We start from the raw sequence: 56708 nt of genomic DNA, 5'->3' as shown, positions 1-56708 counted from the left end.
CCGCCTACACCCTGCCGTTCGCGGTGCTGCTGATCACCGGCGGCCGGCTCGGCGACATCGCGGGCCGGCGCCGCCTGTTCGTCCTCGGCGTCACGGCGTTCACGCTCGCCTCACTGGCCTGCGCGCTGGCGCCCACGGCGGGCGTGCTGATCGCCTTCCGCGCGGTGCAGGGCGCGGCGGCGGCGATGATCATTCCCCAGACCATCGGGCTGATCAAGGCGATGTTCGTGGGGGAGGAGCTCTCTCGAGCCCTGGGCAGCATCGGCCCGGTGATGGGCCTCGCCGCCGTCTGCGGGCCCGTCCTCGGCGGCGTACTGACCCACGCGGACCTGTTCGGGTCCTCCTGGCGCGCCGCCTTCCTCGTCAACGTCCCCGTGTCCCTGGTGGTGCTGGCCCTGGCCTCCCGGCTGCCGGAGAACCGTGCCCCGCGCCGCCCCGCCCTCGACCCGGCCGGCACGGCGCTGGCGGCGGCCGGCACCGGTCTGATCGTCCAGCCGCTGATCGGCGCGGACGTCACGCGCCTCGCGGGACGGAGCTGGGCGATGCTGTCCGCGGGCCTGCTCCTCGTCGCCGTCCTCGCCCTGCACCAGCGCCGGGTGGCGGCGGCCGGCCGCAGTCCCCTGCTGGAGCCGACCCTGTTCGCCCGCCGGGGCTTCCCGGCCGCCCTCGTCACGTCGGCGTCCTTCTTCGCGGTGACGAACGGGCTGATGACGGTGGTCGTCCTGCAACTCCAGCTGGGCGCCCACGCAGGCGTGCTGGCCTCCGGTCTGAGCCTGGCCCCCTGGTCGGCCGGCCTGGCGGTCGCGTCGTGGCTGGCGGGCGCGCGGCTGGTACGACGGTACGGGCGGCGCGTGATGCCGTACGGGCTCGGCGTCCTGCTGACCGGCCTGCTCGCCGCCTGCGCCGGATACCAGGCGGCGGAGCCGGGCGCGTATCCCGAAGCCCTGCTCCCCGCCCTGGCGCTCATCGGCGTGGGCGCGGGCCTGTTCACCCCGGCGTTCTTCACCCTCGCCCTGAAGCCGCTCGCGCCCCAGGAGATCGGTTCGGCCGCGGGCCTGCTCAACGCGGTGCAGCAACTCGGGGCGACCCTCGGCGTCGCCGTCCTGGGCAGTGTCTACCTCAACGCCGCCCCGGCGCCGCACGCGGCCGAGGCGGCGTGCTGGGTGGCGGTGGGACTGGTGGGCGTGAGCTGGGTGGCGAGCCGGCGGGTGACAGCACAGGCATAGCCGCGGGGCTGCCGGCCTTCAGCGTCCGCAGCACGGGACTCGTCTCCAGCGCACGGATCTGCCGCAAGGCCCCCAGCCGCCGCGTCAGATACCGGTGCAGGTCCGCCGGGTCCCGGCACAGCGCCTGCGCCACCAGATTCGTCGGCCCGGTGGTGGCCGCCACGAAGGCCAGCTCGTCGTGGGCCGCCAGTTCCTCTGCCACCGCCTCCAGGTCCGCGGGCCGCACCGACATCCACAGCAGCGCCCGTGTCCGTACCCCGAAGAGCCCGGCATCCAGCTCCACGTCGAAGAACAGGCCGCCCCCGGCGCGCAGTTCGGCCAGCCGCCGCGCCACCGTGGCCGGCGACCACCCGGTACGGCGGGCCAGTTCACCGATAGCGGCCCGCCCGTCCTCCTCCAGGGCGGCCAGCAATTCCGTGTCCCCGGGGCCGGGTCGGCGGGCATCGCCGACATCGGCGTTCTCGGCGCCTTCGCCGTGCTCCCGGCCCTCCGCGCCGTCGAGCAACGCCCGCTGCTGATCGGCGTCCAGCGTCTGCGCGCCGGGCCGCCAGTTCACGGGCCCGCCGAGATAGGTGTGCAGCACACAGTGCGCGGCCACCGCGGTGATCCCACCGGTGCGTGGAATGTCCCGCAACAGCAGCGAGCTGCCGGCGGTGTCGTCCGTGGGGGCGTGGATGATCGCCGTGATCTCGGTCCCCCCGGAGGTCAGCTTCACCCACGAGGTGTCAGGCCGCCGGACCAGTGCCTGAGCGATCGGCTGCGCGGACCGGGCCGCCGCGGTGAGCCGGACCAGCCACTGGGTCCGCCCCGCCCGGTGCGGGTCGGCCAGCCCGACGACCCGCAGCCCGGCCTCGGTCCGCAGCCGCCGGTACCGTCGGGCGACCGTCTGCGCGGAGACGCCGAGCACTGTGGCGATACGGCTGAACGGCGCGCGCCCGTCGACGTGCAGGGCGTGGACGAGGGCACGGTCGAGGTCGTCGAGCATGCCCCCATCCTCGCGGACGGCCCCCCGGGTGGGGCGCCTTGCAGGGCTCAGAGATCGAACTCGTGCGGCGGCAGCTCCAGGGTGAAGCACGCCTCGCGGACCACCGCCTGCTCGGTCTTGTCGAAGTCCCCGTCCGCACCGCCGATGACGATGCCGATCTGGATGACGGCACGCGCCTCCGCGGGCTTCTTCTTCGCCTTGGCGATCTCCTGGAGCACGCTGACCTTGCCGAAGGCGAAGTCGGTGGTCAGCTTGTTCAGATTCTCCTCGAAACGGCGCCGCAGGTCGTCCGCGGGGAAGTTCTGCAACACCTCGTTGGTGGCGATGAGCTGGGCCACGCGCTGCCGCTCGGCCGGGTCGATCGTCCCGTCGGCGGCCGCCACGAGCGCGCACATGGCCATGCTCGCGTCGCGGAAGGCACCGCTCTTCAGATCGTTCTTCTTCGCCACCAGCTGGGTCTGCATCGTCGACGCGGACTCCTTGACGCGGTCCCACAGGGCCATGCGAACTCCTCGGACTGATCGGCACGTACGAATCGACTGCTTCTACAACACCGCAGAAACTCGTGCGTCGGCCGAAAAGTTCCGGTGAGGTTCCGGCGAGAGGATCCGGGTCCCTGTGCCGTTGCCGCCCCCGGGGTCAGGCGACCTCGGCCGGCGTCTGCCGCTCCTTCTGCTTCCGCTCGCGGCGCTTCACGCGGGGTTCCTGGTCCGGGAGCCAGCCGAAGGTCACGCAGCTGCCGGTGACGCCGAGGACGAGGCCGACGATGAAGCCGCCGAGGTTGGAGGTCATCCAGCTGCCCAGGGAGAGCAGGACGCCGGTGATGGAGTAGAAGATGCGCTGGGCGGGGCTGAAGAGGATCAGCAGGCCGAGGATCAGCATCAGAGTGGGCAGGAGATACCCCGCCAGGCCCTGCATGCCGACGTGCAGGATCACCGGAAGCGGTGCCTTCATGGTCACCAGGATCTCGGCGCCACCCAGCACGAGCAGCAGGCCGCCCACGAACGGACGGCCTCCTCTCCACGCCCTGAAGCGGTCCCGGTCCATCACGGGCAGCCGTCGCTGGAGAACTTCATGTGCAGGTTGGGCAGCTTGAAGACGGCCGCGGTGGCCGCGTAGTTGCGCTGGTACAGGTGCGTGATGGTGACCTTGTCGGCCTGCTGGCTGTAGACGCCCGCGGGGCCCTTCTGGTCGACCTTGTCGAGGGTGCTGGCGTCGCGGCCGATCTCGATGTTCTTGAAGGAGGCGTTGCCCGTGATGTCGTCGGAGTCGATCGACAGGTTCGACACCTTCACCGGCTTGGACCCGGTGCCCGCCGTGAGGACGAGCTGGATGCCGCCGAGGTCGACGCTCTGGCACATGTTGGTGAGCGTGCCGTTCTTCACCACCGAGGTGACGACCAGCTCCTGACCGCCGGTGTCGCCGGCGTTGGGGCTGTTCTCGATCATGTTGTCCAGGCCGCCGTACTGGGCGAACCCCGTGCCGTCGAGCCGGTCGGCCTTGACCACGAACGGCATGCCGGAGATGGCGAACTGGACGCCCAGTGCGCCCTGCGCGGTGAGGATCGCGAGTCCCGCGGTGACCGCGGCGGCGGGGACCGCCATCACCGCGGCCCGGCGCAGCCGGACCCGCCCGCGTCTGGTCGCGGAACCGCTTTCGGGGTTCTCGGGGGTGTTGTCGTCGGACGAGAGGTCCGGGGACGAGGCCATGTCTGCTCCCATGGGCATAGTCATGCGGGTCGGGCTTGTGGCGCGTTGTCCTGGCGCGGACATCGACTGCCGCGCACGCCTCCTCGCACTCCCGGCGATTGCAAGGGCTTTCACGTTACGCAGCAGTAGCCGCCCAGGAAGTTACCGGGGGTTACATGAGGGGTCAAGGGAGTTGTGAAAAAAGAGTGTCGATTATGCGTCGTCTCCTTTCAAGAGCGGTAACTCCCTTGATCGACCTTGACGTTGACTGATCCTCAGGTCTACAACTGCCCCTGGCTCAACCGGATCCGTGGCGCCGGATCCACCGTGCGGCACCATCGGTCCTCTCCAGGGGTGCTCCCGGCACGGGACTCCACACAGACCGCCCCGCGCAAGCGCGGTCCCGGCACAGGCCTTTCCCCGCCCCAGGGGCATACGGCTCGTGCCCGGCCGCCCTCATTCGGCCCGGCCGGAAGCCTCCCCCCGAGGCTCTCGGCCGGTGTCCAGCCGCCGCTGCCGGTCCGTCACGTACGGAGAAGGCGTGCACGGACCGGCAGCGGCCGGCGCCCCAAGGCGCCCCCCAACCCCCCACCTCACCCTCACCAGCCCCCCACTCGGAAAAGAGGCACCCTCATGCGCACCCGTACCCTCGTCACCCTCGCCGGAGCCGTCGCCGCCCTCGCGCTCCCGCTGGCCGCCGTCCCCGCCTCCGCGGACGGCACCGCCGTGCTCACCACCGGCAGCGCCGGCGGCACGGCGGTCGCGGTCGGTGACGTCCTCACCGCACCGCTGGCGAGCGGCACCTCCGCCACGCTCTACTCCAGCGCGACCGGCACCAGCGGCGTCAAGTGCACGTCGTCGCAGTTCACGGCCACCGTCAAGGACAACCCGGCCGCGCCCGGCACGGCCACCGAGTCGGCCGGCGCGCAGACCTTCGACGCCAGCAGCTGCACCAGCAACGTCCTCGGCGTCACCGGCGTCAGCAGCATCACGGTCGACAACCTGCCCTACACCACCACCGTGGCCTCCGGCGGCTCGCTCACCGTGACCCCGGCGAGCGGCTCGACCATCCAGACCACCGTCAAGCTGAAGACGCTGCTGGGCTCCATCACCTGCGTCTACCAGGCGCCCAGCCTGACCGGTACCTCCGACAACAGCGACAACAGCATCAACTTCACCAACCAGCAGTTCACGAAGACCTCCGGTTCCTCGCTCTGCTTCTCCAGCGGCTACTTCACCGCGAAGTACGCCGCCGTCACCGACGCGGGTGCCCCGGTCTTCGTCAACTGAGCTCAGACAGCCGAGGCGTTCAGCGCCGACGCAGACGCACAACCAAGGCGGCGCCCCCGGTGAGCACCAACACCGCGGCGGCGCCGCCCGCCAGTAGCGGCGCGGAGGGCCCGGAGCCGGCGTCGGTGGTGGAGGCCACCGGGGTGCTGTCGGCGGCGGTGCCCTCGGTCCGGGAGGCGCTCGTCTCCTTGCCGGATGCCGCCGCGGCCGTCTCTCCGGCCGTCCTCGTGGCCGTCGGCCGGCCGGAAGCGCCGGCCGGCGACCGGGTCGCCTTCCCGGTCGGCGCGCCGGCCGAAGCCGGAGCCGAGGGCGGCGAGGTGGCGGCCTTGCCCGCCTTCGCCTTCGGGAACACCACGTCGGAGCACGAGTAATAGGTGTCCGGCGTACTGGTGTTCTGCCAGATCGTGAAGAGCACGTGCCGCCCCGTCCGGTCCGACGGCAGCTTGGCCCCGATGTGGTACGCGCCGTTGGTCAGCGCCGGGTCCGTGACCTGGGCGAAGGGCTTCGAGGGCAGGTCGGACCAGGTCAGCGGCTTGGACGGGTCGTAGCCGGGCTTGGTCAGATAGAGCTTGAACGTGCCGGCGTGCGGGATCGTCGAGGCGTACGTCGTCGTCAGCCCGGCGCCCGGGGTCAGCCGGGTCGACGGCCAGTCCGTACGGGCCAGGTCGAGGCCCTTGTAGGCGGCCAGGCCGCCGCTGCACAGCTTCCCGTCCGCGATCACCTGCCGGTCCCGGCCGCCCACGCCCGCCACCCGCAGGTTGTCCCACATCGTGAAGGGCGCCCCGTTGGCGTTGACAGCCGCCCGGCACGCCGCCGAGCGGGCCGCGCCGCCGTCGGGGGAGCAGGCGTAGACCCGGCTGACCGGATCCGTCGGCGCGCCGTGCGCCAGGGCCGGCCCCGCCGCGCACAGCGACAGCAGGGCAGAGGCCGCCACGGCGGCTCCCGTGACCCTCAGGTGTGCGGTCATCCGACTCATCGCAGGACGTCTCCTCGGCCGGCGCGGCAACGGGTATGTCCCGTGCAGTACGGGAAACGGGCCGCCGGCGTTCAGTTCGCCCCGTCGGGTAACGATCCGCCGCCCTACAGGGCCGGTCGGTGTGTGCACGCACCGACCGGCCCGTCCGTTTGAGGTCCCATTGAGAACCGCCCGACCTCCTCGTATCGTGGAGATCACGGGCGCGGGGGCCCGGTCGTTCGCCCAGTCCTCCGGATGACGGCAAAAGCCTAGGGAGGGGCCGCAATTGACATCGTCCGGTTATTGACCTTCACAGGCGCCGGATGGCCGCTTTCAGGGCTTGCACGGGCCGGTCACCGAGTCTGCACATATCTGCTCTGCTGCCGCAGGGTGAGTTATCGTGTGCGGGGGGTAAAAAACAAACGGCACGCCCCGTACGTTTCTGACTTCAAGGAGTGTCCCGTAGATGGCGAGGCAGTTACGCGCCGAGCAAACCCGGGCGACGATCATCACCGCCGCGGCCGACCTGTTCGACCGTCACGGCTACGAATCGACCAGTCTGAGCGACATCGTCGAGCACGCCCGGGTCACCAAGGGCGCCCTCTACTTCCACTTCGCCGCCAAGGAGGATCTGGCGCGCGCCATCATGGAGTTGCAGGCCCAGGCGTCGCGGCAGGTGGCGAGGGAGGTGGAGAGCCGCGGCTGCTCCTCGCTGGAGTTCCTGATCCGCGCCACGTTCGGGGTCGCCCGGCTCGCGGTCGAGGACCCGATTCCCCGCGCGGGACTCCGCCTGGCCACCGCGGACGTGGCCGTCCGGCCGCCGCTGAAGCACCCGTTCTCGGAGTGGCTGGACCTCTCCACCCGCAAACTCCTCGGCGCGGTCAGGGAATCCGATCTGCACCCGGACATCGACGTGGACGCCGCCGCCCACTCCCTGGTGTACTTCTTCGTCGGCACCCGGGTCGCCGGCCGCTCCCTCGACCCCGACGGACGGCTGCCCCGCAGGGTCGCCGAGATGTGGCACCTGATGATCCGGGGAATGGTGCCGGTACCCAGGCGCGCCCGCTATCTGACCCTCGCCACACAGCTGGAACGGGAAACCAGGACCGCCTGATCCGCGGGGTACGGTGGCGCCCATGCCCGACACCCCCGCCGCCCCCGTGATTCTCGGTGACGAACCCGGCTCCTTCCCGCGGAGCGTGCTGGCCGAGCGGCATCCCGCGATCATCCGACAGGTACGCGAGGCCTTCCCGTACGGCCCCGAGCAGCACCGCGCGCTGGACGCGCTGCTGAAGAGCTGCGCCGAGGGCGTCATCGAACCGCTGCCCGCCGACGCGCCCGACCGCGACCGGTGGCGTGCCTGGGGCGCGGACACCTGGACCGGCCGTTCCTGGTTCGACGTGCCCTGGCTGTGGTCGGAGAGCCACTTCTACCGCCGGCTCCTCGACGCCGTCGGCTACTTCGGCTCCGGACCCTGGGCGGGCATCGACCCCTTCCGGCCCTTCAAGCGCGCCGAACTCGACTCCGGGGAGACGGCCGAGGAACTGGCCGCGCTCGATGCCCTCGAAGACCTGCCGGCCGGTGAACGGGCCCGCGCCCTGCTGCACGGCTCGCTCTGGGGCAACCGCGCCGACCTCGGCTTCCGCCTCTCCGCCGCGGGCGCCGGGACCCAGGAAGCCGTCCCCGCCCTGGTGGCCGACGACAGCGAAGCCCTGTGGTCCCTGCTGCCCTCCTCCGGTACGGGCACGCTCTGCCTGGTCGCGGACAACGCCGGCCGGGAACTCGTCCCCGACCTGCTCCTGATCGCCCACCTCCTCGCCGAAGGCGATGTCACACGGGCCGTCCTGCACGTCAAGCCCTACCCGTACTACGTTTCCGACGCCACGACCGCCGACGTGGTGGACGCCCTGCGCCGGCTCACCTCGGCGCCGGGCGCGGCGGCCGTACACGGGCGGCGGCTGTGGGCGGCCATGGCCGACGGGCGGCTCTCGGTGCGCGCCCACCCCTTCTCCTGCGCCCCGCTGCCGTACGCGGACATGCCGGACGACCTGCGTGCCGAGTTCGCCGCCGCGACCCTGACCGTCGTCAAGGGCGACCTCAACTACCGGCGCCTGGTCGGCGACCGGCGGTGGCCGCCGACCACGCCCTTCCAGGACGTCACCGCGTACTTCCCGGGCCCGGTCGCCGCCCTGCGCACGCTGAAGTCCGACGTGATCACCGGCCTGGACGCGGACACCGAGGCCGCCCTGGTCGCCGCGGAGGAACAGCGCTGGCGCACCGGGGGCACGCACGCGCTGATCCAGGTCGGCCAAGTTCCCGGTTCCCCCGTCCTTCACGCGATGGTGTGATCATGTGCCGCCTCCCGGATGCCCGTTGGGGCCCCCGGGTAGGCCCCGGCCATGACGCAGCCGTTCGAACTCCCGCACTTCTACATGCCGTACCCCGCGCGGCTGAACCCGCACGTCGACGAGGCGCGCGCCCACTCGACCGCGTGGGCGCGCGAGATGGGCATGCTGGAGGGGTCCGGGATCTGGGAGCAGGCCGACCTCGAGGCGCACAACTACGGGCTCCTGTGCGCCTACACCCACCCCGACTGCGACGGCCCGGCGCTCTCACTGATCACCGACTGGTACGTGTGGGTGTTCTTCTTCGACGACCACTTCCTGGACATGTACAAGCGCACCCCGGACCGCGCCGCCGGCAAGGCGCACCTCGACCGCCTGCCGCTGTTCATGCCGCCGGACCCCGGGGCCGCCGTACCCGAGCCGGAGAACCCGGTCGAGGCGGGCCTCGCCGACCTCTGGGCGCGCACGGTGCCCTCGATGTCGGCAGCCTGGCGCAGGCGGTTCGCCGTGGCCACCGAGCATCTGCTGAACGAGTCCCTGTGGGAGCTGTCCAACATCGACGAGGGGCGGATCGCCAACCCCGTCGAGTACATCGAGATGCGCCGCAAGGTCGGCGGCGCCCCCTGGTCGGCTGGGCTCGTCGAGTACGCGACCGCCGAAGTGCCCGCGTCCGCCGCCGGGTCGAGGCCGCTGCGGGTGCTCATGGAGACCTTCGCCGACGCCGTCCACCTGCGCAACGACCTGTTCTCCTACCAGCGGGAGGTCGAGGACGAAGGGGAGAACAGCAACGGCGTGCTGGTCCTGGAGACCTTCTTCGGCTGCACCACCCAGGAGGCCGCCGACACCGTCAACGACATCCTCACCTCCCGGCTCCACCAGTTCGAGCACACCGCGCTCACCGAAGTGCCCGCCCTCGCCCTGGACAAGGGCCTCACCCCGGGCGAGGTCGCGGCGGTGGCGGCCTACACCAAGGGACTCCAGGACTGGCAGTCCGGCGGCCACGAATGGCACCTGCGCTCCAGCCGGTACATGAACGCGGGCGCCACCTCCGCCGCGCCCTGGCACGGCCTGACCGGACCGGGCACCTCGGCCGCCGACGTCGGCGCCCTGCTCGCCGCGGCGGCGTCAGAACGCCTGCGCGCGTACGCGCATGTGCCGTTCCAGAAGGTCGGCCCGTCCCTGCTGCCCGACTTCCACATGCCCTTCCCGCTGGAGCTGAGCCCGCACCTGGAAGGGGCCCGCACCGGACTGACCGCCTGGGCGCACCGGATGGGCATCCTCGAGGAGGGCGTCTGGGACGAGGACAAGCTCGCCGCCTGTGACCTGCCGCTCTGCGCGGCCGGCCTGGACCCCGACGCCACCCCCGAGGCGCTCGACCTCAGCTCCCAGTGGCTCGCCTGGGGGACGTACGGCGACGACTACTACCCGCTGGTGTACGGCAACCGCCGGGACCTGGCCACCGCCCGGCTCACCACGGCCCGGCTGTCGGCCTGCATGCCCGTCGCGGGCGAGCCGGTCCCCGTCCCGGCCGGCGCCCTGGAGCGCGGGCTGATGGACCTGTGGGCGCGCACGACCGCGGAGATGTCCCCCGATGAGCGGCGCGCCCTGAAGAGGGCCGTCGACACGATGACCGAGAGCTGGCTGTGGGAACTGTCCAACCAGCTCCAGAACCGCGTCCCCGACCCGGTCGACTACCTGGAGATGCGGCGGGCCACCTTCGGTTCCGACCTCACCCTGAGCCTGTGCCGCAGGGGACACGGCCCGGCGATCCCGCCGGAGGTGTACCGCAGCGGCCCGGTCCGCTCGCTGGAGAACGCCGCCATCGACTACGCCTGCCTCGTCAACGACGTCTTCTCGTACCAGAAGGAGATCGAGTACGAGGGCGAGATCCACAACGCCGTCCTCGTCGTGCAGAACTTCTTCGGCGCCGACTACCCGGCCGCGCTCGGGGTCGTGCACGACCTGATGACCCAGCGGATGCAGCAGTTCGAACACGTCGTGGCGCATGAACTGCCCATCGTGTACGAGGACTTCCGGCTCACGGCCGAGGCGCGTGAGGTCATGGACGGCTATGTCGCCGACCTGCGCAACTGGCTGGCCGGGATCCTGAACTGGCATCGGGCCGTCGACCGGTACAAGGCCGGCTACCTGGCCCGCCGCGCCCACGGCTTCCTCCCGGACCGGCCCCCGGCGCCCGCCCTGCCCGTCAGCTGAGCCGCCCGTCAGCTGAACTGCCGCACACGGTCCGCCGCGTGCTCGGTGGCGGCCCGTGCCAGCGCCCGGATCACCGGGTGCGGGTGCGAGCCGTCGCCGGACAGCTCCGGCTGGAAGAGCGTCGCCAGGAAGAACGGGTGTTCCTGTGCCGGGAGTTCGGCCATCCGGACGTGGCCGTCCTCGTCCCGGCCGGCGAAGCGCAGACCGTGCGCGCGCAGCGTGTCGAGGTGACGGGAGGGGCCGTACGCGCAGAAGTACCGCTCGACCGTGCGCCCGGAACCGATCACGGACTGATGCTGCTGCCGCGCGCGGCGGCCGACGGAGTGCCGGGCGCGGTGGCCGTCCGCTGACCGAGCCACGGTTCGTGCACCGCACGGAACTCCTGTACGCCGGGGCGCCGCGGGGAGCGGCGGCCGTGCTGGTGGAGCGGCTGACCGGAAGGGGCTGACGGGAAGGGTTGACGCACCGCGACGGCTATGACTTCCCGTCGTCGCCCCCTGTTCAGTCTCACTCGATCGTGGCTCGTCGCGCCCGGGTGCGCCGGGTAGTGCGCCTGGGAGCACACCAGCCGGAGGCGATCCATGGAACAGACTGCGCTGCGTCCCAAGCCGATCCCGGGCCAGAACTGGGGCCAGGAACCGGGCCAGGAACGGCGGGACGGCGGCCCCAGCGAGCCCACGCGGCGCCCGCACGCCACGCGCCGGCGCGGCCGGCCACCGCGGACCGTGCTGTTGGGCCTGTTCACCGGCGCCGTCCTGGTGCTGTCCGGCGTCGGGCTCGGCACGGCCGGCACCACCGCGATCGGCATGGGCAGGCTCGCCGAACCGCGGCGCCAGGCACCACCGCCCGGCCACCCGGCCCCGGCCGCGAGTTCGGCCGCCCAGGGCCCCGCCCGGGCGGTGCCCGCCGCCACCCTCGGCCTGGAGGTCATGGACGCCGGGAAGGCGGGCGCGCTGGTCGTCGGCGTCCACGTCCCCGGCCCGGGGTACGCGGCCGGCCTGGTGCGCGGCGACGTACTCCTCCAGGTCGGCAAGACCCGTGTCGGCACGGCCGCCGATCTCGTCCGGGCCGTCGCCGTGATGCGGCCCGGCGCCCGGGTCACCCTCACGGTGCGCCACCGCGGCGGCGGCTCTCAGCAGCTGACCGCCGTACCGGGAGTGGTCACGTGAGCGCCCGTACGGGCCCCAGCGGCATGCTCCGGCGGCCGACGGCGGCCAGGCGGACAGCGCAGTCGGCCCCCTTCCGGCGAGGTGGCCGCCCCGGCGGCGCACCACGACTGACGGGCGAGGAGCGAGCGCTCGTTCGAATTCGGCGCGGAAGGGCACGCCGCTTCGCCCGCGGGACCCCGTAACCGGCTCGCGTCGCCCTCCGGGTCCGGGCAGGATGCTCCCGTGGTCCCATGCCCAGCAGGTTCCCGCGTTCACGGAGGCCCGGATGACCGGTAGTACGCCCGCGCCCTTCACCGCCGACGACTACAGGGCCCGCATGGAGCGCGCCGCGCGCGCCGCCGCCGACGCCGGGCTGGCCGCGCTGCTCGTGGCGCCCGGCCCGGACCTGGTGTGGCTCACCGGCTACGCGCCCACCGCGGTCACCGAACGGCTCACCGTGCTCGTCCTCGCCCCCGGCCGGGACCCCGTGCTCGTCGTGCCCACGCTGGAGGCCCCGGACGCCCAGAAGGCACCCGGCGCCGCCGCCCTGACCCTGCGGGACTGGACCGACGGCAAGGACCCGTACGCCGTCACCGCGGGCCTCCTCCCGAACGGCGGCCGCTTCGGCATCAGCGACAACACCTGGGCCCTGCACCTGCTCGGCCTGCAGAGGACACTGCCCGGCACCTCCTGCGCCGCCCTCACCGACGCCCTGCCCATGCTCCGCGCCGTCAAGGACACGGCCGAACTGGAACTGCTGGCGGCGGCCGGGGCGGCCGCCGACGCGACGTTCGAGGAGATCCGCCAGGTGCCCTTCGCCGGCCGCCGGGAGTCCGACGTCGGCCACGACCTCGCCGGCCTGCTGCGCCGGCACGGACACTCCCAGGTCGACTTCACCATCGTCGGCTCCGGCCCGAACGGCGCCAACCCGCACCACGAGGTCGGCGACCGCGTCATCCAGCGCGGCGACATGGTCGTCCTCGACTTCGGCGGCCTGAAGGACGGCTACGGCTCCGACACCACCCGCACCGTCCACGTCGGCGAGCCCACCGACGAGGAACGCAGGGTCCACGACGTCGTGCGCGCCGCCCAGGAGGCCGGCTTCCGCGCGGTGCGGCCCGGCATCCCCTGCCAGGACGTCGACCGGGCCGCCCGCGCCGTGATCACCGAGGCGGGATACGGCGAGTACTTCATCCACCGCACCGGCCACGGCATCGGCGTGACCACGCACGAGCCGCCCTACATGATCGAGGGCGAGGAACAGCCCCTCGTGCCCGGCATGTGCTTCTCCGTGGAACCCGGCATCTATCTGCCCGGCCGCTTCGGGGTGCGGATCGAGGACATCGTCACGGTCACCGAGGACGGTGGCCGCCGCCTCAACAACACCACCCGCGAGATGGTCATGGTGGACTGAGAGAACGTGGACCGAGAGAACACAGCGGGTACCCATCGACAGATCCCGGGACGACGACGGCGCGACCATGACCCAGGCACCGACACCCACCGCGGACACCGTCCGCCGACTGGTCCGTTCGCTGCTCAAGGAGAGCGCGGAGGGAGCCTCCGGGCCCGACGTGCGGCCCGTCGCCGAGGGCGGTGAGCACTCCACCTGGTGGGTCGGTGCCCGCCACGTGCTGCGCCTCGCCCCCGACCGCGAGGCCGCCGTCCGCCAGCGCCGCGAGCTGCGCCTGCGCGACCTCGTACGCCCGCATCTGCCCGTCGCCGTCCCCACCAGCGTCGCCCACGGCGAGTGGGCGCCCGGCCTCACCTACACGCTCGACACCAAGGTGCCCGGCGGCACGGGGGAGGAGCACGACGTCTCCGCCGTCGGCGAGGCCGACCTGGCCGGGCTGCTCACCGGGCTGCGCGAGGTGCCCGTACGGCAGGCCGAGACACTCGGCGTCCCGCGCACCGCCCCGCGCTCCCTGGAGGCACTGCGCCGGATGGCCGCGCACGCGGCCGAACGCCTCGGCGCCGCCGACGAGTTCGATCCGGCCCGGATGGCCCAGCTGGCCCCGCCCGCCGCGGCCCAGCTCGCCGCGCAGCCCGGTACGGCGGTCCTGGTCCACCACGACCTCAGGGGTGAGCACCTCGTGATCAGCGCGGACGGGCGGGTGCGCGGCATCCTCGACTGGACCGGCGCCGTCGTCGGCGACCCGGCCGAGGACATCGCCTCCCTCGCCCTCGCCGTCGGCTCGCCCGCCGCCGTCCGCGCCGCCACCCTCGCCGGATACAGCGCCCGCCCCTGCCTGCGCGGCCTGTGGCTCGCCCGCTGCGACACCGTCATCCGCCTCACCGACCGCGTCGAGGCCCGCGACACCGCCCCCCTCCCGCTCCTGAGGACCCAGCTGCGGCGCGCCTGGGAGGCGATCCTGCTGGAGCGGGTGACGGAGTTCAGGGAGGACGGGGAGGAAGAGGGGGCGTAGAAGTCCGTGGTCCGCCCGCGCGTGCCGGGCTGCGGTCGCGACGCCGGCGGATTCGGGTGAGGCTGGCAGGGAGCGTGGCCGGCCCCGCACGGGCGGTGTGCGTCGGCGACCGCGCCGGACAGAAAGGCGAAGGCCATGGCAGCGACGCCAGACAAGGTGCGGCAGGGGCGGGACCGGTACGACAGCGGCGCGATGATCACCGGGCTGCCCCTGTTCGCCGGAGCGACGCTGATGCTGAGCGGCCCGCTCAGCATCCTGCTGGGCGTGACCGGCATCGCACAGGACACCCTGTTCTCCTCGCCCCGGTACGTCTACCGGTTCGACCTGACCGCCTGGGGCTGGCTCCACCTCGCCATCGGACTGGGCCTCGTCGTCGCCGGCATGGGGGTGCTGCTCGGCAGGGGCTGGGGGCACGGGGCCGGCATCACGATGGGGGCGCTCAGCCTGATCACCCAGTTCATGTTCATTCCGTACTACCCGGTGTGGTCCATCATCGTGATGACCCTCGACCTCCTCATCGTGTGGGCGCTGAGCAGATCCCTCCTCGAAACCAGCGGCGGCAGGTGAAGCACCGCGTCACTCCTGTGCCAGCACCACGCACGACTCCCCGGGCACCTGGAGCAGCCCGTCCCGGCCGGGTGCCTCGACCGGGTCCCACGCGGCGAGGACCTCGGCCGGGCGGGTGCCGAGCGGGACCGCTGCCCGATCCTTGCCCAGGTTGACGATCACCCGGACGTCCCCGCGCCGGAAGGCCAGCCAGCGGGCCCGGGCGTCGTACGCCACCTTGGTGTCCGCGAGATCGGGGTCGGTGAGGTCCGGCTGCTCGTGGCGCAGGGCGACGAGCCGGCGGTACCAGGCCAGCACGCGCGCGTGGGGCTCCCGCTCGGGCTCCGACCAGTCCAGGCACGAGCGGTCCCGGGTCGCCGGGTCCTGCGGGTCGGGCACGTCCTCCTCGGCCCAGCCGTGCGCCGCGAACTCCCGCCGCCTGCCCTGCCGCACCGCCTGGGCGAGTTCCGGATCGGTGTGGTCGGTGAAGAACTGCCAGGGCGTACCGGCCGCCCACTCCTCGCCCATGAACAGCATCGGCGTGAACGGCGCGGTCAGGGTGAGCGTGGCGGCACAGGCCAGCAGGCCGGGGGAGAGCGCGGCCGAGAGACGGTCGCCCTGGGCCCGGTTGCCGACCTGGTCATGGGTCTGGCTGTAGCCGAGCAGCCGGTGCCCGGCCGTGCGCGCACGGTCCAGCGGGCGGCCGTGGTGCCGGCCCCGGAAACCGGAGTAGGACCCGTCGTGGAACCAGCCGCCCGTGAGCGTCTTGGCGAGGGCCGCGAAGGGGTCGCGCGCGAAGTCGGCGTAGTAGCCCTGGGACTCGCCGGTCAGCGCGGTGTGCAGGGCGTGATGGAAGTCGTCGTTCCACTGCGCGTGCAGGCCGAGGCCGTGCTCCGCGCGCGGGGTGATCACCCGCGGGTCGTTGAGGTCGGACTCGCCGATCAGGAACAGCGGCCGGTCCAGCTCGGCGGCCAGACAGTCCACGGCCGCCGACAGTTCCTCCAGGAAGTGGCACGCGCGCGTGTCGCGCAGCGCGTGCACCGCGTCCAGGCGCAGCCCGTCGATCCGGTAGTCGCGCAGCCAGGCCAGCGCGCTGCCGAGGAAGTACGCGCGCACCTCGTCCGACCCGGGCGCGTCCAGGTTGACCGCCGCGCCCCACGGCGTGTGGTGCGTCTCGGTGAAGTACGGCCCGAACGCGGGCAGGTGGTTGCCGGACGGGCCCAGGTGGTTGTGCACGACGTCGAGGACCACGCCCAGACCGAGTTCGTGCGCCCGGTCGACGAACCGCTTCAGTGCCTCGGGCCCGCCGTACGGCTCGTGCACCGCCCACAGCGACACCCCCTCGTACCCCCAGCCGTGCCGCCCCGGGAAGGGGCACAGCGGCATCAACTCGACGTGCGTGACGCCCAGCCGCACGAGGTGCTCCAGCCGCCCGGCCGCCGCGTCCAGGGTGCCCTCGGGGGTGTACGTGCCCACGTGCAGCTCGTACAGCACCGCACCGGGCAGCCCGCGACCCGCCCACGCCCCGGTGCGCCACGCGTACCGCCCGTGGTCGACGACCGCGCTCGCGCCGTCCGGGCCCTCGGGCTGCCGCCGCGAACGCGGGTCGGGCAGCACGGGACCGTCGTCCACCGCGAACCCGTACCGCGACCCGTCCGCCGCCTCCGCCTCACCGGTCCACCACCCGGCCCGCCCTGGATCGCGCTCCAACGCGCGCGTGGCGCCGTCGCAATGGAGCGTCACACGGTCTGCCTGCGGTGCCCACACCTCGAACTGCACGGGACGGTTCCCCTTCGTCTGCTCACCGTGATGTAGCCCGTCCATCGTGCTGCAAAACGCGATCAGCCCGCCTTCCCGTCCGCGCTTTCCGGGCGGGTGTCGCCGGAAGTACGCGCGCGGCGGCCGTTTCCCCGTTTTCTGGACACCCGGGGTTCACTGACCGACAATCACGAGCGTGACGTCGTCTTTCGAGTTCTCCACGTATCCGGCGCGGCTGTCCGACGCGGAGCGCGACAAGGCACTGCGGGTGCTCCGCGACGGCGTCGCCCTGGGCCGGCTGTCCCACGACACGTTCGTGCGCCGCATGGAACTGGCGCTCGCCGCCCGCCGCTCGGACGAACTCGCCGTCCTCACCGCCGACCTGCCCCAGGAGAACCGCCTCACGCGCGCGTTGTTCGGCGCCGTCGAGGCGGCCTCCGGCTTCACCGTACGGCTGCGCCGGGCCTGGCAGGCCGAGCGGCTGCCCAAGCTGCTCCTGCCGCACCCCGACAGCACCCACCCGCTGCGCATAGGCCGCGACCCCGCGAGCGGCCTCAGGCTCAATCACGAGACCGTCTCCCGGGTGCACGCCGAGCTGCGCCGCCAGGGCGGCATGTGGGTCCTCAGGGACCTCGGCTCCACCAACGGCACCACCGTCAACGGACGGCGGGTGACCGGCGCCGCCGTCGTCCGCGAGGGCGACCAGATCGCCTTCGGCCGGATGGCCTTCCGCCTCGCCGTCCACTGAGACCGGACCCGCCTGAAACCCGGCCCGCCCGGGGCCGGCTCCGCCGTAAACCCCTCCGATGGCCGAAATCCGGCTGCCTCACGCGGTGTTGACGTACCCCCCGAAGTCGTGACTGACTGTGCGTACATCATGCACATGATGTGAACTGCCGGCACCGCACAGTGGAGGTGTGCTCCCCTGCCCCCACTCCTGAGCTACCCGACCGTGGACGAACTGGGCGCCCGCGCGGCGGCGCTCGTCGCCCGCAGTCCCGGAGCCGCCCGGCTGCGCCGCGTCGGGACCTCCCGCGCGGGCACACCCTTGTGGCTGCTCTCCGTCGGCCACGGCGGCCGGCACGTCCTGGTCGTCGCCGGACCGCACGCCAACGAGCCGGTGGGCGGCGCCACCGTCCTGCGCCTGGCCGAACGGGCGCTCGCCGACCCGCGGCTGACCGAGGGCGCCGACGCCACCTGGAACCTGCTGCTGTGCCTCGACCCGGACGGCTCGCGGCGCAACGAGGACTGGCTGGCCGGGCCGTACACCCTGCGGCACTACTTCCGGAGCTTCTTCCGGCCCGGCTTCCTGGAGCAGCCCGAATGGCTGCCCGACGGCGCCGCCGCCGTCGCACTGCCGGAGACCCGCGCCCTGCTCGATCTCCAGGACGAACTGCGGCCCTTCCTCCAGTGCTCGCTGCACGGCGTCGACGTCGGCGGCGGCTTCGTGGAACTGACCCGCGACCTGCCCGGACTCGCCCCGCGCGTCGCCCACACCGCCGCCCGCCTCGGCATCCCGCGCGAACTCGGCGCGTACGACACCCTGTTCTGGCCGAACGTCGGACCCGCCGTCTACCGGATCCCGCCGCCGCGCCGCGCCGGCCTGGCCGCGGCCATCACCGAGGCGGCCGTCGAGTCGACCTGGTTCCACCCGCACCGGTACGGCACGGTGACCGCGGTCGTCGAGGCGCCCATGTGGGGCGTACGAGCCGTGGAGGACCCCTCCCCGCCCGCCGACCGCGACGCGGCGCTGCGCGCGGTCAGCCGCACCCTGCGCCAGGACACCCGGCTCCTGGAGGGCATCCTGTGCCGCATCCGGCCCCAGCTGGCCGCCGCCCCGGACGCGGCGCGCCTGCTCGCCCCGGTCGACGACTACCTGCTGGTCTGCCCCGGCCTCGCCGACGCCTGGGACCCCGACACCGGCGGCGCGGGCCGGCTGCCCCCGCTCAGCACCGCCCATCTGGCGGCCCTGCGCATCGCCGGACGGCGCCTGGCCCTCAGGACGGCGGGGCTGCTGCACCGGGTGGTGCGCGGCACCGGGCACGACCCGGCGGGCGCGCTGCCCGACCTCGACCGGCTCCTCGACACCTGGTGCGCGGACTACGGCGACCGGTACGGGGCCCGCTGGATCCCGGTCGCACGCCAGGCCGAGTACCAGACACGCGTCGTACTGAGCGCGTTCGAACTGGCCCAGCGGTACGCGCGCGCGTGCTCCCGTTCGGGTGAGCCGGGCTGGGGTGCGCAGGCCGCCGTGCCGATGCACCGGGAATGACGCACACCACCAAAGCGACAGCGGTACGAGGCGCCCTGCTGGCGGCGGTCGCCCTCCTCGCCGCGGGCCCGGCATCCGCCGCGACCACGCCCCGCGGAGCCGGTCAGGCCGACTGGCTCTACCTCACCGTCACCCACGGCGACGCCCGCGCCGGCGACACGCGCGGCACCCTGCTGCTGTGCGACCCGCCGCGGGGACACGCGCGCGCGGCGGAGGCCTGCGGCGAACTCACGACGGCGAAGGGGGACATCCGCGCCATCCCGCAGAAGCAGAACGTGTTCTGCCCGATGATCTACGCCCCGGTGACCGTCCGCGCGGGCGGGGAGTGGCACGGCCGTCCCGTCGACTACCGGGAGACGTTCCCGAACGCGTGCGCGATGGGGGCGCGGACGGGGGCGGTGTTCGCGCTGGACCGCTGAGCGCGCGGAGCCGGTCGGGGTGGCGTGCGGTCGCCGGCGGCCTCACGCCACCCGTTCGCGCGCGTGCAGCGCCGCCGCGAGCACCGTGCGGGACTGGTGCTCGACCTGGTGCTCCAGGGGCACCCAGCGGGCGCGGAAGCGCTCGGCGAAGGCGTCGCACCAGGAAGCGACGAGCCGTTCCAGCCGGGGCGCCGCCCGGTCGTCCGCCTCCCGCAGCACCCGCAGCAGCATCGCCGCCGCCCGCAGCGGCAGCCGGCGCCCGAAGGCGTCCACGCTGCCGACGTACGCCATCGTGGTGCCGGCGGGCGGCGTGCCGGCCCAGTCCGCGGCCAGGCCCGGCACCACCTCCAGGACCCACCTGGCCGCGCGCAGCAGGGGCACGTCGGTGTCCCCGAGCCGGGGCAGGACCTCGGCGAGCACCCGTTCCACCTCCAGCGCGTCCCGCAGCAGCCGGCCCGCCAGCCGCCGCATAGCCGCCGCCGGGGCGGGGTGCGGCGCCGGGTCGTCCACCAGGTCGCTGGCCCACATCGGCACCTCCACCACCGCCGTCAGCCCGCCGTAGCGGTGGACGCGGTACCAGGTGCTGCGCCGGGCGTCGTCCGGCATGCTCGGGTAGGCGAGGCCCGAGCCGGGGTCGGGCATCACGTGCACGCCGGGGCCCGAAGCGGGCCAGCCCGCAGCGTCCGCCGCACCCGTCTCCACCGGTATGTGCAACTGAGCCGCGGACTTGGCGAACGGCTCGGCGAGCCCGGGCACGTCCCTGGTCAGCTGCACCCAGCTGCCGCCCAGGTCGGTACCGTGCAGCGTCACCTGCAGATAGGGCCGCAGCTCGTCGATCACCCCGGTCAGGGCCCGGGTCTCGGGCGGCAGCCGGTCGGGCGGCAGGACCGACGGCGACCACTCCGGCTGTTCGGGCTGCGCGGGCCGGTAGAAGCCGCGGTGGTAGTCGAGCAGGCTGCGCGGTGCCGGGGTGACGTGCAGGCTCGCCCCGTCCGGGTCCGCGCACAGCAGGAAGTGCCAGGAGGCGTCGGCTCGTAACTCCCGTTCGTGCAGCACCCGTCGGGCCAGCGAGAGCAGCGTGGAGCCCCCGGTGGGCTCGTTGGCGTGGGCGCCGGCGACCACCAGGACGGCCCGCGTCCGGTGCCCCACGGACAGCAGGTGCAACGGTCTGCCCGCCCGGGACAGGCCCACCCGCCGCAGGGCACACACGCCGGGCTCATGGTCGGCCAACGCCGCGGCGGATGCGACCAGTTCGGCAACACTGGGGTAACGCAGCTCCGGCAGAGGACTCACCCCCGACTAGTCCGCCCGGCTTCGCCCTCCCAGTGCCGCACGGCATAGGTGAGCTGTCAAGCAGATGGAGGGGGAGGCAGGGGGAGGCTCCAGGGGGCGCCCGGGGGCACTCGAGCGCGCTGGTGCGGCCGCACACCTGCGCAACCTGACCGCCTGCACTCGCGTGCCCCCCACCGGCGCCGCTCAGTCCTCCCCGGCCCGCTCCAGCAGCGCCACCGGCAGCGGCGCGAACAGGTCCGCCACGCGCGCGTGCCCCTCGAACCGCCGCTCCGGATCCAGTACGTCGGCCCACCGGCCCGGCGGCAGCGGCAGCCGGGTGTCGCCCCAGCCACCCGCCTCGGCCAGCCGCAGCGGGAGCCGGGTGACGGCGGTGACCACCTGACCGGAGCGCGTGAAGGCCAGGCAGTGGTCCGCGGCTGTGCCCTCCGCGGGCAGCGGCGCGTACGCCGCCCCGGCGCCGAAGACGTCCGGCCGCCGGGCGCGCAGCCGCAGTGCCGCCGCCGTCAGCATGCCCTTGTCCCCGCTCGGCATGGACGCCTCCGGCGGGAACCGCACCGGCCGCCGGTTGTCCGGGTCCACCAGCGCCCGGTACTCGTCCTCCGTGCCCTGGTAGAGGTCCGGCACGCCCGGCATCGTCAGATGGACCAGGGCCGTCCCCAGGACGTTGGCCCGGATGGGTGCCTGAAGGGCGTCCCGGAGGGCGGCCACGCGCTCGCCGGGCGCCCCGCACGGCCCTGCCGCCACGAACGCGGCCACCGCGTTCTCGTACGGCGGCTCCTGCTCCGTCCAGCTGGTGTAGAGCCCGGCCTCCCGGGCGTGTTTCAGCAAGGCCTGCTGGACGCGCCCGGTGTCCGCCGGGCCGAGCCCGAACACCGTCTGCCAGGCCGCCCAGGCCAGTTGCCCGTCCGGCACGGCCGCGCCCCCCTCGGGGGTGAGCTCCGCGAGCAGGCCCGCCCAGCGCTCCGGGCACTCGGTGAGCACGGCCAGCGCCGCGCGCACATCGGCGCTGCGCTTGGTGTCGTGCGTCGAGACCACGGTCCCGGTGGCCGGCCAGTCGCGCTGCACGCGCGCGCAGTACGCGTGGAAGTCCTCGGGGGACACGCCCGGACTGCCCGGCTCGCCGCCCACCTCGGTCGCCGACAGCAGCGGCACGTAGCGGTAGAACGCGGTGTCCTCCACGGCCTTCGCACGCAGCGCCGACGCGGTCTGCGCGAACCGCGCGCGGAACTCAGTGAGCACCGGATCCACACCGGCCGGCCCGAGCAGCAGCCCGCGCACCAGGTCGACCACCTCGCCCTCCTCGGGCACGACGAAGGCCCGCCGGGCCTCCTCGGCGGCCTCCTCGGTGACGACGTCGACCGCGTCCCCGGAGACGTACGGCCGGTACACCCGCAGCCGCACCAGCAGTTCCTCCAGCGCTGTGCGCAGCGCCCAGGGAGCGCGGTCGCGCAGCGCGGGGTCCGCCGAGCCCGCGCACAGCCGGCTCGCCACCCGGGTCAGCCGGTCCGTCTCGGCGGCCAGCTCGTGCGTGAGCACCTTGTACGCGGCGCGCCGGGCCGTGGCCGCCCAGTTGCCGCCCCGGTCGGTCTGCGGGGCCGCGAACCGCCGGTAGAGCACGGCCAGCTCGTCGGCCCCGGCCGGATCCGTGAACAGGCCGTCGACGTGCCTGAGGGCGTCGTAGCCGGTGGTGCCCGCCACGGGCCAGGAGGCCGGCAGGTGCTCCCCGTCGGAGAGGATCTTCTCGACGACCGTCCAGCGTCCGCCGGTCGCCTCGTGCAGCCGCCGGAGATAGCCGTCGGGGTCGGCGAGGCCGTCCGGGTGGTCGATCCGCAGGCCGTCGACCACGCCCTCGCGCAGCAGCTGGAGGATCTTGCCGTGGGTGGCGTCGAACACCTCCGGGTCCTCCACCCGCACCCCGATCAGCTCGGAGATGCTGAAGAAACGCCGGTAGTTGAGCTCGGTCCGGGCCAGCCGCCACCACACCGGCCGGTACCACTGCGCGTCCAGCAGCCGGGGCAGCGGCAAGTCCTCGGTGCCCTCGCGGAGCGGGAAGGCGTGGTCGTGGTAGCGCAGGACGTCGCCGTCGACAACCAGATGGCCCAGTTCCTCACCGACCGGGCGCCCGAGCACCGGCAGCAGCACCTGCCCGCCCTGCGCGTCCCAGTCGATGTCGAACCAGCGCGCGTACGGCGACTTCGGCCCCTCCCGCAGCACCTCCCACAGGGCGCGGTTGTGCCGCGGGACCATGGCCATGTGGTTGGGCACGATGTCCACGACGAGGCCGAGGCCGTGCCCGCGCGCGGTCGCCGCCAGCGCCCGCAGACCCTCCTCGCCGCCCAGTTCCTCGCGCACGCGCGCGTGGTCCACGACGTCGTACCCGTGCGCGGAGCCCGGGACGGCCTCCAGGACGGGGGACAGGTGCAGATGCGAGACGCCGAGGGACGCCAGGTACGGAACGGCCGCCGCCGCGGCCGCGAAGGGGAAATCGGGCTGCAGCTGAAGCCGGTAGGTGGCCGTCGGCACCGCCGGGTCGGGTCGATCGGATGTCATGGAGACCTACGTACCCAACCCGCAGCCTTTAGTGTCACCGCTTCCGCCCCTGCCCCGCCCCCGAGCCCGCCCCAGGCGTGCCCGGGGGCCCTGCGCCCACCGCCCTAGGCGGGCCGCTGCAGCACCGTCATGCTGCGGTCGGGCAGGGTGAGCCGGTCGCCGGCCTGGATCTTGGCGTCCGTGCCCGGGGGTGCCCCGTCCGTACGGGCCGTGTCGACCACCACCTGCCACTGCCGTCCGTGGTTGACCGGCACCACGAACTGAAGCGGCTCGGGCGAGGCGTTGAACATGAGCAGGAAGGAGTCGTCGGAGATGCGCTCCCCCCGCGCGCCGGGCTCGGAGATCGCGTTGCCGTTGAGGAACACGGTCAGCGCCGAGGCCTGCGCCGAGTCCCAGTCCCGCTGGGTCATCTCCCGGCCGTCCGGGGTGAACCAGGCGATGTCGGACAGGTCGTCGTGGGTGCCCTCCACCGGACGCCCGTGGAAGAAGCGCCGCCGGCGGAAGACCGGGTGCTCCTTGCGCAGCCACACCAGCGCGCGCGTGAACTCCCGCAGCCCGTCGGCGCCCGTCCCGGCCTCGGGCCACTCCACCCAGGACAGCTCGTTGTCCTGGCAGTAGGCGTTGTTGTTGCCGCGCTGGGTGCGCGCGAACTCGTCGCCGTGGCTGATCATGGGCACGCCCTGGGACAGCATCAGCGTCGCGATGAAGTTCCGCATCTGCCGCCCGCGCAGCGCCAGCACCTCCGGATCGTCGGTGTCGCCCTCCGCCCCGCAGTTCCAGGACCGGTTGTGACCCTCGCCGTCCCGGTTGTCCTCGCCGTTGGCGCGGTTGTGCTTGTGGTTGTAGGAGACCAGGTCGTGCAGGGTGAACCCGTCGTGGCAGGTGACGAAGTTGATCGAGGCCAGCGGGCGCCGCCCGTCGTCCTGGTAGAGGTCCGAGGAGCCGGTCAGCCGGGAGGCGAACTCCGCGAGCGCCCGCGGTTCGCCCCGCCACAGGTCGCGGACCGTGTCGCGGTACTTGCCGTTCCACTCCGTCCACAGCGGCGGGAAGTTCCCCACCTGGTAGCCGCCCTCGCCCACGTCCCACGGCTCGGCGATCAGCTTCACCTGGGAGACCACGGGGTCCTGCTGCACCAGGTCGAAGAACGACGACAGCCGGTCCACCTCGTGGAACTGCCGCGCCAGCGTCGCCGCGAGGTCGAAGCGGAACCCGTCGACGTGCATCTCGGAGACCCAGTACCGCAGCGAGTCCATGATGAGCTGGAGCACGTGCGGGGACCGCATGAGCAGGGAGTTCCCGGTGCCCGTGGTGTCCATGTAGTAGCGGGGGTCGTCCGTCAGGCGGTAGTACGAGGGGTTGTCGATGCCCCGGAAGGACAGCGTCGGGCCGAGGTGGTTGCCCTCCGCGGTGTGGTTGTAGACCACGTCCAGGATGACCTCGATCCCGGCCTCGTGCAGCGCCCGGACCGCCGACTTGAACTCCAGGACCTGCTGACCGCGGTCGCCCCAGGAGGCGTACGCGTTGTGCGGGGCGAAGAAGCCGATGGTGTTGTAGCCCCAGTAGTTGTTGAGGCCCATGTCGACCAGACGGTGGTCGTTGACGAACTGGTGTACGGGCATCAGCTCCAGGGCCGTCACCCCGAGCTCCGTCAGGTGTTCGATGACCGCCGGGTGCGCGAGCGCCGCGTACGTGCCGCGCAGCTCCTCCGGCAGGCCGGGGTGGCGCATGGTCAGGCCCTTCACATGGGCCTCGTAGATCACCGTGTGGTGGTAGTCGGTGCGCGGCCGCCGGTCGTCGCCCCAGTCGAAGTACGGGTTGACCACCACCGACGTCATGGCGTGCGGCGCCGAGTCCAGGTCGTTGCGGCTGTCGGGCGAGCCGAAGTGGTAGCCGTACACCTCCTCGCCCCACCGGACCGCCCCGCTGACCGCCTTCGCGTAGGGGTCGAGCAGCAGTTTCGCCGAATTGCAGCGCAGCCCGCGCGCGGGGTCGTACGGTCCGTGCACCCGGAACCCGTACCGCTGCCCGGGCATCACGCCCGGCAGGTACGCGTGGCGCACGAACGCGTCGCTCTCCCGCAGTTCCACCGCCGTCTCCGAGCCGTCGTCGTGCAGCAGACACAGCTCTACTCGGTTCGCGGATTCGGTGAAGACCGCGAAGTTGGTCCCGGCGCCGTCGTACGTGGCGCCGAGCGGATACGCCTCTCCAGGCCAGACCTGCATGGATACGACTCTCCCAGGTGTGCCGCGCGGCCGGGACTGCCTTGCCCCCCGAGTCTCCCGGAAAGTGATGGAACCACCTATGACTTACGTCCCTCTTACCGTGCGACCAGTGCATACAGCGAAGTGAGTGAGCCCGTATGCCGAAACAGTGGGGCAGAGACGTACTCCCGTGGGCCAGGGGGAGCAGGGGGAAGATGTGCGCGAGATAGTGCGCCGCCATCTGGGCAAGGTGGTGGCCGGCACGGCCATCGCGGTGGCCGGGACCGCCGTGATGGTCGGAATCACCCTGCCGGGCACGGCGGGGGCGGACGAGTCGGGAGGGACGACCGGCAGCGGCACGCAGAGCGCCCAGCAGTCGGGCCAGGGCCAGGCGAACGGCGCCGTCCAGCCGGGCGTCGTCCAGCGGGCCCCGGCCGAGGGCAAGAAGGGCACCGGCAGCGACCCGCTGACCGACGACGAGATCCAGCAGGCCGGGAAGATCGCCGCGAGCGGGCAGCTCGGCGCGGCCAAGAACGTCGACGGGGGCCGTGGGCCGCAGCGCCTCACGGTGGACGTCGCCGACCCGGAGAACGACGAACCGGACGACTCGAGCGCACCGCGCCGGGCCGATGTGACGTTCTACGACTACAAGAACGACACCCTGGTGACCAAAACGGTCAACCTGGACACCGGCAAGGTGGAGCAGACCGGCTCCCAGCACGGCGTCCAGCCGCCGCTGAGCCGGGCCGAGAACGTGGAGGCGGCCAAGCTCCTGATCGCCGACCCGCTCGGCGCGGGCCTGAAGGCGGACTACAAGGACGCCACCGGGCACGAACTCACCTCCCCGGACCAGCTGCTGTTCAACAGCGCGGTCTACCGGGCCACTCCGGGCGCCCAGCCCGCCGTGCTCGACAAGTGCGGCGAACACCGCTGCGTGCGGCTGTTCCCGAAGGTCAAGAACGGCCCGTGGATCGACGCCAGGTCGCTGATCATCGATCTCAGCGCCCGCAAGGTCGCCAAGCTCGACCGCCGCTGAGCCGCCCTCCGGACCTCAGTCCGTTCACATTTCCAACTTGCTCCTCCTGCAAGGGAGTCACCTCTTCATGCACGTCAACAGAATCAGCCGTGCCCGGAAGCGGGCGGCCGTCGGCGTGACCGTGGCCGCGCTGGCCGCCGGCGCCACGGCCGGCGCGGGACCGGCCGTCGCCCAGCCGAAGGCCGCCCCGGCGGCGGCCGCCGACTGCAGCGCCGCCTACAAGATCGAGCAGAAGCTCTCCAGCGGTACCACCTGGCGCATGTGCTGGCGCTACGACAGCAAGGCCGGCCTCGTCCTGGAGAACGTCTCCTACCAGCCCAAGGGCGAGGCCCAGCCGATCAAGGTCCTCAACAGCGCCCGGCTCGCCCAGATCGACGTCCCCTACGACGACGGCAGCGTCGAGTACGACGACCTGACCGGCGCCGGCTTCGCCCAGGGCCTGATGGACCTGGCGCCGGGCGAGTGCCCCGGCGGCACCATCAAGAGCATCAAGGTCCCCGACGCCTGGGACCCGCAGCACCAGAACGTCAACGGCCTGTGCACCACCACCCGTTCCCGCGGCCACGCCTACCGCATGCAGGGCGACACCGCGAACAAGGTCTTCCAGGCCCAGGGCAAGGACCTGCTCGTCTACACGGTCAACAAGGTCGGCTGGTACGAGTACATGACCGAGTGGCGCTTCCAGGACGACGGCACGGTCAACATGAACGTCGGCGCCACCGGCAGCCTCTCCTACGAGGACTACGACGCCGGCGACGGCCGCGGCTGGCCCCTCGGCAAGGGTGCCAAGGCCTACGCCACCAGCCACAGCCACAACGTCTTCTGGCGGCTGGACTTCGGCCTCGACGGCTCCTCCAAGGGGAAGGTCGAACAGTACGACTCGGCGGTCAGCGCGCCCGCGCACGGCCAGGAGGCTCCGAGCGCGAAGACCACCCGCACCAAGGTCACCAAGGAACTCGCCGGCGACGCCAAGCCCTACCGCTGGTGGCGGATGGTCAGCGCGACCGGCAAGAACAAGGACGGGCACGCGCGCTCGTACGAGATCGTCCCCGGCGCGACCACCAAGTACCCGGGCCGCAGCTTCACCAAGCACGACGTGTACTTCACCCAGTACAACAAGTGCGAGCAGTTCGCCAGCAACAACCCGGGCAACTGCCCGGCGGGCGTGGGCAAGTCGGTCGACAAGTGGGTCAACGGACAGACGCTGACGCACCCCATCGTCTGGATGAACGTGGGCTTCCACCACATCGCCCGGGACGAGGACCAGCAGCCCATGCCCATCCACTGGCAGGGATTCGCCATCGCCCCGCGTGACGTCACGGCTATGAATCCGCTCACTCCGGACGAGCTCGGGTGGCAGAACGGCCACTGGCGGCCGCGCAGTTGAGAAACGACCTGTCCATCCGGCTGCACCGCCGACCGCTTGCGGAGTACTCTTCCTTGATCGTTGGCACGGGGAGAGCTCGGGGGAGCGGAAGGCGGTGCACGGGTGGGCTCGGGAGGGCTGGAGCTGCCCCCTGGTGACGAGGGTCACGAGGGGAACTCCACGGACGTCCCGCCCGGCGCGGTGTCCCTGGCGCGGCCGATGGACGCGGCGGGCTCCATCGGGCCGGAACTGGACTGGGACGCCGACGCCTGGCTCGAGGTGCGCACCCGCGCCCAGCGGGCCGGGCGGGCCTACATCTGGCTGAACCTCGTCGAGCAGCGGCTGCGCGCCGTCGTGGCCGCCGTGCTGCGGCCCATCTACGAACCCGTCCACGGCGACGACTGGGTGGTCGCCGCGGCCGGGCCGGCCGGACAGGAGTGGGTGCAGCGCGCGGTCGCCGTGCGCGAGGTCAGCCGCCGCAAGGGCTATCTGCTCGACCCGGCCGACGACAACGTCCTCAGCTTCCTCACCCTGCCCCAGCTGCGCGAGCTGATGGTGCAGCACTGGCCGTGCTTCGAGCCCTACTTCGACGAGCGCCGGGACGTCGAACTCGCCCTGGACGAGCTCGAGGTCACCCGCAACGTCGTCTCCCGCAACCGGGCCCTGTCCGAGGCGGTCCTGAACCAGGCCGAGCGGGCCTCCGCCCGGCTCCTTGAGATGCTCGGCGCGGGCGGGGACGTGCCGTCCGCGCGGCGGCTGCCCGTCGACGCGGTCGAGAGCCTGGTCGGCGACCGGTACGCGGACGTGGTCGCCGTCCACGCCGACCGGGTGCGGCTGATGCGCCAGTTCCCGGCCGAGGACCTCTTCGGCGGCGCCCGCCGGCTCGACGCCACCGGCATCGGCCTCAACCTGCTCGTGCAGAACTTCTCCGGACGGCGGCTGGTGCGGCTGGCCGAGTCCGGCTGCCGGGTCCGGCTGCTCTTCCTCAACCCCGCCTCCAGCGCCGTGAAGCGGCGGGAGCGGGAACTGGGGATGAAACGGGGCGAACTGAGCCGCTCCGTCGAGATGAACATCCTGCACATGCGCCGGGTGCGGTCCCGGCTGCGCGACCCGGACGCCTTCGCCATCCAGGTCTACGACGAGACGCCGCGCTTCACCGCCTACCTCGTCGACGGGGACGGCGCCGACGGCATCGCCGTGGTGCAGTCCTATCTGCGCGGGGCGCGGGGGATGGAGTCGCCGGTGCTGGTGCTGCGGGGCGGCAGCCGGGTGGTCAAGTCGGACGACGTGGGTGAAGGCGGGCTCTTCGCGACATACCGCGAGGAATTCGAGCTGGCTTGGGCGGATTCGCGACCGGTGTCCTGAACCGTCCCCGGCCGCAGGCGGAACGCGGACCTCGGATTGTCAGTGGCGCGTGCGAGGGTGGATCCACTGAGAGATCACCGGGGGAACGCACCACCAAGAAGGGGGGCCGCCCATGGGCTGGCACCGGGAGCTGCTGATCGGCTTCGACCTGGAGACGACGGGGACGGATCCGCGCGAGGCGCGCATCGTCACGGGGGCCGTGATCGAGGTCAGGGCCGGGCAGCCCATAGGGCGCCGGGAGTGGCTGGCCGACCCGGGCGTGGAGATCCCGGCCGACGCGGTGGCGGTGCACGGCATCAGCAACGAACGCGCGGCGGCCGAGGGAGCCCCGGCCGACCGCGTCGCCAACGCCATCGCGGACGTCCTCACCGGGTACTGGAAGACGGGCGTGCCGGTCGTCGCCTACAACGCGGCCTTCGACCTCACCCTGCTCTCCGCCGAACTGCGGCGCCACCGCCTGCCGTCGCTCTCCGAGCGGCTCGGCGGCCTCGACCCCGCGCCGGTCATCGACCCGTACACCATCGACCGCCAGGTCGACCGCTACCGCCGCGGCAAGCGCAATCTCGAAGCGGTCTGCGCCGAGTACGGCGTCGTCCTCGACTCCGCCCACGACGCCACCGCCGACGCCCTCGCCGCGGCCCGCCTGGCCTCCGCGATAGCCGACCGCCACCCGAAGATCGCGGCCCTCGGTCCGGCCCTGCTGCACCAGCGCCAGATCGAGTGGTACGCGGCCTGGGCGGCGGACTTCCAGAGCTTTCTGCGCGGCAAGGGCGACGCGGAAGCGGTGGTGGACGGCACGTGGCCGCTGCGGGAGTTGGCGGACGACCGGGTGTCAGGGGGGTGACGCCCGGCGGGCCACTGGCCTATGCCACGGCCGGGCCCGCGATGCGGGCCACCCGGGGGCGGGCGAGCCTGGTGCAGTCGGGGCCGGAGATGACCAGGGACCGGTCCAGGCGGGCCGCGTTGAAGTACAGCCGGGGCCGGGCCACGACGTCCGGGTCGGCGACGAGTTCGAGGCCGGGGTCGAAGATGAAGGGGTGAAAGCTGGTACAGATTTTCTAGTCTTTCATAGTTCCTCCAAGACCTGTTCCGGGTGCGGCGCGGTGAAAGCCAAGCTGCCGCTGCACATCCGGACGTACGAGTGCGACGCCTGCGGCCTGGTCATCGACCGGGACGACAACGCCGCACGCAACCTCGCCGCCCTCGCGGCAGCCGCAGCAACTGGTACCGGAGTGGCCGGAGACCAGGACACCCCCAAGCGGGTGTCGAAGCCTCGTGGAGCCGACCAGAAGACCCGCGCCACCCGCCCCCGCCGCAAGGCGGAGGCGGGGCGGGCAGGTGGCGCAATCCTGCCGCACCAACGGCAGACGGAAGCGAGAGACCGTACTCAAGCCAGAGCCCTCACGCTTTACGGTCTCGGCGACGGTACAGGCCAGACGGCACATCGACGTGCTGTACCGCCCGGAACGCACGGCCCGGTCGGCCGTGCGCACGGTGCTGGCCGAACTGCGCCGTGCGGCGCGCGGCATCCAGGATCGGGACACCGGCAAGCACACGATTTCCTGAGCACCGACAGGTCCCGGACGCCAGATGCTCAGAACGGGTACCAGCGCACCGTCTCGTCCCCGTCCCGCAGTGACGCCACCCGGCGGCGGAACTCCGCCAGCGCCTTGGGGTTGGCCGGGGCGTGCTGGGCCACCCACGCACAGCTGGCCGTCTCACGGGCGCCGCGCAGCACCGGGCAGCCCTCCCACTCCCGCACGTCCCACCCGTAGGTGTCCGTGAAGGAGTCGTAGGCCTCGGCGGCGAGGCCGTAGCGGTCGCGGGAGAGGGCCATGACCACCAGGTCGTGCTCGCGCAGATCGGCCGAGACGGTCTCCAGGTCCACCAGCACGGGCCCGTCGGGGCCGATGTGGACATTGCGGGGCAGCGCGTCGCCGTGGATGGGCCCCGGCGGCAGATGGGGCGTCAGCGCGGCCGCGGCCGCCGCGAAACCGTCCCGCCGCTCCCGCAGATACACCGCGTCCGCCGGGTCGATCGCGTCGCCCGCGAGCCGCAGCCAGCGTTCCACACCGCCCAGCAGCTCGCGGGGCGGAAGGGCGAAGGCCGGGGAGGGCAGTGCGTGCACGATCCGCAGCAGTTCGGCCAGATCCCGCGGCTCGGCGGGCCGTACGGGATCGGGCAGGCGGTGCCACACGGTCACCGGGTGCCCCTCGGTCAGCAGGGCCTCCGGCTCGGCCGCCCGTACCGCCGGCACGTCCGCCTCGGCCAGCCAGGCCGCGACGGCCAGCTCCCGCCGCGCCCGGTCCAGCAGTTCGGCGTCGCGTCCCACCTTGACGACCAGGTCACCGGCGGCGAACACCGCGTTCTCGCCCAGGGCGAGCAGCCGCGCGTCCCCGGCCGCCGGGGGCAGCACCCCTGCCGCGGCCAGTACGTCCCGCGCCCGTGCCTCGTCCATCGTCCGCCTCCGTGTCCCGTCCGGTCCTGGCCAGTCTCGCATTCCCACAGGTCGGGCCCGGTGCGCGGTCCCTTGACGGAACACCGCGCCTTCACGAACATGAACACGCCAACCGAGTCGCGCAAAGGGGCTGATTCCGTGACAGCGGTGGTGGAGACCGGGCGGTCGCGGCGTCGCGCCCCCGATCACGGCGCCTGGTTCCTCGTCCTGCCCGCCCTGATCCCCATCCTCGTCCTGAGCGTCGGACCCCTGCTCTACGGCGTCCTGCTGGCCTTCACGGACGCGCAGTCGGGCCGGACCGCGCCCACGCGATGGACCGGCGCCCTCAACTTCCGGGACCTGCTGCACGACACGCTGTTCTGGGAGTCGTTCCGGATCGGGCTGGTGTGGGCCGTCGGGGTGACCGTGCCGCAGTTCCTGCTGGCGCTCGGCCTGGCCCTCCTGCTGAACCAGCAGTTACGGCTGCGCCCGCTCGCCCGCGCCCTCGCCATCGTCCCGTGGGCCATGCCCGAGGTCGTGGTCGGCATCATGTGGCGGCTGGTCTACAACCCGGACGCGGGCGTCCTCAACGAGACCCTGCGCGACCTCGGCCTCGGCGACGGCCGGGACTGGCTCGGCGGCCTGGCGAGCGCCCTGCCCGCCGTGATCGTCGTCGGTGTGTGGGCCGGGATGCCGCAGACGACGGTCGCCCTGCTCGCCGGGCTGCAGAACACCCCGCGCGAACTGCACGAGGCGGCGGCCGTGGACGGCGCGGGCGCCTGGCGCCGGTTCCGCACGGTCACCTGGCCCGCCCTCAGACCGATCGCGCTCGCCATCACCGCGCTCAACCTCATCTGGAACTTCAACTCCTTCGCCCTGGTCTACGTGCTGACCAACGGCGGCCCCGGCGGCAAGACCCGGCTGCCGATGCTGTTCGCCTACGAAGAGGCCTTCCGCTACGGCCAGTTCGGCTACGCGGCGGCCATGGGATGCGTGATGGTCGCGGTGATCTCGGTACTCCTCGCCGTCTTCCTGGTGGGCCGGCTGCGGGGAGGCGAGGACGCGTGAGGACCCGTACCGGCGCCCGCGTCGGCCAGTACGCCGCCCTGCTGGCGTATCTGGTCTTCCTCGCCTTCCCCCTCCTGTGGCTGCTGTCCACCGCGTTCAAGTCCCCCCGCGAACTGGGCAGCGCGCACCCGTCCTGGATCCCGAGGGACCCGACCCTCGCCAACTTCCGGCAGGCCTTCGACGAGCAGCCACTGCTGCGCGCCGGGCTCAACTCGCTGCTCGCGGCGCTCGCGGCGGCCGTGATCGCGGTACTGCTCGCGACCCCCATGGCGTACGTCATGGCCCGCCGCCGCACCCCGCTGTCCCGTGCCGCGACCGGGTGGGTGGTGGTCAGCCAGGCGTTCCCGTTCGTCCTGGTGATCATCCCGCTGTTCCTGGTGCTGAAGAACCTGCGGCTGATCGACTCGCTGCCCGGGCTGGTGATGGTGTACGTCGTGTGGGCGCTGCCGTTCGCGCTGTGGATGCTCGCCGGATACGTACGCGCGGTCCCGGCCGAACTGGAGGAGGCCGCGGCGGTCGACGGGGCGGGACGGCTCAGAACGCTGGTGTCGGTGACGGCGCCGCTGCTCGCGCCGGGGATCGTGGCGACGGGGCTGTTCGCGTTCGTCACCGCGTGGAACGAGTTCTTCTTCGCGCTGGTGCTGCTGAAGACCCCGGAGAAGCAGACGCTGCCCGTCGTCCTCACGCACTTCATCGGCGCGGAGGGAGTCGCGGACCTCGGCCCGCTCGCGGCGGCCGCGTTCCTCGCCACCCTGCCCTCGCTGGTCGTCTTCGCCCTCGTCCAGCGGCGGATCACGGGCGGCCTGCTCGCCGGGGCGGTGAAGAGCTGATGCGCACCCGGACCGCCACCGTCCTCGTCGCCCTCCTCCTGCTGCTGGCGGGCTGCTCCTCGGGCGGCACGGACACCGGCGGCCGGATCACCCTGCGCTTTGAGTCCCTGGCCTGGCAGCAGGAGTCCGTCGCCGCCAGCAAGGAACTGGTGAAGGAGTGGAACGCGGCCCACCCGGACGTCCATGTCGAGTACGTCCAGGGCAGCTGGGACAGCGTCCACGACCAGCTGCTCACCTCCTTCGAGGGCGGCGAGGCCCCCGACGTCATCCACGACGCCTCCGACGACCTCGCGGACTTCGCCTACGGCGGCTACCTCGCCGACCTGACCGGCCTGCTGTCCCCCCGTCTCAAGTCCGACATACCGCGGCGCAGTTGGGAGACGACGACCTTCGGCGACGGGATCTACGGCGTGCCGTTCCTCCAGGAGCCCCGGGTGCTGATCGCCAACGCGGCCTGGCTGAAGCGGTCCGGGGTGCGGATCCCCACGCCGGAACGGCCCTGGAGCTGGACCGAGTTCCGGCAGGTCACGCGGCAGCTCAGCGGCGACGGGAAGTACGGCGTCGCCTGGCCGCTGAAGGAACCCGTCTCCGCCACCCTCAACCTGTCGCTGTCGGCGGGTGGCCGGCTGTTCCACAGGGGTGCGGACGGCAAGGTGACCGTCCGCTTCGAGGCCGCCGACCAGGTGGTGCCGCGCACCGTCCACGACCAGACCGGCACCGACCACAGCGCGCCCGCCTCGACCCTCGGCAGCGGCGGCTCGGACACGCTGCCCGGCTTCTTCGGCGGCAAGTACGCCATGGTCCCGCTCGGCTTCTCCTACCGGCAGCAGATAGCCCAGCAGGCGCCCAAGGGCTTCCACTGGCAGGTGCTGCCCGCCCCGGCGGGCGCCGACGGGCTCACCCAGGGCGTCAGCCCGCAGACGCTGTCCATCGCCGCCGACAGCCCGCACAAGAAGGAGGCCGCCGCGTTCGTCGACTTCCTGCTGCGGCCGGGGAACATGGTCCGGCTGGCCCTGGGGGACTGGATGCTGCCCACCGGCACCCGGGCCCTGGCCGACCCCGCGCTGCACACCGCGAAGGACGGCTGGGCCACCGGCACCGCCCTGGCCGCCCACCTCAGCCCGGCCCCCGCCCAGTCCGTGCGCGGCTATCCCGAGTGGAAGGACAAGGTGGCGACCCCGGCCTTCCAGGAGTACTACAGCGGCGCGATCGGCCTCGCCGAACTCCGCCGCCGGCTGGAGGAGGACGGGAACCTGGTGCTGGCCCGCTACCAGCGCTGAGCGGAATTCATTCGGCGGTGCCGCCGCCCGCGCCCTTGCCGCGTACGGCGAGGGCCCGTTGGTTCCCCCGGGAGACCAACGGGCCCTCTGTCAACGGGCCGTCAACGGGCTGTCAACAGGCTGTCAACGGGCGGAATCAGACGCCCAGCCGGTCACCCTCCGGACGGGACGGCGCCGCCACCGCCTCCGGCGACTCGTCGTGGGTGAGGTCGGGCATCCGGTTCAGCCACTTGGGCAGGTACCAGTTGCGCTCACCCAGCAGCGCCATCACGGCCGGCAGCAGCACACCGCGGATGACCGTCGCGTCGATCAGCACGGCGGTGGCCAGGCCCACACCCATCTGCTTCATGTCCTGCATGGACAGCGTGCCGAAGATCGCGAACACGGCGACCATGATGACGGCGGCGCTGGTGACGACACCGGCCGTGGTGACCACACCGTGCTGGATCGCGTCCCTCGTGCTGAGGCCGCGCATCCGGGCCTCGCGGATCCGGGAGACCACGAACACGTGGTAGTCCATGGACAGACCGAACAGGATCACGAAGAGGAACAACGGCAGCCAGGTGACGACCGCGCCGACGCCCTCCGCACCCACCAGCGAGGCGCCCCAGCCGTGCTGGAAGACGGCGACGAGGATGCCGTACGCCGCGCCCACCGACAGCAGGTTCAGCAGGATCGAGGTGATCGCCACGGTCAGCGAGCGGAACGACAGCAGCATCAGCAGGAAGGCGAAGACCACCACGAACGCGAAGACCGGGGCGACGGAGCCCATCAGCTGGTCGTTGAAGTCGTGGTTGCCCGCGACGTTCCCGGTGATCGGCGCCTGGACGCCGTCGACCTTGCCGAGCGTGGCGGGCCGTACCTCGTCCCGCAGCTTCTCCAGGCTCTTGGTCGCCTTGTCCAGGTCCGAGCCGCCGACCAGCGGTACGGACACCAGGGCGACGTTCTGCGCGTCGTGCAGCTTGATGTCGACCGGGCCGAGCGAGGCGCCCGAAGCGACCGCCTGCTCCTTGAAGTCGGCCAGCGCCTGCCGCACCTCGGGCGCGTTGATGTCCTTGGCCTTCACGACCACCTCGGCCGGCTCGGAACCGCCGGGGAAGGCGTCGTTGAGCCGGTTGTAGGTCTGCACGATGGGCAGCGAGTCACCGAACTCCTGGTCCAGGGTGAGCTGCGCGGTCTTCATGCCCAGCGCGGGCGCGGCGACGGCCAGCAGCGCGCCCACCGCCACGACCACGGAGACCAGCGGCCGGGCGAGCACACCGCGCAGCACGGCCGTCCAGAAGCGGCTCTCCGAACTCCCGCCGGTCCGGCGCCGGCGCAGGAACGGGATCCGCCCCTTCTCCACCCGCTCGCCCAGCAGCGACAGCAGCGCGGGCAGCACGGTCACGGAGCCGACCATGGCGACCGCCACGACGATCAGCGAGGCCAGGCCCATCGCCTCGAACGTGGCGAGTCCGGTGAACAGCATGCCCGCCATCGCCACACACACCGTGACACCGGAGACGATGATCGCCCGGCCGCTGGTGGCGGCGGCGATCCGCAGCGCGGTGCCCGGGTCCCGCCCGGCTTCCCGCTCCTCGCGCTCCCGGCGCAGGTAGAACAGGCAGTAGTCGACGCCGACCGCCATACCGACCAGCAGCATGACGGAGTTGGCCGTGTCGCTCATCGGCTGGACATGGCTGACGATGCCCATCAGGCCCATCGTCGCCATGATCGCGGTGATCGCCAGCGCCACCGGCAGCAGCGCCGCCACCAGCGCCCCGAACGCGATGAGCAGGATGCCGAGGGCGACCGGCACGGCGGAGAACTCGGCCTGCTGGAAGTCGTCGCCGAAGGCGTCCTTGTACTGCTTCTGCATGCTGGCGCCGCCGATCTCCTCGATCCGCAGCGACCCGTGCGCCTTCTGCACCCCGTCGACGGCCTTCAGCACCGGCTCGACCCGCTCGGCGGCCGTGTCCGCGTCGCCGCGCATGTCGAACTGCACCAGCGCGCTGCGCCCGTCCTTCGAGATCGTCCGGGTGTCGTACGGCGAGGTGACGTCGGTGACCTTGCCGGTGGCGCCGACGGCCTTGACCACGTCCGCGACGGTGGCCTTGAACTCGGCGTCCGTGGCCTTCAGGGCACCGCCCTTCGACTGGATCAGGACGGTCTCCCCGGCCGGCTCCTTGATCCCCGCGTCGTCGATGATCCGGGCGGCGGTGTGCGTCTCCCCCTTGAGCTGGTCGCTGTCGTCGACATCGACCCGGCCCGCCGCCGAGCCGAGCCCCATCGCCAGGACGACGAACAGCACCCATATACCGACGGCCGCCCAGCGATGCCGGGCGCTCCAGCCGCCGGCCCGGGCGGCCAGGCCCCGTACCCGCGTATCTCCGTTACCCATGACGGGCCATCCCCCTTGTTCTGCTCCGTACGTCGGACTCACCACGACGGTATGGGCCGGATAAGGACTTCTCGTCGTGCTGCCCGGTGAAGTACGACGGCGTCCTCTCGTCGCCGGGGAGGACAACGGGCCCTTACATCTATCCGCGTGTCTAGGGGGCCCTGATCAGGGTGTGCCCCGGCGGGCACGACGGCCGCTCTATGGTGTCGGGATGACGACGTATGCGGCACTGCTGCGGGGCATCAACGTGGGCGGCAACAAGAAGCTGCCGATGGCCGACCTGCGACAGCTGATGACGGGCCTCGGCCACGACGGTGTACGCACCTACCTGCAGAGCGGCCAGGCCGTCTTCACCTCCGGCCACGGCGACGAGGAGTCCCTGGCCGCCGAGCTGACGCGGGCGATCGAGGGGCACTTCGGCTTCTCCGTGGACGTGATCGTGCGCGCCCACGCCTACCTGAAGGCCGTGGCGGAGGCCTGCCCGTTCCCCGCCGCCGAACTCGAGGCCAAGCAGCTGCACGTCACCTACTTCTCCACGCCCGTCACGGCGGAGCGCTTCGCGGAGATCGACCGGGCCGCCCACCTCCCCGAGGAGTTCCGCCTCGGCGACCGGGCGCTGTACCTGTACGCCCCGGACGGCCTCGGCCGCTCCAAGCTCGCCGAGGCACTGTCCCGGCCGCGCGTCACCAAGGGCGTGATCGCCACGAGCCGGAACTGGAACACCGTGGTCAAGCTGGTGGAGATGACGGCCCCACACCCGTGACGCTCCACACCCGTGACTCTCCGCAGAGGGTCTCCTTCGCATAGGGTCTCCCTCGCACTCAGGGGAGGGAAGATCCAATGCAGGGAAGCGGGAGACTCCGCGCGGTCGCGGTGATCGCGGGGATGGTGCTGGTGGGCGCGTCGGCCACCGGTTGCGGCGGCGGCCGGGACCGGGGGAGCGGAAGGGCGGACGGGGACGCCACCGCCGTCTCCTACAAGAGCTCCGAGGAACTCCCCGAGCGGCTCGCCGCCGACGGCACCACGATCGTCGTCGGCGCACCGCACGCGGCCACGACGGTCCACCTCTACGAGGACCCGCGCTGCCCCGTCTGCCGGGACTTCGAGGAGGACGGCGGGGGCAAGGCCCTGCGCGGGATCACCGTCTCCGGCGAAGTCAGGACCGAGTACACGCTGGCGTCCTTCCTCGACGGCCGGCTCGGCGGCAAGGGCTCCCGCAAGGCGGCCAACGCACTGCGGGCCGCGCTGGCCAAGGGCAAGTTCCTCGAATACCACGACGCCCTCTACGCCCACCAGCCGCCGGAGGAGACCGACGGCTACACCGACGCGTTCCTGCTGCGCATCGCCTCCCAGGTGCACGGCCTGCGCGGCCCGGACTTCGACGCCGCCGTCCGGCACATGAAGTACGCGGACTTCGTCACCGCCTCCCAGCGGGCCTACACCCACGACCACGCGCCGGGCACACCGACGTTCGCGGTGAACGGCGTCATCGTCGAGGAGCCGGTGCGCAGCGAGATCTTCAAGGGCGACTCCCTGCAGCTGGCCCTCAGCGAGGCCGCCGCCCAGGCACCCGGCGCGGACAGCTGAATGGGCCACTGAAACAGAGGGCCATTGGGCCGGGACCCTGCGCCATTCGCTGGCTAGCGTCGACCGCATGACGCCTTCCGAGACCGACCGCACCGGCGCGCCCGTCCGCGTCGACTTCGCCTTCGACCCCGCGTGCCCCTTCGCCTGGATCACCTCCCGCTGGCTGCTGGAGGTCGAGCGCCTGCGCCCGCTCGACCTCCGCTTCCACACGATGAGCCTGTACCTGCACAATCTCGGCAACGAACTCCCGGACTGGTACCGGGATCTCGTCGACCGGTCGATCGGCCCGGTCCGGGTCGCCGTAGCCGCCGCCGACCGGCACGGCGAGAAGGTGCTGCGGGACCTCTACACCGCCTTCGGCACCCGCATCCACGAGCGCGGTGCCGAGTACGCCCAGGATTTCGACGCGGTCGTCATCGAGTCCCTCGCCGACCTGGGACTCCCCGCCGATCTGGCCGACGCCGCCCACGACCCGGCGTACGACGAGACGGTGCGCCGCAGCCACGACGCCTGGGCCGAGCCGGACTCGGGAGGGTACGTGGGCACGCCCACCCTGCATGTCGACGGCACGGTGTGGTTCGGTCCGGTACTGCGGGCCGTTCCGAGAGGAGAGACGGCGGCCGAGCTCTTCGACAGCTTCCGGGGGCTGGCGAGGCCGACTTCTTCGAACTCAAACGCACCCGCACGGGCTCCCTCTCCTTCGACTGAACTCTTTCGACTGAGACCGCCTCATTGACGGTGACTCATCAATGCTCCTACCTTTCCCGGGTCGGCACACGCTTCCTGTATGGGAGAGGTATATGCCCGCACCATCCAGACGCACCCTGTTTTCGCTGCTTTCCGCAGCCCTTCTGCTCGGAGTGCCCTCGCTCACCGTCACCGCTCAAGCGGCCGTGACCTCCGATGTATATGTGTCACCCGTCGGCGACGACCACGCCAACGGCACCGCTCGGCACCCAGTCCGCACCCTGCAGCGCGCCCGCGACCTGGTCCGCGCCAGGGTCGCGGACCTCCACGGCGACCTCACGGTCCACCTCGCGCCCGGAACGTACCGCCAGACCGAACCGCTGGCGCTCGACGCCAGGGACTCGGGGACGGGCGGCCACCGGGTCGTCTGGCAGGGCAGCGCGGGCCGTACGGTCGTCAGCGGCGGACGCCAGGTCACCGGCTGGCGCCCGGTCGCGGGCCGCACCGGCCTGTGGTCCGCACCCGCGCCCCAAGGCCTCACCGACACACGGCAGTTGTACGTCGACGGGGTGCGCGCCCAGCGGGCCCGCGGGGCCGTACCGGTGACCCTCACCCAGACGGCGACCGGCTACGAGGCATCCTCCGACACCATCGCCCACTGGAAGCACCCCTCCGACGCCGAGTTCGTCTACACCAGCGGCGAGGCCCTGTGGAACATCGAACGCAACGGCCTGGGCCAGTGGACCGAGCCGCGCTGCCCGATCGCCTCCGCCCAGGGCACCGCCATCACCATGGCGCAGCCCTGCTGGGACAACTCCAACAAGCGGGTGGAGTTCCCCGACATCCCCGGCCGCACGGTCAGCATGGTCGGCCCGGGGCACCTCACCAACGGCGGCAAGGCGTCCTATGTCGAGAACGCCTACGAACTCCTCGACCAGCCCGGCGAGTGGTACCTCGACAAGGCCGCGCGCAGGGTCTACTACCTGCCCCGCAAGGGCGAGGACCTCACCCGCGCCGACATCGAGGCGGCCGCCGCCGAGAAACTGGTCGACGCACGCGGCACCGCCGACGCGCCCGTCCACGACATCGCCTTCCGCGGGCTGCAGTTCAGCTACGCGACCTGGCTGACCCCCTCGCACCCCGAGGGCTTCTCCGAGATCCAGGCCGGCTACACCGTCACGGGCGACAAGGGCTGGGCCACGCAAGGCCTGTGCCAGTACGTCGAGGGCGGCACCTGCCCCTTCGCGTCGTGGACGAAGATGCCCGGCAACGTGTCCTTCGTGTACGGGCAGCGCATCGAGTTCGCCGACGACGTCTTCGCCCATCTCGGCGCTTCCGGGCTGGACCTGGGGACGGGGAGCGAGGACTCGTCCGTCAGCGGCAGCGTCTTCACCGACATCTCCGGCAACGGCCTCGAAATCGGGGGAGTGGACGGCCGGACCCCGGCCTCCGGCGTACAGGTGACGAACAATCACCTCTACGGCCTGCCCCGCGAGTACCACGGCGGCGTCGCGATCCTGAACGGCTACACCCAGCACGACACCATCGCCCACAACCAGATCGACCACGTCGGCTACAGCGCCGTGTCCCTGGGCTGGGGCGGCTGGCCCGACAAGATCGGCGACCCCGCCACCCCGAACCCGAGCCACGACAACGCCGTACGCGACAACCTGATCCACGACTACATGCAGATGCTCGACGACGGCGGCGGCATCTACACCCAGGGCCTGACCGGCACTTCCCTGGCCGACGGCGAGAAGGTCACCGGCAACGTCATCCACGACCAGTGGGGTCTCGGCAAGAACGTCTACACCGACAACGGCTGCACCTACGAGACCGTCGACGGCAACGTCCTCTACAACGCCTCCTACGCCAACGTCGCCTCCCGCCACACCGACTACCGCGACGACCTCGGCAACAACGACCCGACGCTCGTCAAGGACAACTGGTGGGAGGAGGGCACCGCCGACGGCGACAACAAGGGACTGGTGACGACCGGCAACAAGATCATGGCGTCACCGTCCGACGTACCGTCAGAGGTGGTGGACAACGCCGGACTTGAGCCCGCCTACAAGAGCCTGCTCGACCGCCGCGTCGGCGCCCCTTCCGTTCCCGAGCCGCCGTCCCGGGCCGGCACGAGCACCGCGGGCGCGGACGCGCTGTACGTCACCTTCAACCCGGCCTTCGTGGACGGTGGTTCGCCGGTGACGTCGTACACGGCACGGGCGTACGACACGGCAGGCCACCTGGTCGCCCAACAGGGTCTGTCGGCGGCGGACTTCAAGCGCAATGCGATCGTCCGGATCGGCGGACTGCCCTCGGCCGGCGGGCCGTTCACCGTGACGGTCACCGCGAGCAACGCCTACGGCAGCAGCGCCCCGTCGCTCGCCTCGCTCCCCCTGACACCGACGGCGGTGAGCGTCCTGCCGGACGCACCCACCAGTCCCAAGCTGCGTACGGCGTCCACCGCGGCCACCCTCGCGTGGACCCCGCCCACCGCGACCGGCGACGCGAAGATCACCGGCTACCGGGTGACCGTCTCCGACGGCCGCGACCCGCTCGACGTCACCGGCCGGGACGTCCTGGTCACCCAGCCCTCCGCCAAGGGCATGTTCCGGGTGCTCGGCGGACTGCGCCCCGGCACCGCGTACACGGTGACCGTGGCGGCGGTGACCGCGGCGGGCACCGGGCCCGCGGCCACGGTGCAGGCGACCACGAAACCCTGACGGCGCGGCGGAATCCCCACCCCTGTGACACATCCGCCGCACGAAACGCAGTACCAAGTGCCGGGCACGGCAAGAAGGTTGGCCACAGCCGGAAACCGTGCCCCGGCCCGTGGTCCGCGGACCGGCGCCACAGGGGAGCGCCGGACCGCGGACATCCGCGCCCGCCACACCGGCTCGCCGGGCGCTACGCGCCCACAGCCGCCAGCGCCGGGTGCCGTGCCGCGTCGTAACGCTCCAGCAGCAACCGGGCCACCTCCGGCGCCGGACCGAGAACGTCGGCCAGCACATCCGCCTCCGCCGCGCCCCGCGCGATGCGGTCCGGGAGGAAGCCGGGGGCCAGGACGTACGGGGCGACCGCGACCTTCGCGCAGCCCAGCGCGCGCAACTCCCGTACGGCGTCCTCCGTACGCGGAAGGGATGCGGAGGCGAACGCAGGCCGCACGGCGCACCAACCGGTGTGCCGCCACTCCCGCGCGATTTCTGCGATCACCGCGATCGCCTCCGGGTCGGTGGATCCCGCCGAGGCCAGCACGACCCCGGTCGAGGACTTGTCGGCGGGCGTCAGCCCCGCCTCGTACAGCCGGCGTTCCAGCGCCGAGAGCAGCAGCGGGGACGGGCCCAGCACCTCCGCCTGCCGGATCCGCAGCCGCGGCGGCGCGTCCCGCAGGACCGCCGGGATGTCGGCCTTCGCGTGGAAGGCGCGGGTGAGCAGTAGCGGGAGGGCTACCACGTCACGAATGCCCTCCGCTGCCAGCGACTCCAGAACTCCCTGCACGGAAGGGACGTTGAAGTCCAGGAAGCCGGTCTCCACGCGCAGCCCCGGCCGCAGCGACCGTATGCGACGCACCAGGGCGTGCACCGTCGCGGCGTGCCGCGGGTCGCGGCTGCCGTGGGCGATCACGAGGAGGACCGGCTTCGAGTGGCGCATGGGGCTCAGTTCTTCACCAGCAGGCCGCGGCTGCGCAGCACCCACCGCTCCAGCGGGCTGAAGATCAGCAGGTCGATGGCGATGCCGACGAACAGGATGAGCAGGATGGCCTCGAACACCATGGCCATGTCGCTGTTGGTCCGGGCGTTCTCCAGCAGCTGGCCGAGGCCCACGCCGAGGTCGGGGAAGTTCGCGATGATCTCCGCGGCCATCAGCGAGCGCCACGAGAACGCCCAGCCCTGCTTCATGCCCGCCACGTACCCGGGCAGCGCCGCCGGCAGGGTGACGTGCCAGACGCCCTTCAGACCCGTCGCGCCCATCGTGCGGCCCGCGCGCAGGAAGAGCGGTGGCACCTGGTCGACGCCGGACACCAGGCCGTTCGCGATCGAGGGGACCGCGCCCAGCAGGATCACCGCGTACATCATCGAGTTGTTCAGGCCCAGCCAGATCACCGCAGGCGGCACCCACGCCACCGACGGCAGCGACTGGAGGCCGGACAGGATCGGGCCGATGGCCGCGCGCACGAACTTCACCCGCGCCACCACCAGCCCCAGCGGGGTGCCGATCAGCAGCGCGAAGAAGAAGCCCAGCAGACCGCGGGAGACGCTGGTCCAGATGTAGCCGAGCAGGTCGCCCTTGAGCCAGTCGTTCTTGAAGGCCTGCGCCACCGCCGACGGCGCGGGCAGCTTGCTGGGGTTGTCGACGATCTTCAGGGATATCAGGCCCTGCCAGACCACCAGGACCACGGCGATCGCGATGATCGGGGGCAGGATCTTGTCGACGAAGGTCTTCCGGAACGGCGGGCGTCCGGCGGCGGTCGTCTCGAGGGCGTCCAGGCCCGCCTCGACGCTCCCGGAGTCCTTGACCGGTGTCGTCTCAGTGCTGGCCATGACGGCGGATCTCCCCACGCAGTACATCGGTGATCTCAAGGGACAGTTCGGCCACGGGTGCGTCCTCGATGCGGCGCGGCTGCGGGATGTCGACCGTCCACTCGCGCGCGATGCGGCCCGGACGGGAGGACAGCAGGATCACGCGCTGCGCGAGCCGTACCGCCTCGCGCACGTTGTGCGTGACGAACAGCACCGACACGCCCGTCTCCGCCCAGATCCGGGTCAGCTCGTCGTGCAGCAGGTCGCGGGTGATGGCGTCCAGGGCCGCGAACGGCTCGTCCATCAGCAGCAGGTTGCTCTCCTGCGCCAGCGCGCGGGCCAGTGCCACGCGCTGCCGCATACCGCCCGACAGTTCGTGGACACGCTTGCCGTACGCGCCCTTCAGCCGGACCAGTTCGAGCAGTTCCTCGGCCTTGCCGCGCCGCTCGGGCTTGGGAACCCCCCTGAGCTTCAGGGCGAGTTCGATGTTCTTGCCCGCGGTCAGCCACGGGAAGAGGGCGTGCTCCTGGAACATCAGGGCCGGGCGGCCGTCCGTGGTGATGTCACCGGTGGTAGGCCGGTCCAGGCCCGCCACCAGGTTCAGCAGTGTGGACTTTCCGCAGCCCGACGCCCCCAGGAGGGTGACGAACTCGCCGGGCGCGACATCGATGCTGATGTCGTCCAGGACGAGCTGCTGCCCACCCGGCGTCGCGAAGGACTTCGATACGTGGTCGAGGCGAGCCGCGTACTCGACGGACTCCGCGGCCTTGGCAAGGGTCGTGGCCATGTTCGTCACCTCCTGGGAATCATCGGGGACTTGAGTCAGCTGGTGCCGAGACCGGCGGCGTCGACGGCGCTCTCACCCTCGCCCTTGAGGACCTTGTTGAGGAGCGTGAGGTCGTAGATGCCCTTCAGGTTCGGCTTGTCCAGCAGCCCGGCCTTGACCGCGTGCTCCGCCTCGGTGTTCAGGGTGGAGGCCAGCGGGTCGTTGGTGAACTGGATCGACTTCCACGCCGGGTCCAGGACGTTCGCCGGGAGCGCCTTGCCCGAGTCGGACTCCAGTTGCTTGTTCGCGGCGGCCTTCGCCTGGTCCGGGTTGGCGTTGATCCACTTGTTGGCCGAGACCGAGGCCTTCAGCACGGCCTCGACGGCCTTCGGGTGCTGCTTGAGGAAGGACTGCCGCACGATGATGTTCGTGATCACGAACTTCTTGTCGGGCCACAGCGAGGACTCGTCGAGGATCGTCTTGCCGCCCTCGGCGACCAGCTTGGACGCGGTCGGCTCCGGCACCCAGGCGCCGTCGACGGACCCGGCCTTGAAGGCGTCCGGGGTCACCTTGTTGTCGCTGCGGACGACCGTGACGTCACCCTTGCCGCTCTGCGCGTCGACCTTCCAGCCCTGGTCGGCGATCCAGTTGAGGAACGCCACGTCCTGCGTGTTGCCGAGCTGGGGCGTCGCTATCTTCTTGCCCTTGACGTCCTTCAGAGACTTGATCTTCTTCGGGTTCACGACCAGCTTCACGCCGCCGGACGCCGAACCGCCGATGATCTTCAGGCTCTTGCCGTTGGACTTGGTGTAGCCGTTGATCGCCGGGGAGGGGCCGATCCAGCCGATGTCGATGGAGCCGGAGTTGAGCGCCTCGATCTCGGACGGGCCGGCGTTGAAGGTCGCGTACGAGGCCTTGGTGGCGCCGAGCTCCTTCTGGAAGATGCCCTGCTCACGGCCGACCAGCGCGGTCGCGTGGGTCAGGTTGCCGAAGTAGCCGATCTTGACGGAGTCGAGGCCGTCGATCTTCTTGGCGCCGGCGGCGACCTTCTGGTTGGCGGCGTTGTCCTCGGACTTGGAGCCGTAGCCGCAGGCTGCGAGGGTGAGCAGGGGGAGTGCGGCGACCACGGCGATGCCGCGGCGAAGAAGCGTTGAGCGGTTGACAGGCACGGGAGGCTTTCCTCTCGGAGGCCCGGCGGTCACGGTCTCTCAGGTCGTGGCCGGGAGGTCGGCAGGTCTTCGTCGCTTCCGGGACGTCGGGTGGGGGGACGGGGCGCGCAAGCGGTGCGCGTACGTCAGCGCACACATCGCGCCACTCCGCCCTGCCCGCTCCCGAGAGCGCCGCTGCCGATGCGGCCGCCCTCCTTCGCGAACGTCGAGTAGACGTCGGTCGTCGTCATGTTCAGAAGTCCCAGCCGTCGTCGTCGGACTCGTCCTTGACCGGCTCGGGGGACGCGAACGACTCGCCCACCATGCCCGCGGTGAGCGTGGTGCCGTCGTTGGGGTCGATCAGGATGAAGGAGCCGGTGCGGCGCGAGTCGGAGTAGGAGTCGACCGGCAGCGGCTCGGCGGTGCGGATCTTCACCCGGCCGATGTCGTTGGCGACGAGGTGCCCCGGGTGCGGGTGCAGGGACAGGTCGGCGAGCGTGAGCCGGGACGGGATGTCCTTGACGATCGCCTTGACCGTGCGGGTGCCGTGCTTGAGCAGCACCCGGTGGCCGACGGTCAGCGGGGCGTCGGCGACGTGGCAGACCGTGGCCTCGATGTCCTGGGTGGTCGCCGGGGCGTCCTTGGTCGGCACGAGCAGGTCGCCGCGCGAGATGTCGATGTCGTCCTCCAGGAGGATCGTCACCGACTGGGTGGTCCAGGCGACGTCGACCGGCTCGCCCAGCAGGTCGATGCCGGAGATCTTCGACGTACGGCCGGACGGCAGCACCGTCACCGCCTCGCCGACGCGGAACGAACCGGCGGCGATCTGGCCCGCGTAGCCCCGGTAGTCCGGGTGGTCGGCCGTCTGCGGCCGGATCACGTACTGCACGGGCAGCCGCGCGTGGCAGTGGCTCAGGTCGTGGCTGACCGGGACCGTCTCCAGGTGCTCCAGGAAGGTCGGCCCGCCGTACCAGTCCATGTTCGCGGACGGGTCCACCACGTTGTCGCCGGCCAGCGCCGAGATCGGGATCGCGGTGATCTCCGGGACGCCCAGTTCGAGCGCGTACGCCGTGAACTCCTCGGCGATCGCGGCGAACACGGACTCCTGGTAGTCGACGAGGTCCATCTTGTTGACGGCGAGGACCACGTGCGGGACGCGCAGGAGGGCGGCGATCGCGGCATGGCGGCGGGTCTGCTCGACGACGCCGTTGCGGGCGTCGACGAGGATCACCGTCAGTTCGGCGGTGGAGGCGCCGGTGACCATGTTGCGGGTGTACTGCACATGGCCGGGGGTGTCGGCGAGGATGAAGCGGCGCTTGGGCGTGGCGAAGTAGCGGTAGGCCACGTCGATGGTGATGCCCTGCTCGCGCTCGGCGCGCAGCCCGTCGGTGAGGAGGGCGAGGTCGGGTGCGTCCTTGCCGCGGCTGCGGGAGGCGTGCTCGACGGCCTCCAGCTGGTCGGTGAGGACCGACTTGGAGTCGTGCAGCAGGCGGCCGACGAGGGTGGACTTGCCGTCGTCGACGGAGCCCGCGGTGGCGAACCGCAGCAGGGTGGTGGCCGAGAGTGCCTCGGTCGTCGTCGTGCTCATGCTTAGAAGTACCCCTCGCGCTTGCGGTCTTCCATCGCGGCCTCGGACATCTTGTCGTCGGCGCGGGTGGCGCCGCGCTCGGTCAGCCGGGACGCGGCGATCTCGGCGATGACGGCGTCCAGCGTCGTGGCGTCGGAGTCCACGGCACCCGTGCAGGACATGTCACCGACGGTGCGGTAGCGGACCAGCCGCTTCTCGACGGTCTCGCCGTCCTTGGGGCCGCCCCACTCGCCGCCGGTCAGCCACATGCCACCCCGCTGGAACACCTCGCGCTCGTGCGCGAAGTAGATCTCGGGCAGCTCGATGCCCTCGCGGGCGATGTACTGCCAGACGTCGAGTTCGGTCCAGTTGCTGAGCGGGAAGACACGGACGTGCTCGCCGGGGGCGTGCCGGCCGTTGTAGAGGTTCCACAGCTCGGGCCGCTGCCGGCGCGGGTCCCACTGGGAGAACTCGTCGCGCAGCGAGAACACCCGTTCCTTCGCCCGGGCCTTCTCCTCGTCCCGGCGCCCGCCGCCGAAGACGGCGTCGAACCGCTCGCTCTGGATCTTCTCCGTCAGCGGCACCGTCTGCAGCGGGTTGCGGGTGCCGTCGGGGCGCTCCTTGAGCGCACCGCGGTCGATGTACTCCTGTACGGAGGCCACATGGAGGCGCAGCCCGTGCTTCTCGACCGTGCGGTCGCGGTACTCCAGTACCTCGGGGAAGTTGTGGCCGGTGTCCACGTGCAGCAGCGAGAACGGCACGCGGGCCGGTGCGAACGCCTTCAGCGCGAGGTGCAGCATGAGGATGGAGTCCTTGCCGCCGGAGAAGAGGATCACCGGCTTCTCGAACTCGCCCGCCACCTCGCGGAAGATGTGCACCGCCTCGGACTCCAGCGCGTCCAGGTGGCTGAGGGCGTACGGGCTGTCGATGCCCCCCTCGGCCTTCACCGTGGTCGTCATGCCAGTCCCCTTTCGCTGAGCAGGGCGTACACGGAGGCCGCGGACTCCGGCACGCTCTGGTGCTGCGACTCGATGCGCAGGTCGGGCGACTCGGGCTCCTCGTAGGGGTCGTCGACGCCCGTGAGTCCCGTCAGCTCGCCCGCGGCCTGCTTGGCGTACAGCCCCTTCACATCGCGTACCGAGCACACCTCGACCGGGGTCGCCACGTGCACCTCCAGGTACGCCGTGCCGTTCTCCTGGTGCCGCTTGCGTACCGCGTCCCGGCTGTCGGCGTACGGCGCGATGACCGGTACCAGAGCCTTGACGCCGTTGCGGGCCAGCAGTTCGGCGACGAAGCCGATGCGCTGCACGTTGGTGTGCCGGTCCTCGCGGCTGAAGCCGAGGCCCGCCGAGATGAACTCGCGGATCTCGTCGCCGTCGAGCACCTCGACGAGGTGGCCCTCCTCGCGCAGCCGGCCCGCCAGTTCATGGGCGATGGTGGTCTTGCCGGCACTCGGCAGGCCCGTGAGCCAGACGGTGGCTCCGGTCGTCACGTGGTTCTCCAATGTCTGTGTCATGGTCAGCCGTGCAGCCCGCACTCGGTCTTGTTGCGGCCCGCCCAGCGGCCCGCGCGCGCGTCCTCGCCCTCGAGCACCCGGCGGGTGCAGGGGGCGCAGCCGATGGAGGGGTAGCCGTCCATCAGCAGCGGGTTGGTCAGTACGCCGTGTTCGGCGACGTAGGCCTCCACGTCGTCCTGCGTCCAGCGGGCGATGGGGGAGACCTTCACCTTCTGGCGCTTGTCGTCCCAGCCGATGACCGGGGTGTTCGCCCGGGTCGGGGACTCGTCGCGGCGCAGGCCGGTGGCCCAGGCCCGGTAGCCCTTGAGGCCCTCCTCCAGGGGCTGGACCTTGCGGAGCTTGCAGCACAGGTCGGGGTCGCGGTCGTGCAGCCTGGGTCCGTACTCGGCGTCCTGCTCGGCGACCGTCTGCTTCGGGGTGAGGGTGATGACGTTGACGTCCATCACGGCCTCGACCGCGTCGCGGGTGCCGATGGTCTCCGGGAAGTGGTAGCCGGTGTCGAGGAACACGACGTCCACGCCCTTGTGGACACGGGACGCCAGATGGGCGACCACCGCGTCCTCCATGGAGGACGTGACGCAGAAGCCCTTGCCGAAGGTGTCCACCGCCCACTGGAGGATCTCCAGCGCGGAGGCGTCCTCCAGGTCACGGCCGGCCTGCTCGGCGAGTGCCTTCAGTTCGTCGGTGGAACGTTCTTCCTGAGCCGTCGTCATGTCCGGTCATCCCCTCCGTTGTCGGCTCGCTGAAGCCCCCGGGCCAGCAGCCCGAGGAACTTCAGCTGGAATGCGCGGTTGCATGCCGCGCATTCCCAGGCGCCGTGACCCTGCTCGCTGGGACGCAGGTCCTCGTCGCCGCAGTAGGGGCAGTAGAAGGGGGCGGCCCGCTCGCTCATGAGAGGGCCTCCTCGCTGGCACGGGCCGCCCAGACGGCGAACCGCTCGCCGTCCTCGCGCTCGGCCTGGAAGCGCCCCAGGACGCGCTCGATGTAGTCGGGGAGCTCCTCCGCGGTGATCTTCAGACCGCGCACCTTGCGGCCGAAGCCGGGCTCGAGGCCCAGCGCGCCGCCGAGGTGCACCTGGTAACCCTCGACCTGGTTGCCGGCCTCGTCCAGGACCAGCTGGCCCTTGAGACCGATGTCCGCCGTCTGGATACGGGCGCAGGCGTTGGGGCAGCCGTTGAGGTTGATGGTGATCGGCTCGTCGAAGTCCGGGATCCGGCGCTCGAGTTCGTCGATCAGCTGCGAACCGCGCTGCTTGGTCTCGACGATGGCGAGCTTGCAGAACTCGATACCGGTGCAGGCCATGGTGCCGCGCCGGAACGGGGACGGCTTGGCGCTGAGGTCCAGCGCCTCCAGGCCCTCGACCAGCGAGTCGACCTGGTCCTCCGCGACGTCGAGGACGATCATCTTCTGCTCGACGGTGGTGCGCACCCGGCCCGAGCCATGGGCCTCGGCGAGATCGGCGATCTTCGTGAGCGTGGCGCCGTCGACGCGTCCCACGCGCGGGGCGAAACCGACGTAGAACCGGCCGTCCTTCTGCCGGTGCACGCCGATGTGGTCGCGCCACTGCTGCACGGGCTGCTCGGGAGCGGGCCCGTCGACCAGCTTGCGCCCGCCCAGGTACTCGTCCTGAAGCACCTGCCGGAACTTCTCCGGGCCCCAGTCGGCGACGAGGAACTTCAGGCGGGCCCGGTTGCGCAGCCGGCGGTAGCCGTAGTCACGGAAGATCGACACGACGCCCTCGTAGACGTCCGGGACCTCGTCGATCGGCACCCAGGCACCGAGCCGCACACCGAGCTTGGGGTTGGTGGACAGACCGCCGCCGACCCACACGTCGAAGCCGGGGCCGTGCTCGGGGTGGCGCACACCGACGAAGGCGACGTCGTTGATCTCGTGCACCACGTCCAGCACCGGCGACCCGGAGATGGCCGTCTTGAACTTCCGCGGGAGGTTCGAATACGCCTTGTTGTTCAGGACCCGGCGCTTCATCTCCTCCAGCGCGGGGGTGCCGTCGATGATCTCGTCCTCGGCGATGCCCGCCACCGGGGAGCCGATCATCACACGGGGGGTGTCGCCGCAGGCGGTGACCGTCGACAGGCCCACGCCCTCCAGGCGGTCCCAGATCGCGGGCACGTCCTCGATCCGGATCCAGTGGTACTGGACGTTCTGCCGGTCGGTGATGTCCGCGGTGCCGCGCGCGAACTCCTGCGAGATCTCGCCGATGACCCGCAGCTGCCGGGTGGTCAGCGCCCCGCCGTCGATGCGGACGCGCAGCATGAAGTACTCGTCGTCCAGCTCCTCCGGCTCCAGGATCGCGGTCTTGCCGCCGTCGATCCCGGGCTTGCGCTGGGTGTACAGCCCCCACCAGCGCATACGCCCACGCAGGTCGCTGGGGTCGATCGAGTCGAAGCCCCGCTTGGAGTAGATCGTCTCAATGCGTGTCCGCACATTGAGACCGTCATCGTCCTTCTTGACCTGTTCGTTGCCGTTGAGCGGGGTGAAGTGACCCACGGCCCACTGACCCTCACCGCGGTGACGGCTCACCTTGCGGCGGGGCGCGGAGGCGGCAGGGTTCTGAGGGGTGGCGGCCATGGTGGTTTACGTCCTTCGGGACAGGCGGAAAGCGGCTCTGACCTGCGCGTATGGGCGCGTACGGGTGCATACGGGCATACGTGCGCGTCGTTGCGCAGGGGGAGAGGGAAGTCAGGACTGTCGGCGTCGCTGGAGCGGTCAGCTCGCCCGACAGATGGCGCTGGACATGCGGCCGAGGTCGACGTGCCGCCGACTCACCAAGGCAATCCCAGTTCCAGACATGACGGAAGCGTGTCATGCGGATCTCCGGGCAGTCCACCGTGATCCGCATATTGGACACGCATGTCTCGAATGGTGGACGCTGTGATCTGTGTCATGTGCAAGAGGGCGCTACGCCCCCGGCCAGGGCCCCGGCGCCGGTACCTCCCGCTCCTCCTCCACCTTGGTGTCGAAGAGCCGGAAGCCGCGCCTCAGGTAGTTGTCCATGGCGAACTCGCCGTCCTTGCTGCATGTGTGCAGCCACACCCGCTTCGTCGGCGCCCGGCCGGTCCACCGGTCGGCGAGGTCCCACGCCCGTGCCGTGCCCTGGGCCAGCAGATGACCGCCGATGCGCCGGCCGCGGAAGGCGGGGATCAGCCCGAAGTAGGCGATCTCCACGACCCCCTCGTCCTGCGGCTCCAGCTCCACGTACCCGGCCGGGGTGCCCCGGTCGTAGGCGACCCACGTCTCCACGCCGGGCCGGTCCAGGAACTCCCGCCACCGGTCGTAGCTCCAGGTCAGCCGGTCGGTCCAGCGGATGTCGCCGCCGACCGAGGCGTACAGGAAGCGGCTGAACTCGGGGGAGGGGACCTCGGAGCGGACGATCCGTACACCGTCGGCGGGGGCGGCGGCCGGGAGGAGGTCGGCCGGGGACGTCTGCTCCAGGGACCAGGTGGTGACCATGACGCTGCTCATGGAGGTCAGAAAATCATCTATCCCAGGGACCTGTCGATGGAGGCCAGCGGCAGGGAGAACAGCATGCGGTCCGTGACCGACCACACCTCGCCCGTCGCCTGCGCGTAGGACAGGGACCCGGCGTCCTCGGCCCAGCAGTGGTGCGTGTCGTCCGAGCCGCAGTGCGCTGCCTTCGCGCCGTCGGTGTCCTGGCGCCAGAGCGTGCCGTGGCCGTCCAGGTCCCCGGGCGGGTGCCCGACGTACCAGGTGGACCGCGCCGAGCCGGCCTGACGGTACGACAGCACGCCCCGGATGCCGGCCGCCCCCGTCCGGTACGCCTCGACCGCGTCCACCCGGCCCAGCGGGTCCGCGGCGAGCAGGCCGCCGCGGGCCGGCTCCACGCTGAAGGCGTACCGCCACAGGCGGGCGTCCCGGTCGGCGCCGGCGGGGGTCTGTTCGCTGACGACCAGGCTGTCGGGTGCCGAACCCCGGTCCAGGGAGAGACTGCCCGGGCACGGGGTGCCGCTCTGAGCGGCGGAGCAGTGTCCGGCCGGGAAGCGGTAGGAGCCCACCGCCGGCATCACGAAGTCGTAGCCGTCCGCCGACCAGCCCTCGGGCACCCGGCCGACCGCGGGGCCGTCGACGGTGGTGCGCTGGATGCGGTTCACGTCGTAGACGTAGAGCGCCTCGGCCGCGCCCGTGCCGGCGGTGACGAGCAGCTTGTCCTGGTACCAGACCATGCCGGAGACGGGTGAGGTCAGGCCCCGGTAGTCGCGGCCCGCGTCGTCCGGGACGACCAGCAGCACCCAGCGGTAGACCGGGTGGCGGGGGTCGTCGGCGTCGACGAAGGCGACCCGGGCCAGGCCCCGCTCGGTGGCCGGCCCGGCCGTCGTGCTGTGCGTCCAGCCCGCGAGGACCACGCGGTGGGCACCCCATGTGCCGTCGTCGTCCGCGTCCGCGGACGTGGTCACCGAGGCCGGCCGCCAGTCGGTGCCGGCGGTGCCCGTGGTGTCTGCCGGGTCCCAGCAGTACGCCGCCGTGGCCGCCGGGGTGACGGGCAGCGACTTGCGCTCCTCGGAGGTGCAGTCGGCGGCCTCGCGCAGGGTGCGGTCGGCGCTCTCGAGGACCGCGCCGACACCGACCGGGCGGCCCATGTCCTTGGCGAGCCGGTCGAGCGAACGGGCCGGCGTCATGCGCTCCTGGAGCCGCAGTACGCCGGTCCTGGCGGAGGAGGCCAGCGGCTTCAGGGCACCCGGGTCATCGGCGACCGTCGCCTGCGAGGCGCTGATCAGGGTGGCCGCCGCGGTGAGCGCGAGGGCGGTCCCGGCCAGGACCGCGCGCAGCGCCGCGCCCCGTCTGCGTCGACGGTGTCTGCCGCGTTGCTTCATGTGTCCTCCCGAGGCGGGCCAACTGCGCCTGATGGTCCTTGCGTTGACCGAGGAGCAGGTGGGGAGGCCCGTAGCTGGATGCTACGGCAGTCGAGGGCGGCTCAGGTCGAAGACCTCGCAAATATGCGGAAGATGCACCCCCCGATGCGTCGAATATGCCAAATGGGGGTGCAGTTTGCCGCTTTTCAGGCCGTGGGTGACGATGTCCGGCCTGTGATCACGGCCGGCGCCGTCGAGTGGGGCAGCAGCTCGTGCGGGTCCTCGGGCAGGAGCACCTCGACCTCCGCCTCATCGCAGAAACGATACGGCCGGTGTTGCAGGAACGCCCCCAGGTACCGCCGCACCCGCGACATCTCGGCCCGCACCGTCACCGTGCGGGACGGATCGCCGAACATGTCCGCGGCCAGGTCCGCGGCGCTGCGGCCGGTGCGCCGCAGTGCCAGCAGGTACAGCAGCTCGGCATGCCGGGGACTCAGTTCCCGCGACCAGGAGCCCGCCTGCCCCAAGACCGTCACCGTCCAGCGGCGCGGCTGGGTGAGGTCCAGCACGATCCGGGCGGCGCCCGGCGCCGGCTGGTCGGACGCGCGCACCAGCCAGCCCCCGGCCAGCGGCTCCACCGAGCACAGGCCGAGCACGGGCAGCCACCGGCGGCCCGCCGACAGCGCCGTGGGCAGCCCCACGCGCGGGCTGTACGGCAGCCCGGTCACCGCGGCCGTCCACCCGTCCCGGTCCACCACGACCGCCCGCCCGCCGACCCGGGCCAGCACCGGCGCCGCCTCGGCCCGCAGCCGCTCCAGCGAGGTCAGATGCAGCTCCCTCAGGCGGGCCTCGGCGAGCTTGGCCACCGAGTCCACCCAGGCCAGCGTCGCGGGGTGCATCGTCTCCAGCGGGCCGCTGATGTCCACCACACCCAGCAGTCGGCCGTCCCGGGGGTCGGTGACCGGGGCGCCGGTGCAGGTCCAGGAGGTGTGCGCACGGACGAAGTGCTCCCCGGCGAAGACCTGGACGGGCCGGCGCACCACCGCCGAGGTGCCCACGCCGTTGGTGCCGACGACGTCCTCCCGCCAGTCGGCGCCCACCTCCAGGCCCAGCCCGTCGGCCTTGCGCAGCACGGCCGCACTGCCCTCGCGCCACAGCACCCGCCCGTCGGCGTCGGCGACCACCATGATGTGCCGGGCGACGTCCGCGACCGACAACAGCCCCTGCCGCAGCACCGGCAGGACCTGCCCGAGCGGCGACTCCTCGCGCCTGCGCCGCACTTCCTCGGGGGACAGCAGCCCGCCCTGGGAACCGCGGTCGGGATCGACGCCGCCGCGCAGCATGCGCCCCCAGGACTGCTCGATCACCGGGCGGGGCGCGAGGGGGGTGCGCCGGCCCGCGAGCGCCGCCGCGCGCACCTCGCTGAGCACCCGGGCCGCCCGCGACACGTCCATGGCGGCGAGCCGCGCCACGTCCAGCGGCGAGTCGGCCACGGAGTCCTCCCGGGGGCGGGTACGGAGACTGGCGCGGAGCCAGATACGCGGACAGGTACGGGAACCGCTGCGCGAGCAAGCGGTTGTCAAGCGGTCCGGACGGCGGTTTCCGGTCCGGCCGTGCGTCCCATGGTGCCCGTTGAGGGCGCCCCGAGGACACACAGTCCGCGCATAGAGAACGGCAAGTTGCAACCCCTTGCAACCCTGGTGAACGGCCCGGCGGTGGCCGAAACTTGAGCAGCGTCGCCCAGGCGGCGCCGTGGCCTGTAACGGGCCGTGGGCGGGGGTGGTGCCGTGTCGGCGCAGCACCACCCCCGCATCAGGGACCGCCGCGACGGCTTCCGGCCGCCCGACGCCCTCAGGACACCGGGCGCGCCCGCTCCACCACGGAGGCGAGATTCAGTCCGTACGGCAGGGTGCCGAGGGCTGAGCCCCAGTCGCCGCCCAGCCGGGAGGCGCAGAACGCGTCGGCGACCTCGGGTGGCGCGAACCGCACCAGCAGCGACCCCTGGAGGACCAGCGCCAGCCGCTCCACGAGCCGCCGGGCGCGCCCCTCCACGCCCTCCAGCTCGCCGAGTTCGGACAGCAGGTTCTTCACCGCCGCGTCCAGCCGGTGGTCGGCGCCGCGCGCCCGGCCGACCTCGATCAGATAGGCGTCGAGCGTGCCCTGCTCGCGTTGCAGCGCCCGCAGCACGTCCAGTGCCTGCACATTGCCCGCGCCCTCCCAGATGGAGTTGAGCGGCGACTCGCGCACCAGCCGCGGCATGCCCCACTCCTCGACGTAGCCGTTGCCGCCCAGGCACTCCGCGGCCTCCACCACCACCGGCGTACACCGCTTGGTCACCCAGTACTTGGCGGCGGGCACCGCCAGCCGCAGCAGCGCCCGCTCCCGCTCGCCGCCGTCGTCGTAGGCCGCCGCGAGCCGCATCGCCAGCGCGGTGGCCGCCTCGGACTCCAGCGCCAGGTCCGCGAGGACGTTGCGCATCAGCGGCTTGTCGATCAGCTTGCCGCCGAAGGCCTCCCGGTGGGCGCAGTGGTGCACGGCCTGCGCCACCGCCTGCCGCATCAGCCCCGCCGAGCCCAGCACGCAGTCCAGCCGGGTCGCGGCGACCATCTCGATGATGGTCCGCACCCCGCGCCCCTCCTCGCCGACCCGGCGCGCCCAGGTCCCGTCGAACTCGACCTCGCTGGAGGCGTTCGACCGGTTGCCCAGCTTGTCCTTGAGCCGCTGGATGAGGAAGACGTTGCGGGTGCCGTCCTCGAGGACCCGGGGCACCAGGAAGCAGGTCAGCCCGCCCGGGGCCTGCGCCAGTACGAGGAAGCCGTCTGACATCGGCGCCGAGCAGAACCACTTGTGCCCGGTCAGCGTGTACGCGCCGGCCTCGGCCAGCGGAGTCGCCGTGGTGGTGTTCGCCCGTACGTCGCTGCCGCCCTGCTTCTCGGTCATGCCCATCCCGAAGACCGCCCCGGCCTTGAGGCGGGCGGGCCTGAGCTCACGGTCGTAGACCGTGGAG

The 56708-nt window shown here is 72.0% G+C and carries 49 protein-coding genes and 3 pseudogenes (2 of these 52 only partly in view); 24 read left to right on the top strand and 28 right to left on the bottom strand.

Going from position 1 to position 56708, the window contains the following annotated elements:
- Nucleotides 1-1226, top strand: partial view of an MFS transporter gene (locus ACH45E_RS24670; protein WP_361451551.1) — the 3' portion only. It extends 187 nt beyond the left edge of the window; only the last 1226 of its 1413 coding nucleotides appear in the window; the start codon falls outside the window, past its left edge; its stop codon occupies nt 1224-1226.
- Here the strand turns inward: ACH45E_RS24670 and ACH45E_RS24665 are convergent.
- From ACH45E_RS24665 to ACH45E_RS24650, 4 genes are all read right to left on the bottom strand, one after another.
- The gene (locus tag ACH45E_RS24665) at nt 1120-2211 is read right to left on the bottom strand and encodes an AsnC family transcriptional regulator (RefSeq protein ID WP_361451554.1); all 1092 of its coding nucleotides are present in this window, start codon (nt 2209-2211) and stop codon (nt 1120-1122) included. The two genes, ACH45E_RS24670 and ACH45E_RS24665, sit on opposite strands and share 107 nt — an antisense overlap.
- A 47-nt stretch (nt 2212-2258) precedes the next feature.
- Complete coding sequence (locus ACH45E_RS24660; RefSeq protein ID WP_361451557.1) at nt 2259-2714, bottom strand: TerB family tellurite resistance protein; 456 nt, start codon at nt 2712-2714, stop codon at nt 2259-2261.
- 136 nt (nt 2715-2850) lie between these two features.
- A complete protein-coding gene (locus ACH45E_RS24655) occupies nt 2851-3258 on the bottom strand; it encodes a DUF6114 domain-containing protein (RefSeq protein ID WP_361451560.1) in 408 nt (135 codons plus the stop codon).
- Nucleotides 3258-3920 (bottom strand): DUF6230 family protein, encoded by a 663-nt coding sequence (locus tag ACH45E_RS24650; RefSeq protein ID WP_361451563.1) that lies wholly within the window; start codon nt 3918-3920, stop codon nt 3258-3260. Before ACH45E_RS24650 ends, ACH45E_RS24655 begins: the two co-directional genes overlap by 1 nt.
- Nucleotides 3921-4532: 612 nt before the next feature.
- Between ACH45E_RS24650 and ACH45E_RS24645 the strand changes: the two genes are divergently transcribed.
- The gene (locus ACH45E_RS24645; protein WP_361451566.1) at nt 4533-5189 is read left to right on the top strand and encodes a Tat pathway signal sequence domain protein; all 657 of its coding nucleotides are present in this window, start codon (nt 4533-4535) and stop codon (nt 5187-5189) included.
- A 19-nt stretch (nt 5190-5208) separates the two neighbouring features.
- Here ACH45E_RS24645 and ACH45E_RS24640 read toward each other — a convergent pair whose 3' ends face one another.
- Nucleotides 5209-6165 carry a lytic polysaccharide monooxygenase gene (locus ACH45E_RS24640; protein ID WP_361451569.1) on the bottom strand — a complete coding sequence of 319 codons (957 nt, stop codon included), beginning with the start codon at nt 6163-6165 and terminating at the stop codon, nt 5209-5211.
- 445 nt (nt 6166-6610) lie between these two features.
- Here ACH45E_RS24640 and ACH45E_RS24635 point away from each other — a divergent pair, with 445 nt between their 5' ends.
- Genes ACH45E_RS24635 through cyc2 form a run of 3 tightly spaced genes read left to right on the top strand, consistent with a single transcriptional unit; the run spans nt 6611 to nt 10703 of the window.
- A complete protein-coding gene (locus ACH45E_RS24635; RefSeq protein ID WP_361451572.1) occupies nt 6611-7258 on the top strand; it encodes a ScbR family autoregulator-binding transcription factor in 648 nt (215 codons plus the stop codon).
- 22 nt (nt 7259-7280) lie between these two features.
- Nucleotides 7281-8492: a damage-control phosphatase ARMT1 family protein gene (locus ACH45E_RS24630; protein WP_361451575.1), complete on the top strand. Its 1212-nt coding sequence runs from the start codon at nt 7281-7283 to the stop codon at nt 8490-8492.
- A gap of 51 nt (nt 8493-8543) precedes the next feature.
- A complete protein-coding gene (cyc2, locus tag ACH45E_RS24625) occupies nt 8544-10703 on the top strand; it encodes a germacradienol/geosmin synthase Cyc2 (protein ID WP_361451578.1) in 2160 nt (719 codons plus the stop codon).
- Between the two features lie 8 nt (nt 10704-10711).
- Here cyc2 and ACH45E_RS24620 read toward each other — a convergent pair.
- Nucleotides 10712-10996, bottom strand: a pseudogene (locus tag ACH45E_RS24620) (hypothetical protein); the annotation flags it as partial.
- Nucleotides 10997-11284: 288 nt separating this feature from the next.
- Here ACH45E_RS24620 and ACH45E_RS24615 point away from each other — a divergent pair.
- From ACH45E_RS24615 to ACH45E_RS24600, 4 genes are all read left to right on the top strand, one after another.
- A complete protein-coding gene (locus tag ACH45E_RS24615; protein WP_361451581.1) occupies nt 11285-11872 on the top strand; it encodes a PDZ domain-containing protein in 588 nt (195 codons plus the stop codon).
- Between the two features lie 265 nt (nt 11873-12137).
- A complete protein-coding gene (locus ACH45E_RS24610) occupies nt 12138-13265 on the top strand; it encodes an aminopeptidase P family protein (protein WP_361451584.1) in 1128 nt (375 codons plus the stop codon).
- A 67-nt stretch (nt 13266-13332) separates the two neighbouring features.
- Entirely contained in the window at nt 13333-14277 is a 945-nt protein-coding gene (locus ACH45E_RS24605; protein WP_361451587.1) for an aminoglycoside phosphotransferase family protein, read from the top strand.
- Between the two features lie 135 nt (nt 14278-14412).
- Nucleotides 14413-14844, top strand: coding sequence for a hypothetical protein (locus tag ACH45E_RS24600; protein WP_361451590.1), 432 nt, complete (start codon nt 14413-14415; stop codon nt 14842-14844).
- Nucleotides 14845-14853: 9 nt separating this feature from the next.
- Here the strand turns inward: ACH45E_RS24600 and treZ are convergent, their stop codons facing one another.
- Nucleotides 14854-16602, bottom strand: coding sequence for a malto-oligosyltrehalose trehalohydrolase (gene treZ, locus ACH45E_RS24595; RefSeq protein WP_361451593.1), 1749 nt, complete (start codon nt 16600-16602; stop codon nt 14854-14856).
- Between the two features lie 175 nt (nt 16603-16777).
- Between treZ and ACH45E_RS24590 the strand changes: the two genes are divergently transcribed.
- From ACH45E_RS24590 to ACH45E_RS24580, 3 genes are all read left to right on the top strand, one after another.
- Entirely contained in the window at nt 16778-17329 is a 552-nt protein-coding gene (locus ACH45E_RS24590) for a DUF1707 and FHA domain-containing protein (protein ID WP_361451596.1), read from the top strand.
- A gap of 204 nt (nt 17330-17533) precedes the next feature.
- Nucleotides 17534-18853 (top strand): M14 family zinc carboxypeptidase, encoded by a 1320-nt coding sequence (locus ACH45E_RS24585; protein WP_361451599.1) that lies wholly within the window; start codon nt 17534-17536, stop codon nt 18851-18853.
- Nucleotides 18850-19272 carry an SSI family serine proteinase inhibitor gene (locus ACH45E_RS24580; RefSeq protein ID WP_361451602.1) on the top strand — a complete coding sequence of 141 codons (423 nt, stop codon included), beginning with the start codon at nt 18850-18852 and terminating at the stop codon, nt 19270-19272. Before ACH45E_RS24585 ends, ACH45E_RS24580 begins: the two co-directional genes overlap by 4 nt.
- Nucleotides 19273-19314: 42 nt before the next feature.
- On the opposite strand, the gene ACH45E_RS24575 is transcribed toward ACH45E_RS24580, so the two are convergent.
- The 3 genes from ACH45E_RS24575 to glgX form a co-directional block, all read right to left on the bottom strand.
- Complete coding sequence (locus ACH45E_RS24575) at nt 19315-20565, bottom strand: M14 family zinc carboxypeptidase (protein ID WP_361451605.1); 1251 nt, start codon at nt 20563-20565, stop codon at nt 19315-19317.
- Nucleotides 20566-20748: 183 nt separating this feature from the next.
- On the bottom strand, nt 20749-23115 hold the full coding sequence (treY, locus tag ACH45E_RS24570; RefSeq protein ID WP_361451608.1) for a malto-oligosyltrehalose synthase: 2367 nt from the start codon (nt 23113-23115) through the stop codon (nt 20749-20751).
- 104 nt (nt 23116-23219) lie between these two features.
- Entirely contained in the window at nt 23220-25337 is a 2118-nt protein-coding gene (glgX, locus tag ACH45E_RS24565) for a glycogen debranching protein GlgX (protein WP_361451611.1), read from the bottom strand.
- A 196-nt stretch (nt 25338-25533) separates the two neighbouring features.
- Between glgX and ACH45E_RS24560 the strand changes: the two genes are divergently transcribed.
- The 4 genes from ACH45E_RS24560 to ACH45E_RS24545 all read left to right on the top strand — a co-directional run bounded on the left by ACH45E_RS24560 (nt 25534) and on the right by ACH45E_RS24545 (nt 29927).
- Nucleotides 25534-26352, top strand: a complete 819-nt coding sequence (locus tag ACH45E_RS24560; protein ID WP_361451614.1) for a Tat pathway signal sequence domain protein — start codon at nt 25534-25536, stop codon at nt 26350-26352.
- 67 nt (nt 26353-26419) lie between these two features.
- Nucleotides 26420-27739, top strand: coding sequence for a copper amine oxidase (locus ACH45E_RS24555; RefSeq protein ID WP_361451617.1), 1320 nt, complete (start codon nt 26420-26422; stop codon nt 27737-27739).
- 102 nt (nt 27740-27841) lie between these two features.
- On the top strand, nt 27842-29083 hold the full coding sequence (locus ACH45E_RS24550; RefSeq protein ID WP_361451620.1) for an SAV2148 family HEPN domain-containing protein: 1242 nt from the start codon (nt 27842-27844) through the stop codon (nt 29081-29083).
- 112 nt (nt 29084-29195) lie between these two features.
- Nucleotides 29196-29927: a 3'-5' exonuclease gene (locus tag ACH45E_RS24545; RefSeq protein WP_361451623.1), complete on the top strand. Its 732-nt coding sequence runs from the start codon at nt 29196-29198 to the stop codon at nt 29925-29927.
- A gap of 19 nt (nt 29928-29946) precedes the next feature.
- Here the strand turns inward: ACH45E_RS24545 and ACH45E_RS24540 are convergent, their stop codons facing one another.
- A complete protein-coding gene (locus tag ACH45E_RS24540) occupies nt 29947-30072 on the bottom strand; it encodes a hypothetical protein (RefSeq protein WP_361451626.1) in 126 nt (41 codons plus the stop codon).
- Between the two features lie 48 nt (nt 30073-30120).
- Between ACH45E_RS24540 and ACH45E_RS24535 the strand changes: the two are divergent.
- Nucleotides 30121-30270 (top strand): annotated as a pseudogene (locus ACH45E_RS24535) (zinc ribbon domain-containing protein); the annotation flags it as partial.
- A gap of 407 nt (nt 30271-30677) precedes the next feature.
- Here the strand turns inward: ACH45E_RS24535 and ACH45E_RS24530 are convergent.
- Nucleotides 30678-31541, bottom strand: a complete 864-nt coding sequence (locus ACH45E_RS24530; protein ID WP_361451629.1) for an aminoglycoside phosphotransferase family protein — start codon at nt 31539-31541, stop codon at nt 30678-30680.
- 99 nt (nt 31542-31640) lie between these two features.
- Between ACH45E_RS24530 and ACH45E_RS24525 the strand changes: the two genes are divergently transcribed.
- The 3 genes from ACH45E_RS24525 to ACH45E_RS24515 are packed head-to-tail and all read left to right on the top strand — an operon-like array spanning nt 31641 to nt 34698.
- Nucleotides 31641-32588 (top strand): sugar ABC transporter permease, encoded by a 948-nt coding sequence (locus ACH45E_RS24525; protein WP_361451632.1) that lies wholly within the window; start codon nt 31641-31643, stop codon nt 32586-32588.
- The gene (locus ACH45E_RS24520; protein WP_361451635.1) at nt 32585-33418 is read left to right on the top strand and encodes a carbohydrate ABC transporter permease; all 834 of its coding nucleotides are present in this window, start codon (nt 32585-32587) and stop codon (nt 33416-33418) included. The genes ACH45E_RS24525 and ACH45E_RS24520 overlap by 4 nt, the downstream gene beginning before the upstream one ends.
- The gene (locus tag ACH45E_RS24515) at nt 33418-34698 is read left to right on the top strand and encodes a sugar ABC transporter substrate-binding protein (RefSeq protein ID WP_361451638.1); all 1281 of its coding nucleotides are present in this window, start codon (nt 33418-33420) and stop codon (nt 34696-34698) included. The genes ACH45E_RS24520 and ACH45E_RS24515 overlap by 1 nt, the downstream gene beginning before the upstream one ends.
- Before the next feature lie 136 nt (nt 34699-34834).
- Here ACH45E_RS24515 and ACH45E_RS24510 read toward each other — a convergent pair whose 3' ends face one another.
- Nucleotides 34835-37078 (bottom strand): MMPL family transporter, encoded by a 2244-nt coding sequence (locus ACH45E_RS24510; protein WP_361451641.1) that lies wholly within the window; start codon nt 37076-37078, stop codon nt 34835-34837.
- 211 nt (nt 37079-37289) lie between these two features.
- Here ACH45E_RS24510 and ACH45E_RS24505 point away from each other — a divergent pair, with 211 nt between their 5' ends.
- The 4 genes and pseudogenes from ACH45E_RS24505 to ACH45E_RS24490 all read left to right on the top strand — a co-directional run bounded on the left by ACH45E_RS24505 (nt 37290) and on the right by ACH45E_RS24490 (nt 42078).
- On the top strand, nt 37290-37841 hold the full coding sequence (locus ACH45E_RS24505) for a DUF1697 domain-containing protein (protein WP_361451644.1): 552 nt from the start codon (nt 37290-37292) through the stop codon (nt 37839-37841).
- Between the two features lie 77 nt (nt 37842-37918).
- Entirely contained in the window at nt 37919-38665 is a 747-nt protein-coding gene (locus ACH45E_RS24500; RefSeq protein WP_361451647.1) for a thioredoxin domain-containing protein, read from the top strand.
- A 67-nt stretch (nt 38666-38732) separates the two neighbouring features.
- A pseudogene (locus tag ACH45E_RS24495) lies at nt 38733-39373 on the top strand (DsbA family protein).
- 185 nt (nt 39374-39558) lie between these two features.
- Complete coding sequence (locus ACH45E_RS24490; protein ID WP_361451650.1) at nt 39559-42078, top strand: fibronectin type III domain-containing protein; 2520 nt, start codon at nt 39559-39561, stop codon at nt 42076-42078.
- A gap of 184 nt (nt 42079-42262) precedes the next feature.
- Here the strand turns inward: ACH45E_RS24490 and ACH45E_RS24485 are convergent, their stop codons facing one another.
- The 15 genes from ACH45E_RS24485 to ACH45E_RS24415 form a co-directional block, all read right to left on the bottom strand.
- Nucleotides 42263-43006: a sirohydrochlorin chelatase gene (locus tag ACH45E_RS24485; protein ID WP_361451653.1), complete on the bottom strand. Its 744-nt coding sequence runs from the start codon at nt 43004-43006 to the stop codon at nt 42263-42265.
- Nucleotides 43007-43011: 5 nt separating this feature from the next.
- Complete coding sequence (locus tag ACH45E_RS24480) at nt 43012-43896, bottom strand: ABC transporter permease (RefSeq protein ID WP_361451656.1); 885 nt, start codon at nt 43894-43896, stop codon at nt 43012-43014.
- A complete protein-coding gene (locus tag ACH45E_RS24475; protein ID WP_361451659.1) occupies nt 43883-44662 on the bottom strand; it encodes an ABC transporter ATP-binding protein in 780 nt (259 codons plus the stop codon). The genes ACH45E_RS24480 and ACH45E_RS24475 overlap by 14 nt, the downstream gene beginning before the upstream one ends.
- A 35-nt stretch (nt 44663-44697) precedes the next feature.
- Complete coding sequence (locus ACH45E_RS24470; RefSeq protein WP_361451662.1) at nt 44698-45810, bottom strand: aliphatic sulfonate ABC transporter substrate-binding protein; 1113 nt, start codon at nt 45808-45810, stop codon at nt 44698-44700.
- A 232-nt stretch (nt 45811-46042) separates the two neighbouring features.
- The gene (locus tag ACH45E_RS24465) at nt 46043-47377 is read right to left on the bottom strand and encodes a GTP-binding protein (RefSeq protein ID WP_361451665.1); all 1335 of its coding nucleotides are present in this window, start codon (nt 47375-47377) and stop codon (nt 46043-46045) included.
- Between the two features lie 2 nt (nt 47378-47379).
- Nucleotides 47380-48315, bottom strand: a complete 936-nt coding sequence (gene cysD / locus ACH45E_RS24460; RefSeq protein WP_361451668.1) for a sulfate adenylyltransferase subunit CysD — start codon at nt 48313-48315, stop codon at nt 47380-47382.
- A complete protein-coding gene (gene cysC / locus ACH45E_RS24455) occupies nt 48312-48848 on the bottom strand; it encodes an adenylyl-sulfate kinase (RefSeq protein WP_361451671.1) in 537 nt (178 codons plus the stop codon). Before cysC ends, cysD begins: the two co-directional genes overlap by 4 nt.
- A 26-nt stretch (nt 48849-48874) precedes the next feature.
- Complete coding sequence (locus ACH45E_RS24450; protein ID WP_361451674.1) at nt 48875-49585, bottom strand: phosphoadenylyl-sulfate reductase; 711 nt, start codon at nt 49583-49585, stop codon at nt 48875-48877.
- A complete protein-coding gene (locus ACH45E_RS24445) occupies nt 49582-49764 on the bottom strand; it encodes a hypothetical protein (RefSeq protein WP_361451677.1) in 183 nt (60 codons plus the stop codon). Before ACH45E_RS24445 ends, ACH45E_RS24450 begins: the two co-directional genes overlap by 4 nt.
- Nucleotides 49761-51461: a nitrite/sulfite reductase gene (locus ACH45E_RS24440; protein ID WP_361451680.1), complete on the bottom strand. Its 1701-nt coding sequence runs from the start codon at nt 51459-51461 to the stop codon at nt 49761-49763. Before ACH45E_RS24440 ends, ACH45E_RS24445 begins: the two co-directional genes overlap by 4 nt.
- A 138-nt stretch (nt 51462-51599) precedes the next feature.
- Nucleotides 51600-51683 (bottom strand): putative leader peptide, encoded by an 84-nt coding sequence (locus tag ACH45E_RS24435; RefSeq protein WP_361451897.1) that lies wholly within the window; start codon nt 51681-51683, stop codon nt 51600-51602.
- A 108-nt stretch (nt 51684-51791) separates the two neighbouring features.
- On the bottom strand, nt 51792-52355 hold the full coding sequence (locus ACH45E_RS24430) for a GNAT family N-acetyltransferase (protein ID WP_361451683.1): 564 nt from the start codon (nt 52353-52355) through the stop codon (nt 51792-51794).
- A 17-nt stretch (nt 52356-52372) separates the two neighbouring features.
- On the bottom strand, nt 52373-53722 hold the full coding sequence (locus tag ACH45E_RS24425) for a hypothetical protein (protein ID WP_361451686.1): 1350 nt from the start codon (nt 53720-53722) through the stop codon (nt 52373-52375).
- Between the two features lie 185 nt (nt 53723-53907).
- A complete protein-coding gene (locus tag ACH45E_RS24420) occupies nt 53908-55155 on the bottom strand; it encodes a GAF domain-containing protein (RefSeq protein ID WP_399041464.1) in 1248 nt (415 codons plus the stop codon).
- 397 nt (nt 55156-55552) lie between these two features.
- On the bottom strand, nt 55553-56708 hold the 3' portion of the coding sequence (locus ACH45E_RS24415; protein ID WP_361451692.1) for an acyl-CoA dehydrogenase family protein. The gene runs 482 nt beyond the window's last position; 1156 of the gene's 1638 nt are visible here — the last part of the coding sequence; its start codon lies off the right edge, out of view — the gene reads right to left on this strand; the stop codon is at nt 55553-55555.

The sequence above is a fragment of the Streptomyces sp. NPDC020299 genome, from assembly GCF_044387825.1.
GTDB lineage: Bacteria > Actinomycetota > Actinomycetes > Streptomycetales > Streptomycetaceae > Streptomyces.
This window is presented reverse-complemented; position numbering and strand designations above follow the sequence as displayed.

Bases quoted from the DNA above. Each gene is read 5' to 3' on its own strand.
- ACH45E_RS24475 (WP_361451659.1), bottom strand. From the start codon at position 44,662: ATGGCCACGACCCTTGCCAAGGCCGCGGAGTCCGTCGAGTACGCGGCT.
- ACH45E_RS24650 (WP_361451563.1), bottom strand. From the start codon at position 3,920: ATGGCCTCGTCCCCGGACCTCTCGTCCGACGACAACACCCCCGAGAAC.
- ACH45E_RS24605 (WP_361451587.1), top strand. From the start codon at position 13,333: ATGACCCAGGCACCGACACCCACCGCGGACACCGTCCGCCGACTGGTC.
- ACH45E_RS24635 (WP_361451572.1), top strand. From the start codon at position 6,611: ATGGCGAGGCAGTTACGCGCCGAGCAAACCCGGGCGACGATCATCACC.
- ACH45E_RS24480 (WP_361451656.1), bottom strand. From the start codon at position 43,896: ATGGCCAGCACTGAGACGACACCGGTCAAGGACTCCGGGAGCGTCGAG.
- ACH45E_RS24435 (WP_361451897.1), bottom strand. From the start codon at position 51,683: ATGTCTGGAACTGGGATTGCCTTGGTGAGTCGGCGGCACGTCGACCTC.
- ACH45E_RS24420 (WP_399041464.1), bottom strand. From the start codon at position 55,155: ATGGACGTGTCGCGGGCGGCCCGGGTGCTCAGCGAGGTGCGCGCGGCG.
- ACH45E_RS24515 (WP_361451638.1), top strand. From the start codon at position 33,418: ATGCGCACCCGGACCGCCACCGTCCTCGTCGCCCTCCTCCTGCTGCTG.
- ACH45E_RS24445 (WP_361451677.1), bottom strand. From the start codon at position 49,764: ATGAGCGAGCGGGCCGCCCCCTTCTACTGCCCCTACTGCGGCGACGAG.
- ACH45E_RS24525 (WP_361451632.1), top strand. From the start codon at position 31,641: ATGAACACGCCAACCGAGTCGCGCAAAGGGGCTGATTCCGTGACAGCG.
- ACH45E_RS24555 (WP_361451617.1), top strand. From the start codon at position 26,420: ATGCACGTCAACAGAATCAGCCGTGCCCGGAAGCGGGCGGCCGTCGGC.
- cysD (WP_361451668.1), bottom strand. From the start codon at position 48,315: ATGACGACCACGGTGAAGGCCGAGGGGGGCATCGACAGCCCGTACGCC.
- cyc2 (WP_361451578.1), top strand. From the start codon at position 8,544: ATGACGCAGCCGTTCGAACTCCCGCACTTCTACATGCCGTACCCCGCG.
- ACH45E_RS24430 (WP_361451683.1), bottom strand. From the start codon at position 52,355: ATGAGCAGCGTCATGGTCACCACCTGGTCCCTGGAGCAGACGTCCCCG.
- ACH45E_RS24640 (WP_361451569.1), bottom strand. From the start codon at position 6,165: ATGAGTCGGATGACCGCACACCTGAGGGTCACGGGAGCCGCCGTGGCG.
- ACH45E_RS24465 (WP_361451665.1), bottom strand. From the start codon at position 47,377: ATGAGCACGACGACGACCGAGGCACTCTCGGCCACCACCCTGCTGCGG.
- ACH45E_RS24610 (WP_361451584.1), top strand. From the start codon at position 12,138: ATGACCGGTAGTACGCCCGCGCCCTTCACCGCCGACGACTACAGGGCC.
- ACH45E_RS24665 (WP_361451554.1), bottom strand. From the start codon at position 2,211: ATGCTCGACGACCTCGACCGTGCCCTCGTCCACGCCCTGCACGTCGAC.
- ACH45E_RS24615 (WP_361451581.1), top strand. From the start codon at position 11,285: ATGGAACAGACTGCGCTGCGTCCCAAGCCGATCCCGGGCCAGAACTGG.
- ACH45E_RS24630 (WP_361451575.1), top strand. From the start codon at position 7,281: ATGCCCGACACCCCCGCCGCCCCCGTGATTCTCGGTGACGAACCCGGC.
- ACH45E_RS24660 (WP_361451557.1), bottom strand. From the start codon at position 2,714: ATGGCCCTGTGGGACCGCGTCAAGGAGTCCGCGTCGACGATGCAGACC.
- ACH45E_RS24425 (WP_361451686.1), bottom strand. From the start codon at position 53,722: ATGAAGCAACGCGGCAGACACCGTCGACGCAGACGGGGCGCGGCGCTG.
- ACH45E_RS24485 (WP_361451653.1), bottom strand. From the start codon at position 43,006: ATGCGCCACTCGAAGCCGGTCCTCCTCGTGATCGCCCACGGCAGCCGC.
- glgX (WP_361451611.1), bottom strand. From the start codon at position 25,337: ATGCAGGTCTGGCCTGGAGAGGCGTATCCGCTCGGCGCCACGTACGAC.
- ACH45E_RS24440 (WP_361451680.1), bottom strand. From the start codon at position 51,461: ATGGCCGCCACCCCTCAGAACCCTGCCGCCTCCGCGCCCCGCCGCAAG.
- treY (WP_361451608.1), bottom strand. From the start codon at position 23,115: ATGACATCCGATCGACCCGACCCGGCGGTGCCGACGGCCACCTACCGG.
- ACH45E_RS24545 (WP_361451623.1), top strand. From the start codon at position 29,196: ATGGGCTGGCACCGGGAGCTGCTGATCGGCTTCGACCTGGAGACGACG.
- ACH45E_RS24580 (WP_361451602.1), top strand. From the start codon at position 18,850: ATGACGCACACCACCAAAGCGACAGCGGTACGAGGCGCCCTGCTGGCG.
- ACH45E_RS24600 (WP_361451590.1), top strand. From the start codon at position 14,413: ATGGCAGCGACGCCAGACAAGGTGCGGCAGGGGCGGGACCGGTACGAC.
- ACH45E_RS24645 (WP_361451566.1), top strand. From the start codon at position 4,533: ATGCGCACCCGTACCCTCGTCACCCTCGCCGGAGCCGTCGCCGCCCTC.
- ACH45E_RS24510 (WP_361451641.1), bottom strand. From the start codon at position 37,078: ATGGGTAACGGAGATACGCGGGTACGGGGCCTGGCCGCCCGGGCCGGC.
- ACH45E_RS24655 (WP_361451560.1), bottom strand. From the start codon at position 3,258: ATGGACCGGGACCGCTTCAGGGCGTGGAGAGGAGGCCGTCCGTTCGTG.
- ACH45E_RS24530 (WP_361451629.1), bottom strand. From the start codon at position 31,541: ATGGACGAGGCACGGGCGCGGGACGTACTGGCCGCGGCAGGGGTGCTG.
- ACH45E_RS24500 (WP_361451647.1), top strand. From the start codon at position 37,919: ATGCAGGGAAGCGGGAGACTCCGCGCGGTCGCGGTGATCGCGGGGATG.
- ACH45E_RS24450 (WP_361451674.1), bottom strand. From the start codon at position 49,585: ATGACGACGGCTCAGGAAGAACGTTCCACCGACGAACTGAAGGCACTC.
- ACH45E_RS24505 (WP_361451644.1), top strand. From the start codon at position 37,290: ATGACGACGTATGCGGCACTGCTGCGGGGCATCAACGTGGGCGGCAAC.